Source organism: Runella sp. R5_40, assembly GCF_057652295.1.
The window spans coordinates 57,672-115,342 of sequence record NZ_JBYFCH010000020.1 but is presented as its reverse complement, the minus strand read 5'-3'; the positions used below and the strand labels follow the sequence as shown (position 1 = coordinate 115,342).

The following is a 57,671-nucleotide window of genomic DNA, read 5'->3' as shown; positions in this document are numbered from 1 at the left end:
GGGAAAGTCCACCTTGATGAAAATCCTTTCGGGCGTCTATCCAACCTATGAAGGGCAACTTCTGTGGAACGGACGTCCCGTCCGTTTTGCCAATACCAAAGAAGCCCAAGACGCAGGAATTGCCATCATTCACCAAGAACTCAACCTGATTCCGTACCTGAGCATTACGGAAAACATCTTTTTGGGGCAAGAAATTGAGACGATTTGGGGGACATTGGATAAGAAAAAAATGCGCCAAACGACCACCGAGTTACTCCAAAAACTCAAACTCGACGTTGCTCCTGAAACCCAAGTCTATGAGTTGAAAGTAGGACAACAACAACTGGTTGAAATTGCGAAGGCGCTGTTGCTCAGCCCTCAAGTGATTATCATGGACGAACCCACTTCGGCCATTACCGACCAAGAAGTGGAGACGTTGTTTGACATCATCAATGAGTTGAAGCAAGAAAATAAAACCATTGCCTACATTTCGCACAAGCTCGACGAGCTGTTTCGGATTGCCGACCGCTACATTGTGCTGCGCGATGGCAAGTCGATTGAATCGGGCGAAATGGCAGGCATGAATCACGACCAATTGATTCAAAAAATGGTGGGGCGGGAGATTTTTGTGCATCAAAAACCTGCGTTGTCGGTGCCCCAAGAGGAACTTCTGAGCGTCCAACATTTTTCGCTCAAACGCGCAGCTAAACGCCCTGAGCTGGTGCTTGATAACCTGTCGTTTACGCTTAAACGGGGCGAAATTTTGGGTATTTTTGGCTTGATGGGAGCGGGGAGAACGGAGCTTTTTGAAGCACTTTTTGGCCTATATCCTTCTTTGACCACGGGTACGGTGCGAATTGAGGGCAAAGAAGTAGCAATTACCTCACCCGTCGAGGCCGTAAAAGCAGGATTGGCGTTGGTGCCCGAAGACCGAAAACGAGACGGCATCGTGCCCATCATGGATGTAAAACAAAACATCAGTTTGGCGTCGTTGGGGTATCATGTCGAGAAAAATGGTGTGCTGAACACCCAAGCCGAGACGCAACTGGCGACCAAGTACATCCAAGAATTAGGAATAAAAACGTCGTCGTCGGGGCAATTAATCAAAAACCTGAGCGGCGGAAATCAACAGAAAGCGATTTTGGGAAAATGGCTGGCCACGCATCCCAAAATTCTGCTCCTCGACGAACCCACACGCGGCATTGACGTACACGCCAAAAGCGAGATTTATAAGTTGATACTTCAGTTGGCGGCGTCGGGATTGGGGATTCTGATGGTTTCCTCCGAGCTCCCCGAAATTTTTGCGGTTTCGGACCGAGTTTTAGTGTTGTCGGAAGGAACATTGACCCTCGAAACACCCATCGAAAATGCCACCGAAGACAAACTTTTAAAAGCAGCCATTTCAAAGAAATAAAGTGTACAGAGTGACCACATAGCTCACCTAGATTTTTCACATAGAAAACAAAGTTTTTTTCTCTATTTTCTATGTGTTTATTCTATTGATTTCTATGTGTTTCAGAATGAATGTCACAAAAGAAAAAATATGCAAACGACCCTTGAAACTCAAAAACAGCGTTTATCCAAGCTACAACCCCTGATTGCACTCTTTGTGTTGTGCCTCATCATCGGGTTGTTGTCCGACAAATTTTTCACAGTTTCTAATTTTTGGAACGTCCTCCGTCAAATCTCCGTCAACATTTGCTTGTCGGTGGGCATGACCCTCGTGGTGCTAATGGCAGGAATTGACCTGTCGGTGGGTTCGGTCTTGGCCTTGTGCGGGGCGATTACGGCGGGTTTGTTCAAAATGGGCATCGAACTGCCTTCTCAAAATCTTTACATTGGATTCACACTTTTGGGGGCTTCTTTAGCGGGAGTTCTGACGGGCGCGTTGTTAGGGTTTTTCAACGGTTTTGTCATTACCCGCTTCAAAGTCCCCTCTTTTGTGGCTACGTTGGCCATGTTGACCGTCGCCCGCGGCCTTACCATGCTTTGGACCAAAGGCTTTCCCATCAGTGGCTTGGGCGAGCAGTTTGCCTACATGGGAACAGGCTGGTTTTTAGGCGTTCCTGTACCTGTTTGGATCAGTGCGGCGGTAGTGGCATTGGCGGTTTTTTTATCGGACAAAACCAAATTAGGGCGTTACATCTACGCCATTGGTGGCAACGAAAACGCCTCGCTTTTGTCGGGAATCAATATCAACAAGGTCAAAATTATTGTTTATACCATCGCAGGCGCCTTGGCGGCCGTAGGAGGACTCATGGTGACTTCGCGCCTCGATTCGGCCCAACCCAACGCAGGAACGGGCTACGAACTGGACTCAATTGCGGCGGTGGTCATTGGCGGCACATCGCTTTCGGGTGGGAAAGGGAGCATTTGGGGAACAGTGTTGGGCGCTATCATTATCGGTGTATTGAACAACGGCTTGGTGTTGCTCAACGTTTCCCCTTTTTGGCAGCAAGTGGTTAAGGGTTTCGTGATTTTGTTGGCCGTCATTATTGATAAAGCAAATTCCAAAAACGGATAAATAAGACCCTCCAAGTCTCCAAGACTTGGAGGGTCTATCTCTATAAAATGGATAAGTGAAACCCTCCCAAGGTTCCAAACCTTGGGAGGGTTATCCACACCAAATAGCATACTAAAATGGCTTATATTCTCTCCATCGACCAAGGAACGAGTAGCACCAAAACGTTGATTTTTGACGCAGCAGGCAATGCCGTCGCACGGGCATCAGAACCTTTAAAAACGCATTATTTTGGCGAAGGTTTTGCTGAGCAAGACCCTGAAGAAATCTATCAAAACGTACTCACCTCGGTACGGAAGTGCGTGGCAGCGTTTACGTCAAAAGGAGGAAAAACAGCCGATATACAGTCGGTGGGGATTTCAAACCAACGCGAAACGTTTGTGCTTTGGGATGAAAACGGACAGCCGCTGCATAATGCCGTGATATGGCAATGTAAACGCTCCGTTCAAGTTTGTGAATCGTTGAAAAACAAAGGGTTAGAGGGTAGCGTTCGCGCCAAAACGGGATTGATTATTGATCCGTATTTTTCGGGAACAAAAGTAATGTGGCTCAACGAAAATGTGGAAAGCGTCAAAACCGCCATTGCCGAAAGACGTGCGTATTTTGGAACGGTCGATACGTGGTTGTTGTTCAAACTCACCCAAGGACGGCAGTTTTTGACGGATTATACCAATGCTTCCCGCACGTTATTTTTCAACTTAGATACCCTTGCGTGGGATGTCGAGTTGCTAGAAGCGTTTGGACTTTCTAACGTCCATTTGCCCGAACCAAAACCCTCGGCGTTTGAGTTTGGTGTTTCCGATTTTGAAGGACTTTTTGACACTCCCGTGGCCATTACCGCCATGATAGGCGACAGCCACGCAGCAGCTTTTGGGGAAGGTTGTTTTTCGTCGGGAACGGCCAAAGCGACCTTGGGAACAGGCTGTTCGATTTTGATGAACGTGGGCAGCGAGCGTAAAAACTCGACCCAAGGAATGATGACGACGGTTTGTTGGAGCGTAGAAGGACGAGTAGATTATGCCTTAGAAGGCGTTATTGTAACGTGCGGCGCAACCATCGAATGGCTTAAAAACGAACTGGGTTTGATACAAGACAGCCGCGACACTGAGGCCATGGCACGGGCGGTAGAAAACAACGGCGGGGTGTATCTCGTGCCTGCATTCAGCGGCTTGGGCGCTCCCCATTGGAACATGAAACGCAAAGCGTCGATTTCGGGCTTGACGTTTGGTAGCTCCAAAAACCACATCGTTCGGGCGGCGTTGGAGTCGATTCCGTATCAAATCAAAGACATTATTTCGGCGATGGAATCAGATACTGAAGTCGAACTCAAAGAGTTGATGGTGGACGGAGGAATGACTTCCAACGGTTTTGTGGTACAATTTTTAGCCGATTTGTTGGCAAAACCCGTCGCTACCATCGGTCTTGCCGATGTTTCGGCCTTGGGAGCAGCCTATTTGTCGGGCCTTGGGAGTGGGCTTTGGGCGTCGATAGAAGAAATTGCCCAGTTGCACAGCGACAAGACGTACCTCGAACCCAACCTTTCCAATTCCACGATTGCGGGTGACTATGAAGGTTGGTTGACCAACGTAAAAATGCAATGAAAAAAAGACCTTTAATCGAACTCATTTCCGTAGATTGTCACTCGGCAACGCCTAAGTATTTACAAGTGGCCAACTCCATCCTGATTGCCATTAGCAAAGGGGAGTTGGAAAAAGACGAGATTTTGCCGTCGATTAACGAACTGAGTTTTGAATCGGATATTTCGCGCGACACGGCCGAAAAAGGGTATAAGTACCTCAAAAAAATTGGAATGCTTGACTCCGTTCCTGGCAAAGGATATTTTGTCAAAAGCACGGTGATTCACCCGCATCCAAAGATTTTTTTGTTGGTCAATAAATTGAACGCGCACAAAAAAATCATCTACGATGCGCTCGTATCGGCATTAGGAGAGCGCGTCACGATTGATTTTTATATTTATAACAATGACTTCAATTATTTTAAAAAACTGCTCCAAACCAATAGCCACGACTACACGCATTACGTCATCATTCCGCACTTTACGGAGGGGGGAGAAAAAGCCCATGAAGTCATCAACGACACCATTCCGCGCGAGAAAGTGATTATCGTCGATAAGCCGATTTCGGGAATAAAGGGAAAGTACGGTTCGGTGTGCCAAAACTTTGAAAAAGACATTTACAACGCCCTCGAACAAGCATTAGAAGCCTTGTCGAAGTACCAAAAAATCAACATTATTTTCCCGCAAGAATCCCACCATCCCAAAGAAATATTAGAAGGGCTGTCGCTCTTTTGCCATCAGTATTCCTTTGATTTTGAGGTGATAAGTGGTATTACGAATGAGCCTATTCGGGCGGGAGAAGTGTATATCAGTATTACCGAAAATGACCTGATTGTGCTGGTAGAGAAGGCTTTGGCTTCAACCCTGAAAGTAGGGCAAGAGGTGGGTATCATTTCTTACAACGAGACCCCCCTCAAGCGCATTATTCTTGACGGAATTACGACGATTTCGGCCGATTTTGAGTTGATGGGACAAAAAACCGCTGAGCTGATTCTTAACAATTCCAAAGAATACATAGAAGTGCCGTTTTATCTTACACTCAGGGCTTCCTTGTGATTTACCATTTCTCGATGTAGCCCAATTGTTGGTCTTCGTCCTCGTACTCCAACTCGGCATCTTTTTCCCAAATTTCCATTTCGCAGGGCTTACAGTTAAACCGCAATTTGTACTCCACTTCGCCGTGTTTTAGGGTGAGAGGCTCGGTCAGTTTTTCGCCCATGGTCGCCCGTTGGAACCGCGCACATTTGCCCAACTCGTACTTGACGCAGTACTTGGTGGTCATCACTCGCGATTTGCCTGGATCCCATTGCAATTCAAATGCCTTTTCGATTTCCGTCACACCATGACGTTGGTAAAACTCCCGTGCCATGTGATTGGCCACATTGTACATGAAGTCAAGCTTCTGAACGGGGTAGGGGTGGTTTGTTTTTTCGATTTGAAACGTTTCGCGGTGGTAATCACGCACCCGAATCTCGGCCAATTCTTCAAGTACTTCGCGGCGGATTTCGTTGACTTTTGACGTAGGTAAAAACCAGTTTTGGCTAAATGCTACTTCCATCGTGTCCACTTCAAAAGGCGTATTACCCGTTTTTGCCAAGTTCTTTTTGATGTTCGGGATCACCGACTCTTCCGTTCGCGCTAGTTCTTTGGCGATGGTGAGCGTCGAGCTGTGTTGGTGTCCGTCTTCGTCGATGGCGAGTAGCTGAAAGCCGTCGGCGGTTTCAGAAAAATACAACGAAACGCCAATTTTGCGCACGGCGCTGTTTTCTTTTTCCACCATTTTATTGAACTCCGAATCCGAATTTCGATAAATGACCGTTCCCACAGGAAGCGGCTTGAAGGTGTTTGGAATGACGAGGTTATTGAAAATGACGTTAATTTGAACTCCGTCGGCTACGCCTTCTTCGTTGATAAAATAAAGGCCGTCGCCGTTGTTGAGTTCTTCAAAGTTCTCAATGACGTAGCCCTTTCCTTTGATTTCCAACAGTTTGCCAATGTACTGCCCTTGCGATTTGGGGCTTTCCCACGAACCAATCTTTTCCTTTCTTTTATTGACAAAATAATCGGTATAACCTCGGTTGAAACTTCGGTCCATTTGGGGTTCAAAGTTGTAGAACGTGCGACCCGAAGAGGCTTTTTCGTACTTGTCGCCGTTTTCGGCCAAAAATGCGTCTAATTTTTGACGGAGAAACGACGTGTTATTTTTTACATAAACGATGTCTTTCAAACGCCCTTCGATTTTGAAGGAAGTGATACCCGCCTCAATCAAATTGGGCAGTTGGTCGCTCAAATCCAAGTCTTTGATGGACAACAAATGGCTGTTGGAAATCAACGTTTCTCCCTTGCCGTCAATGAGTTGGTAGGGCAAGCGGCAGTTTTGGGCGCAAGAACCACGGTTGGCACTTCGCTCGCCGTTGGCCACGCTCATGTAGCAGTTTCCGCTAAACGACACGCACAATGCCCCCGACACAAAGAACTCCAATTCGATGTCGGTAGCCTCGTGGATTTCGCGGATTTGGTCTAAGTTCAGCTCTCTGGCCAATACGGCGCGTTTCATGCCTGCATCGGCCAAAAATTTGACGTGTTTGGCGTCGCGGTTGTTGGCCTGCGTACTGGCGTGAATCACGATGGGTGGCAAATCCATTTCCAAGATAGCCATGTCTTGGATGATAAGTGCATCCACGCCAATTTTGTACAATTCGTGAATCAGTTTTTGGCAAGTGGCCAGTTCTTCGTCGTACAAAATGGTGTTGATAACGACAAACACCTTTGCCTTAAAAAGGTGGGCGTAACGTACCATGTCAGCAATGTCCTCGACCGAGTTGGTGGCATTGGTTCGGGCGCCAAACTGCGGTGCGCCAATATATACAGCATCTGCCCCTGCATTGATAGCGGCCATTCCTTGGTACAGGTTTTTGGCAGGAGCAAGAATCTCAACTTTCTTTTTCATCTCAATATCTATCCGTTGTAAGAATGGAGTGCAAAATTAGGGAATTTTGAGGAGATATGGAGGACGACGTAAGTTAGCTTGGAAGAGTTGCTTGCCTTTGTCTCAAAAATCATGGTTTTCCATGAGTGGATTTCATGGAAAACCATGAGAAGTTTTTCTGTATGCTCTTCTGATCTTTGTCAAGTAGGCTAAACTACCATATCAATCACTTTTGATTCTTTGGCCGTTAGCCTTGTAAACTTTGCTCAAAAACAACCCTCTATTGGTTTAAATTGGCTCTTGGTAGAGTTAGTTCAGTGGCAAAAAACTCAAACAGATTTCTTCAACCTAAAATGTGTAAAATAATGAAAAAGTCAATGCTTGTGGGTACAATTTTAAGCTTTTACAGGACAATGCTTGTGGTGTTCTTGATGGTGCCAATGATAGGATTTTCGCAGGAAACTAAAACGCGTGATGTAGCTTATTGGCAAACGACCGATAAAATGAAAAATAGAGCAGAAAAGGGTGAAAAAGTTTTAATAATCATTGTAAAAATCAAGAATGATGCTAAGAAAGATTTTGAAAAATGGATTGATGAAATCTTCTACCCAGCACAAAAACGTAGCGAAGACCCTATGAAAATTGCTCATAACAAAACTGTCCGATGGATGACCCCTGTGAGGCCAAATAAAGACTCAACTTGGACATATTCATGGATGATGGATCCCTACATACCTGACACCAACTATAGTATTACTGATTTTTTGACGATACAATACGGGAAAGAATTAGGTGACAAATATTGGAAAATGTATTTGTCGTACCTTAGCGAACCGCAAATTCAGATGGCCTTCTTCCAAACAGACAAATGAAGAATGTGTTCCCGCAGTCAGCCCCGATGACAATGCCTGTGTTTTTGGGGAGGCAAAATATTTCTAATTTGGTGTCACTATATTTGAAACAAGCCATTTGGTGTACCTATCAGTTCAGCTTTGGATGAAAGCAGTGCTGTTTGCAGTAGTTGGAGTTCGGCTTTTCGCCCAATAATAGCCTCTTGCATACCTATTTCAGATTATATTTCGCTCAAACTACACAAAATAAGTGCGTTTGAGCGACGTATCTCATATTTGTGCCGATTAGTGATTAGCAAACCAAACGATATAGTCCTCCAAAGCCTCTGTCTTTTTACTACTTTCGAGAACTTTCAAGTCGCAGAGGGGCACTTGCAGCCAACGTTTTTGGTAAATAGCCGAACCAATCAGCCCGTAATGGTCGTCAGCATCCGCAAAACCGTTGATTAAAATTTCTGCCCCGAAGCGAAGGTTTCTGTTTGAATTGCCGATGTACTGGGCTTTTACGGGTAGCTCGACATTGTTTTCTAAGTATTCGAACCAATGTTCTACGAGGGCGAAGTCATGTTCACAGGCATCCTCGACAGCCTGAATACGTTTTCCCTGCGCTCCCAAGTCTGCCCAGCTGTTTTCGGATTCTAATGCCTGAACAACCTCGTTGCTATCTTGCGGATTGTCTCGTGCTTTGACCAACTCCACTTCATCTGCAAGTAGGGTCATTTCTGCAAAATCCAAGCCATCGCGGATGCTTTCTTCCACAAACTGCTTGGGCATAGCACGGAGGGTCAGGCTGTCCCAAGCGATGGTGACCAAAACTTCAGCGGCGTTAGAAGCGTTTATTTCGATGATGCGCCCCTGCCAGTTTGCGAGGTCAAATTGCTCGTTGTCAGGGTCTTTGATGTCATGTTTTACTTTTACAGAGTCGTTGATTTTCAGCATATTGCATATATATATATTGAAAAGGTTTGAGATAGTAAGTTTAGCAGTTGCGCATAAATTCCAGTGTATTAGTAGTTTACATCGCTTCGGCGAAGCGTAACCTTTGTAGAGTAGAGAAATCCGTTCATAAAGTTTGAATCCTTTTGCTTCGGACAGGGCCGCTTTGGATTACTCTAGGAGTTTTGCTTTACTACTTAATCCTGAGTTACTCAATCCAATGATTTTATATCCTTTTGCACCATCTCCAAAAACTGTTGAAACTGAACATACTGAGGGGGTCAATTTTCAGCCAATTTATCTTCCACCCATTTCAAATTCTCTTGAAACTCGACATAATTGGGATAAGTTGATGCTAATTCTTTTAAGAGCAATTGAGAGTTCAGGTATTGTTCCCTTGCTTTTTTTATATTCTTCTTTTCAGTTTCAAAAAACCAGCCCAACCACTGATAGGATAAAGCCAAGCCGTTTTTGAAAGACACATTCAGAGGAGAGGCGGCGTAGAGTTCTTCAAATAGTTTTGTTTCAATGTCAAAATAGCCCAAAGCCTTGTCCAAATTGCCCAAGCTGCTGTGCGTTGAGCCGAGTTTTTCATACGAAATTGCCAAGCTATTTTTGAAAGACACATTCTGAGGATAGGCGGCGTAGAGTTCTTTTTCTAATCGGTTATATTCTTCAAAATAGCCCAAAGCCTTGTCCAAATTGCCCAAGCTGCTGTGCGTCACACCGAGTTTTTCATACGAAATCGCCAAGCCGTTTTTGAAATCCACATTCTGGGGATAGGCGGCGTATAGTTCTTTTGATAATTCAATATATTTTTCAAAATAGCCCAACGCCTTCTCCAAATAGCCCAAGCTGCTGTGCGTTTCGCCGAGTTTAGAATAGGAAATCGCCAAGGCGTTTTTGAAAAACACATTCTGGGGATAGGCGGCATAGAGTTCTTTTTCTAATCGGTTATATTCTTCAAAATAGCCCAAAGCCTTCTCCAAATTGCCCAAGCTGCTGTGCGTATTTCCAAGATATTGATATGAAATCGCCAAGCTGTTTTTGAACTCCACATTCTGGGGATAGGCGTCGTAGGGTTCTTTTTCTAATCGGTTGTATTCTTCAAAATAGCCCAACGCCTTCTCCAAATAGCCCAAGCTGCTGTGCGTTGAGCCGAGTTTAGAATAGGAAATCGCCAAGGCGTTTTTGAAAGACACATTCTGGGGATAGGCGTCGTAGAGTTCTTTTTCTAATCGGTTGTATTCTTCAAAATAGCCCAACGCCTTCTCCAAATAGCCCAAGCTGCTGTGCGTCTCACCGAGTCTTTCATATGAAATCGCCAAGCTGTTTTTGAACTCCACATTCTGGGGATAGGCGTCGGAGAGTTCTTTTTCTAATCGGTTATATTCTTCAAAATAGCCCAACGCCTTCTCCAAATAGCCCAAGCTGCTGTGCGTCTCACCGAGTTTGGAATAGGAAATCGCCAAGCCGTTTTTGAAATTTACATTCTGCGGATACGCGTCGGAGAGTTCTTTTTCTAATCGGTTATATTCTTCAAAATAGCCCAACACCTTATCCAAATTGCCCAAGCTGCTGTGCGTCTCACCGAGTTTAGAATATGAAATCGCCAAGGCGTTTTTGAAAGACACATTCTGGGGATAGGCGTCGTAGAGTTCTTTTTCTAATCGGTTGTATTTTTCAAAATAGCCCAACGCCTTCTCCAAATAGCCCAAGCTGCTGTGCGTTTTTCCAAGATATTGATACGAAATCGCCAAGCTGTTTTTGAAAGACACATTCTGGGGGTAGGCGTTGGAGAGTTCTTTTCCTAATCGGTTATATTCTTCAAAATAGCCCAACGCCTTCTCCAAATTGCCCAAGCTGCTGTGTGTATTTCCAAGATATTGATACGAAATCGCCAAGCTGTTTTTGAAAGACACATTCTGGGGATAGGCGTCGTAGAGTTCTTTTTCTAATCGGTTATATTCTTCAAAATAGCCCAACACCTTCTCCAAATAGCCCAAGCTGCTGTGCGTCTCACCGAGTTTTCCATAGGAAATCGCCAAACCGTTTTTGAAATTTACATTCTGGGGATAAGCGGCGTAGAGTTCTTGACTTAATTTATTCTGTTTTTCAAAGTACTGCAAAGCAGTACCCAAATTGCCCAAGCTGCTGTGAGTATCGCCGAGTTTTTCAAACGAAATGGCCAAGCCGTTTTTGAAATGGGCGTTATCGGGTTCGGCAGCACACAAGGCGGTTTGTATATTTAACATTTTTTGATATGCTTGTAGTGCCAGATATAAATTGCCTGTGTCTTTGTGATAACTACCGATATTTTGGGATAAATAAGCTAAATCAGTATCAATAGGTAGGGCATAAATCACTACTGAGCCTAAACGTGCAAACAAAGCAGCCTGTTGGTAGTTGTCGGTGTGGCGGTTGTCATTGTCCAGTCCTGTTATTAAGGTATTGACTAAAGTTTGGCAGTCATTGAGCAAACGTTCGGCATTTTTACTGCGCGTCACTTCTTGAATAACAGGGCTGATTTTAAAGGTATTGTCAGTTTTTCGGTATTCAAGCCAACCTTTTTCTTCCAGACTGCTGAGGGGAGTTTCTAAAGCTACTTCATTAGCGTTGAGCAAGGCAGCGAGCATGGCGTAGGCAATATTTTCGGCAGGTAGCACCGCAAAATTGCTCAGTATGTAACGCTCCGCGTCGTTCAACGAGGATAAATCGTACATGGCAGCGATGATGTCTTTGGGCTCGGCTTCGCGCAGAATGTTGCTGCCATAGACTACCGCTACTGTTTTGTTTTTGAGTGCCAGCAAACCCTTTGCCTGTAAATCGTGCAACAAATCCGCCAATGTATATCGTACCGAAAAACGATTAAACACTGCCATATTTTTAGCCAACACTTCCGTCACCAGCGTATTGTAGCCCACTGCTTTCAGTACATCGTGCAGCATCGGCAGGTCGGTATCGGGCAGTGCTGGATAGTAATATTTGAACAACGTCACGGCTTCTGTTTCGGTCAAAGGCAAGACTTTGTGCACTTTCATATTCGCAACTTGACTCACCCGCGAAGTCAGTAAGATATGGCAGTTGGGGAGTTGGTGGAGCGTGGTGTAATATTTTTTCAAATCAGTAGCGTTATTGGCATTGTCGAATACCAACAAGCAGGGTGTGTCCAAATTATTGATTGCCTCCGTAATGCGGCGAATTTGCGCATCAAAATCATCATCTTGCTCAAAATCTACGCCCAAAGCGCCTTTCAGCGTCACCAAAGCCGCCCCAATGCCCGCATCGGCATAGAGCCAAGCCAAATGTTTGTAGCGGTCGGAGTGGGCATACCAATACTTTGCCGCCAACGTGGTTTTGCCAATACCGCCTTCGCCATTCACCAAAACAAGAAGTCGGTTATGGTCTTGGTATTGGGCTTCAATGTCGTTCAAATCGTTTTCCCTGCCGATGAAAAGGTCGGTGTTGAAGGGTGGGTTGGTGAGCAGGCGGGGGATTTTATTGGTAGTAAAGCCCCTTAAAATCCCTAAAATTTCTTCAAATTTCTCTTTAAATTCATTGTTCAATTGGGTTAAACCTTCCTGGGTTTTGGTATCAATAATACGGATTTCACCACTTGAATTTTGAATATAAATCGCTCCAGTGTTTTGTTCAACAAACACTGACTTTTCACCATATTGATAAACTTTTTCCATGAGTACCGCTTAACTTATGGTTATGTCACCTTCATTTTTTTCAATATATATAGACTTCGGCCCTTGTTTCACAATTCTTGAAGCACTACCCGCTGAAGGTTCTTCCTTCTCTTTTTGTAGAGCTTCTTTCCAAGCCAGATAAATAAAAATGGCGACAACAATAGTGGTAACAATTATCCAGACCTTCAAATACGACATTCCTGTATGTGCTACTGTCCAAACTTCAACACTATTTTTGAAATTATCAGGCATTAATTCACCGAGAAATCCGATAATCACACCAAAAACAGCTATTAAAATTGTTAGCAGAACGGCTTTTTTTGAATTTTTAGTCATAATTTTTGATGTTGATATTCTTTTGGGAGTTTTTTAGAGTTTCCAAAAGCAGATTCTATTTTGTCAAATGGTTTGGCAATTTATCAATTTTTGTCAATGCCGCCGCATGGATTCACATTCCAAATGAGCGGTGTTGGTTAGCGAGAGTGTTTGCCTGTCTTTCTTTTTGATAGAGCGTAAAAAAAGTACCCAATTAGCACTTTTGAAGAGAAGTTTTGAAAACGGTTTTAGTGGAAGAACCTGTGAATAGATGGACACCACCTAGCTAATTTATTCTAAGTTGCTCTCTCTGTTTTGGATAAATGCTCCTTACTTTTGCGCCATCAACCATCCCCAATCCACGTTTTTTAATGGTTTTGCTAGACGAACAACGCCAATTTATTCGGGAACACCTGTCTGCGTCGGTGGCGGCGCTGTTGCTCAAATATGGAAAAAATCGAGAAGTTGAAATCCGCCAAATCGAGGCACGCCAAAAAGCTAAACAAAAACTGCCCTCGTGGTATGCCGAAGAACGACTCATTTTTCCGCCTGCGGTTTCGGTAGAACAAAGTTCGTCGGAAACCACGGGGCGTTACAAAGCGGCGTTGGTGTCGGGGACGCTGATGGACGCAACGGGTGGAATGGGGATTGATGTTTCTTTTTTTGCTAAAAACTGTACGTCAGTGCTTTATGTGGAACAAAAGCCCGAATTGGTGGAACGGGCAAGGTATAATTTAGACGTGCTAGGGCATCAAAACGTACAGTGCTTGCAAGGAAATTCGCTGGAAATTTTACCAACGCTCGATACCGTTTTTGATTGGATTTATCTCGACCCCGCGCGTCGTTCGGCCGATAACCGCCGCGTGGTAGGGCTGCGCGATTGCGAACCCGACGTGGTGACGCACCTGCCGCTTCTTTTGCAAAAAGCCAAGCGATTGCTCATCAAAGCCTCGCCGCTGCTCGACCTCAAACAAACCTTACTGGACTTGCCTCAACTGTCGGTCATTCACGTTGTTTCGGTAGAAAATGAGTGCAAAGAGCTGCTTTTTGAACTGTCGTCGGAGGCGCAATCCACGGGTAGCCCGACGGTACGGACGATTAATTTTAAGTCGGACGACACGGTGCAACCGTTTGATTTTGAGTGGAATAATGAGGCAAATTTAGCCGTAACGCTGAGCGATCCGCAGACCTACCTTTACGAGCCCAATGCCTCGGTACTGAAAGCAGGAGCGTTTAAGTCGGTGGCAAATGCGTATGGCGTGGAAAAAATAGCGCCCCACAGCCACCTTTACACGTCAGAGACGCTGGTTGAGCATTTCCCTGGGCGGATTTTTCAGGTGGAAGCCGTCGTAAAAGTAGATACCAAGGCATTGGCACCGTTTCTTCCCGACGGAAAAGCCAACCTGACGGTGCGTAATTTTCCGCTTTCTACCGACGAATTACGTAAAAAGCTTAAACTCAAAGAAGGGGGCTCTACCTACATTTTTGCCACGACCTTGGCCAATGGAGATAAACGACTTTTGGTGTGTAAAAAGCCAATTTAATTTTTACATTTGTTGTGACCTAAACCTTTATTGGCTATTGCATGGAAACCCCTTCTCCCGAAAAAAGTAACTGGATTCAAGAATTATCTAACCAAAGTTGGAATTTAGAGTTGGTCGTGTCAGGGGCGGCTATTTATTCGACCTCGTTTCTCCCCGAATTGACTGATACTGCCATCGAAAGCTATTTTGAAAACTATCAACTGAGTAGCAGCGTTGTCAATCAAGTATTTCCGCTGTTAGCCTACAGTTTTGCCAAATCCTCCGCCTATTTGCTGATTATTACGTTTGCGGTTCACTTTATACTTCGAGCTTTTTGGATTGCCATCGTCGGGCTTCGAGCGGTGTTCCCGCAGGGTATCAACTACGAAAATATCCCCAATACGAGCAAAAGTTTGGCCGAAACCTACAAAAAGAAATTTGGGACGTTGGATGGTTTTATCATTCGGTTAGACCGATTTAGCAGCCAAATTTTCTCCATTGCCTTTGTTTTGGTGCTATTTAGTTTGATGCTCGCCCTGTTATACCTTCTGATTTTTACGGGAACGGTGGGTATCAAGACGTTTTTTCCTGAGTTTTACAGCAAGGCTAAACCCATTTTTCTCGTTAGTGGTGGTCTCATATTGGTTAGTAGTCTTGTTCTTGTCCTTCTTAGTACCAATGAAAAGTACAGAGAGCATCCAGTGATTGGTAAACTCCTAATGCAATTCGTTGATAAAAGTACGTGGTTGTACATGGGGATGTATAAGCCCATTCAATACATCAATTTTACGTTTGCGTCGAATCTGCCTCGTAAAAAATACTTTTTCACGCTTAGCTTTATTGGGGTGTTCTTTTTTGGTTTGACCATCTCTATTTATTTGGATAAAATGCTGACACATTACGGCATTACTCACCTAGAATCGCGCAATTTTTACTCCACAGGCACGAGTGACTACAAATTAACCCCCAATTTCTACGATAACCTGCGACCCGAAAACGAAAGAATAGAAGCCGCAAGCATTCAGTCGGACGTCGTCGAAGGGGCGTTTTTGAAGCTGTATATCAATTACAGTAAGGTATTTGACGCTGATTTAGCAAAGATTTGTAAAGAACCGACGCTTCCTGATACGCTCAAAAAGCACAAGCAACGGCTGTTGGTGGACAAAAGTAGGCTTGCGTGTTTTAATCAGTACTTTAAAATTGCCCTCAACGATAGTACTTTCGATTCGGTAGAGCTTTTCTTTGAAGACCAGGGTACTACCAAAGGGTTGAGGACGTATTTGAGTACTGAAAAATGTAAAATTGGCCGAAATACGCTTTACATTAAAACGATGAACGTGGACAGCCTGCCCAAAAAAGTGTGGACTGATTACGTAGCGGTGCCTTTTTGGTATGCCAAAGATTGAGGGGAAATATACCCTCAGCTACTTTTGTTTGCCCTTCCAGCGCTTGATTTCCTTCTTGGACATTTCTTGGGTGACCATCGCTTCGGGCCATTCGGAAGTATAGGTGCCGCCGCTCTGCATTACTAAGCCCGAAGTATTGGTGGGTGAATAAAACGACGGAACCACGAATTCGTACGGATATTCGGTTTGGTTGAAAGCCCTCGCACGGCTAAGATAATACAGCGAAAACTGAACTACGACACTTCCTTCAAAGGTATCGTCAGTGACAATGCCCAGTGGCTCGCCCGCTTCTACCTCTTGGCCTTCTTTGACCAACATGTTACCTTTTTTGAGTCGATTGTAGCTGGCAAAACTGCCGTCGCCGTGAAAGACCTCTACCGAATTGGTTTGGCTGGAGAACCAAATTCCGTCAGAATGGGTATCAAAAGCATCTTTTACTTGGCTCACCACCCCGCGACGGGCGGCAAAAACGGTGTCTCCTTTTTGCATTTGAAAAGCAATGCCGTAGAAATTAGACACTTTTTTGTTGGCAATCATTTCCATGATATTTTTCGACAAAAAAGCCTTGTGCGGCACCGCCGAAGAAAAAGGGAAAAGGTATAAAAACGGCTTGGGGGCTTTGTTCAGCACTCGCCCTTTTAGGTAAGTATAACCGAAGCGAAACGAAATTCCTTGGTTATTTTGGTTCGGTTTGAGCGTGAATAAGGTGCTGGGGCCAGGTGAAATAGATTCAATAAACGGCAACGAACATCCGCAGCTTCCGCCCTGCAAATCAGTGAATTCGACTTTGACGGTATAGTCGCAAACGTTGGTGTTTTTGGCTTGAAACGTGTATTCGCGTTTGTCGTTGGCAGTGTAAGTAACTTCAACGGAGCTTTGTGCAAGCGCGAAAAAAGGTGAAAAAAGGGCGGTAAAAGCGAGAATAGAAGAGGATAGTTTCATAAATGCGATAATGAATTGGCTGAAATTGATAACGACAAAGCTAGGTTAAATCTCGGGTCAACCACTTGACATTTGTCAATTTTTTATAAAAGAGTATCATTTTTTGTGGACAAGGGTTTAGGAGCCAATTCGTGTTGTAACTTTGCCTTCTTTTTCAAAAAATCAACTATTCGTCACGCACATGTTTTTTGAGCGCCTACCCCATAAAGATTATCCCAAAGAACCCGAATCGCGGATGGTGATTCGTTTTCAAGACTGTGATCCGCTTCAACACCTCAACAATGCTAAGTACTTTGACTATTATTTCAACGCCCGTGAAGACCAAGTAGCTAAGCTCTACGAGTTTAATTTTGGGCGGTTGTTTCGTGAACTAGGCCAAAGCTGGGTGGTGTATCAGCACCAAATCGCCTACGTGCGTCCTGCGCTGGTGAGCGAGTGGGTGCGCATTACGTCGCGCTTGATTTATTTTAGTGAAGACACCATTGTCACCGAATACTACATGACGGACGACTCGCGGACGCAACTCAAAAATGTACTTTGGGTAACCTCTAAGTACATTGATGTACGTTCGGGAAAACGCACGGTGCATCCACCTTCGATTATGGATTATTTGGAAGCGACCTGTTTACCAAACGTGGACTATCACAACTGGAACTTTAACGAACGGATTCGAGAAATTAAACAAAGTCTGAGCGCTGCTTCGACGAAAGTGTAAGGAATGAACTGGCTGCACACTACAGCATTTATTATTGGCTATTATTTAAAACGGGCTCATTGGCTAAGTTTGGATGTGGTAGCGGGCGCAATGCTTACGCATACCATTGCGCAGCGTATGCCCGATGGACACGGGAAAGTCTCGTGGGCTTCGACGCTTTTGGTGGGTATCGCGGTGTTCGCCATTTATGTTACCGATCGCTTGCTTGACAACCGTAAATCGAGGAAGGTTGATACCCAACGGCACCGATTTCACGCACAACATGAGCCGATGTTGCTCAAAATCTTAGCTGGATTAGGGGTAGTAGGGCTTGTTTGTCTGTTTTGGCTACCCAAAGGGATGTTTATCGTTGGGCTGACGTTAGCAGTGCTGGTACTGGGGTATTTGGTGGTGATATTTAAAACAACGTTAACCGATGGTTTTCAGTTGTTTAAAGAGCCAATTGTTGCTTTGATTTATACCGCAGGAGTTTGGTGGACGGCTTTGTCAGCATCCGCCGAAACACCTTGGGAAAGCAAAGTTTTCATGGGGCTTTTTGGATTGGTTGCTTTCCAAAATCTGCTATTATTCTCTTGGTTTGAGTCTTTCGACATGGAAGAAGGCTACACCTTGGCCATTGCGTGGGGAACCGAAACGGTCAGTAAAATTTTGATGTGGATTAGCATTAGTGTGTGCGCAGTGGCCACGGTTGTACTATTCAGCACGACGTACCGCTATTGCGTGAGGGCAGCAATCACGGTGTCGGTAATGAGCCTTGCCAACGATTACCTCAAAAGAAAATCGGCTTCAGTACTCCCAAACGAACGCTACCGTTGGCTAGGTGACGGCGTTTTCTTTTTTACCCTTTGGCTGGTTTAGTTTTTAGTTTCGGGTTTGGAGTTTTAGGTTTCCAGTTTTTTGTCATTCCGACGAAGGAGGAATCTACGTCCCACCTCCTAATTCCCAATTCGTAATTCAAAACTCCCAACGTCTATTTCTTCTTCTTAATCGAAGGCTTGATAGTGGCTTTGGGCTTGGGTTTTTGCTGGCGATTTTCGGGGGTGTATTTTGACAACAAAGGCTCAGCACCACGTTTGCGGCGCAGGTATTGGAATCCCCATAGACAGGCCAAGCAAAGCATTAATAACCAGTAACTATCTACAAATTCGGTACGGCGAAATTCCAAAATCCACAACGCAAAGAAGCCTAATGACGTCCATCCCAGCAGACTTTCAACTAAAGGAGTTTTCATGAGTTTGATGTCTCAATAAATTGGTTAGTGCGGCAAAGGTACGAGCTTTGGGCACTGATTGGCGCGTGGCTATTCAAAAAATCCACTTAGGGTTGTTCTTTGAGCCAAGCAATGACCGCAGGATAAAGGTCGGCAACGGTCTGATTGGCGGCGCGTTTTTTATAGGTTTCCAACAAAAACCGATTAAATTCCTTGAAGCGATGAAACCCACGGCCATTGATCATGAACTCTTCGACGCGCTGATTGATTTTCTCAAAATCAGCCGCAGGGTAGGAGTCGTAGGCGTATAGCGTAAAAGCCGCCCACGTCATGTATTCGTTGAAGGTCAAGTACGTGGATTCATAGTAGCCCTTGTTGCCTTCTTTGGTTTTGTTCCATTTTTTCCAATCGGGCATGGCCGCCTCAATTTCTTTTATGTATTTGTCAGTGACGGGGTTGACGTAGTTGTGGTCAATTTCGGTAAAAACAATGCGTGACCACGAGCCTTCTTTTTCAACTTCCGAACGATTGCCAGGGAACTCGCCCGCTGGACTTATAAACATGAGCGTTTGACGAAAGCCGTTTTCATTCAAATGAAACGTGAAATGATGGCCACCGTCAAGCGGAGAAATATAGATTTTGTAATTATCGTAGCGCGATGGAAATTGACTTTCGGCCCACTGCCACATTTTACGAACGGGCATGTAGTTGTCAGCCTTCGCCAATTGGTCTTGGTAGTAACTTTTATGCTGGGCGTAAAACGCTCGGTAATTTGTTTTTTCAATAAAATCCCGAAGAAGGGCTGGACGGTCTTGTAAGTCCAACAAAATCATCGAAAGCGGGCACTTCAATGAATAAACCTTACTTTTTACAAGGCGGTTGTTGTCATTAAATTCAAGCGTGAGGGCACTTTTGCGTAATTGGGTATGGTGAAACAATCCTAGTTTGCGAAATTTTTTCGCCGCGTGCCGCACCATTGGATGGTCTTTGTAAGGGCTAAAATGTTTTTTAACGTCTTGAATATAAGGGTCTTTTCCTTCCAAAACATTTCGATAACCCGTGAGTGCCATGATAATGCAACTAAGTTCATACGTCTCGGGCATTTCAAGGGTTACTTTTTGTCGGTTTTCAGTCTGATAAGCGGTGGAGAATCGGGCTTTGGGCGCAATCGGGTTGCCACAAGAAGTAAAGAGAAACGCACCGAATGAGAGTACAAAAAAGGCTGTTAGCGTATGTTTCATAAGAAATGGAAAGGTTCAAGATTCAAAGATAGCAATTAGGGGATTCGCTAAGAATTTAACCCCCAAAATGAACTTTCCCCGTCGTAAAAAACGTTGCGCAAAAGCCCCGTAAATAACCTTAAAAATGACCCGTTTTAGTCGCTGTTTCCTTTGGAAAACCTAAATAAAATGAGTACTTTTACAGGTAAACAAACCTACTATTTCATATTTTAACATCAACCATGGCAGACAACAAAGAACAAAAATTTAAAGCCCTGCAAACAACGCTGGAGAAGCTTGACAAAGCCTACGGAAAAGGCACAGTGATGCGTCTCAGTGACAAAAAAGTAATGGATGTCGAGGTAATTTCAACGGGTTCCGTTGGACTTGACCTTGCCCTAGGAATCGGTGGTTTGCCCCGTGGACGGGTCGTAGAAATCTACGGACCAGAATCGTCAGGTAAAACTACACTTGCCATGCAGACCATTGCCGAAGCTCAAAAATTGGGCGGTTTGGCGGCCTTTATTGATGCAGAACACGCCTTTGACCGTGTGTATGCGCAAAAGTTGGGAATTGATACCCAAAACTTACTTATTTCGCAGCCTGACAACGGTGAACAAGCGCTCGAAATCGCTGAACATTTGATTTCATCAGGAGCGATTGACATCATCGTGATTGACTCCGTTGCAGCCCTTGTTCCTAAAGCGGAAATCGAAGGAGAAATGGGCGATAGCAAAATGGGTCTTCAGGCGCGTTTGATGTCGCAAGCCTTGCGTAAATTGACGGGGGTTATTAACCGTACCAATTGCTGCTGTATCTTTATCAACCAGTTGCGCGATAAAATCGGCGTGATGTTTGGTAGCCCAGAAACAACCACGGGTGGTAACGCCCTCAAGTACTATTCGTCGATTCGTTTGGATATTCGTCGGATTGGCCAAATCAAAGAAAGCGCCGACAATATCACTGGAAACCGTACGAAAGTGAAGGTGGTGAAAAACAAATTGGCACCTCCATTCAAAGTAGTTGAATTCGACATTATGTATGGCGAAGGGGTTTCTAAAGTAGGAGAAATCATCGACTTAGCGGTAGAACTCGAAATCGTGAAGAAATCAGGTTCTTGGTTTAGCTACGATGGCAACCGCCTCTCACAAGGTCGTGACGCAGTGAAGCAATTATTGAAAGATAATCCTGAATTGGCCGATGAACTTGAAGCGAAAATCCGTGCAAAAGTCAACGAAGACGACGATGCACTGTTGGATACGCAACAACCAAACATCGCCGACGACGGAACGCCTGATTAAGGCTTAAATCAGTTAACCTCCCGAAAGTTTTAAACTTTCGGGAGGTTTTGAACTTTCGGGAGGTTTTTTTTGAACCTAACTTAATATCTCTCTCGAAATCACCAGCTTCTGAATTTCACTCGTACCTTCCCCAATGGTACATAGTTTGCAGTCACGGTAAAATTTCTCCACAGGATAATCTTTGGTAAAGCCATAGCCACCAAAAATCTGAACCGCTTCGTTAGACACCCTGCACGATACTTCTGAGGCGTAGTATTTGGCCGTAGCACTTTGGAGCGTTACTTTTTCGTGGCGGTCTTTGCGGGCAGCGGCATCATACACGAGTAGTTTGGCGGCTTCAATTTCGGTGTGCATGTCGGCAAGTTTGAACGAAATTCCCTGAAACTGCGAAATCGGCTTGCCAAATTGCTGACGTTCTTTGGAGTAAGCCAAGGCGGCTTCAAACGCACCAATGGCTGTGCCAAGGCTCAACGCCGCAATGGAAATTCGTCCACCGTCCAGAATTTTGAGGGCTTGGACAAAACCTTCCCCAACTTCGCCCAACACATTGCTTTCGTGGACGCGGCAGTCTTCAAAAATCAATTCTGTTGTTTCCGAAGCCCGCATTCCCAGCTTGTCTTCTTTCCGCCCCGCCGAAAAACCTTTCGTGTCCCGTTCGATGATGAAGGCCGTGGCTCCTCGTTTGTCGCCCGCAGCACCTGTTCGCGCAATGACGACGGCTACGTTGCCACTTTTGCCGTGGGTAATAAAGTTTTTAGAACCATTTAAGACCCAATAGTCACCGTCTTTAACGGCCACCGTTCGCATATTTCCTGCGTCCGAACCTGTGTTGGGTTCGGTCAATCCCCAGGCACCAATCCATTGGCCACTAGCGAGTTTGGGAAGGTATGTTTGCTTTTGAGATTCATTTCCAAACATCAAAATATGGTTGGTACAGAGCGAGTTGTGGGCGGCCATCGAGAGCCCAATGGCAGGGTCAACTTTGCTTAATTCGACAATCGCAGTAACATATTCTTGATAGCCCAATCCCGCTCCACCATAAATTTCGGGTACCAGGATGCCCATGAGCCCTAGTTCGCCAAGTGAATGAAAAAGGTCAACGGGAAAATGCTGGGTTTCGTCCCACTCCCTCACGTAAGGTCGCATGTTGCGTTCTGCAAAATCCCGAACCGATTGGGCAATTAATTCTTGGTTTTCTACAACTTCGGACTTCATATTCAAAAGCGATTAAAGGAATAGTGTTGAATGAAAGAATCTCAATCTAAGATTATTCAATGATTATGCCAAGCAATAATGAGTGAACGGTTGAGGGAAGAAAAATAAAAGATTACGCAAACGTTTTCGGAAGCGTAAATGAATACTTCAAAACGCGAGTGTTGCAAATTTTTATTTGTTGTTATAACAATTTTTAGAGTAATAATTTTTTTGAAAAATCCTTAAAAGAGCCGCAAAATCAATTGTTACTCTACAAATCTGTGGAACAATGGAGTGGATTGAAGAATTTATTCTAATTTTGGAGCTGTTTTGTTGGACTCGAAAAAATACAATTTTGAAGAGCCGCACATGAAAACTAACAACCAAAGCATTTATCTATGAAAATCGCTGTAGTAGGAACTGGCTATGTAGGACTCGTAACAGGAACTTGTTTTGCAGAGACTGGTGTACAAGTATGTTGTATCGACATTGATGTAAAAAAAGTTGAAAAGCTGAACAACGGCATTATCCCCATTTACGAACCAGGCTTGGATGTCCTTTTTCATCGAAACGTAGCCGAAGGTCGTTTGAAATTTACCACCGATTTGGTCGAAGGTATCAAAGGGGCGTCGGTGATTTTCTTGGCCTTGCCAACGCCTCCAGGTGAAGATGGTTCGGCAGATTTGAAATATATTTTGAAAGTGGCCGATGATTTGGGTCAAATCATGACCGAATACGCGGTCATCGTCGATAAAAGTACTGTTCCCGTGGGCACCGCCGAAAAAGTAAGCGCTGCCGTGGCCAAAAACGCAAAAGTGGAATACGATGTAGTATCAAATCCTGAGTTTTTGCGCGAAGGGGTGGCCGTAGAAGACTTTATGAAGCCCGACCGCGTAGTGATTGGGACAAAGTCGGAGCGGGCTAAGAAAGTAATGGAGAAATTGTACGCTCCGTTGGTGCGCCAAGGTAATCCCGTGATTTTTATGGATGAGCGCTCGGCCGAAATGAGCAAATACGCAGCCAACTCGTTTTTGGCGATGAAGATTACGTTTATGAACGAAATCGCCAACTTGTGCGAATTGGCAGGAGCCGACGTGGACAATGTGCGTAAAGGAATCGGAACCGACAGCCGCATTGGAAAGCGTTTCTTGTTTGCAGGAATTGGTTACGGCGGAAGTTGCTTCCCCAAAGATGTTCAGGCACTTGCCAAAACGTCGGAAGAATATAAGTATGATTTCAAAGTGTTGAAATCGGTCATGGAAGTAAACCAAGACCAAAAAACAAAACTTATCCCCGTCGTTAAAAAACACTTCGACGGAGATTTGAAAGGGAAAACGATTGCCGTTTGGGGACTTTCGTTCAAGCCATATACCGACGATATTCGTGAGGCGCCAGCGTTGGAAAACATCAATATTTTGTTGGAAGAAGGGGCAAAAGTTATCGCTTACGACCCAGAAGGAATGGAAAACGTGAAAAACTACGTATTGGGCAATAAAATTAACTACGCACACACGCCATACGCTGCCTTGGACGATGCCGATGCGTTGATGATTTTTACTGAATGGCCGCAATTCCGCACGCCAGAATTTGAAAAAATGGCGTTGTTAATGAAAAACAAATTGATTTTCGACGGACGTAACGTTTACGAATTAGACCAAATGAAAGAACTAGGATTTACCTATTACAGCATTGGTCGTGAGGTAGTGAAAGCCTAATTTTTTGGATATACATACAAAAACGAGTGCCGTGATTGAGTCAACCAAGGCACTCGTTTTTTATACCTTCTGTTCGAGTGTCGCACTTAAGAAGCTAAGTTTTAGAAAGCGAATGGGTTTTTGTACTTTTGCAACTCGAAAATAATTCACGGATTAACCGAATCAAACATTCTTATATTTTCCCCAAATGAAAAGAGTTTTAATCACTGGTGCGGCGGGCTTCTTGGGTTCGCATTTGTGCGATAGATTTATCAAAGAAGGCTATTATGTTATTGCGATGGACAATCTTGTGACGGGCGACCTTCGCAATATTGAGCACTTGCGTTCTAACCCCAACTTTGAATTTATTCACCACGATATTTCAAAGCATATCGTTATTGATGGAGAATTGCACTACATCCTCAATTTTGCCTCGCCAGCAAGCCCCATTGATTATTTGAAAATCCCCATCCAAACCCTCAAGGTAGGTTCGTTGGGTACGCACAACTGCCTTGGCTTAGCCCGCGCCAAAGGTGCTCGCATCTTGGTAGCTTCTACTTCGGAAGTGTATGGTGATCCATTGGTTCACCCACAAAACGAAGACTATTGGGGACACGTAAATCCTGTGGGTTACCGTGGCTGCTACGACGAAGCAAAACGTTTTCAGGAAGCAATCACGATGGCGTATCACCGTCACCACAACGTAGAAACGCGCATCGTACGTATCTTCAACACCTACGGCCCACGGATGCGATTGAACGACGGACGGGTATTGCCTGCCTTCATCGGGCAAGCACTTCGCGGTGAAGACCTTACGGTGTTTGGGGATGGGTCGCAAACGCGTTCTTTCTGCTACGTTGATGACCTTGTTGAAGGGATTTACCGTTTGTTGTTGAGCGATCACGCCATGCCAGTAAACGTAGGAAACCCAGCTGAAATTACGATTGGGGAATTTGCCGAAGAAATCATCAAATTGACAGGAACCACCCAAAAAGTAATCTACAAACCACTTCCACAAGACGATCCAAAGCAGCGTCAGCCAGACATTACATTGGCGAAAGAAGTGTTAGGATGGGAGCCAAAAGTGTCGCGTGCAGAAGGATTAAAAATTACGTACGACTACTTCAAAAATCTTCCAGAAGACCGTTTGTACGAAGAAACGCACCACAGAGAGTTTAACTAATAGCCGAATTTCTATCCAGCCTCCCGAAAGCTCTAAAACTTTCGGGAGGTTTTTTTTTAGCTATTTGGAAACGGGTATCTCACTCACATCCACCCGATTTTTATCTTTGTTCCAAAAAAGTCGGTATTTTTTTCCTGAATCAATTTTGTATTCTTCCGTGACTTTATCTAGGGTACTGACGCGCATATACACTTGTGTATCAGCTAGTTTAAACTCAGCCCGTTTTTTGGAAGGCAAAAAGAAAGCTTGCCAGTTGAGGCGGTCACCGCTCACTTCGTAGGCAACTTCACCGTTCAGCTCATTTTGGAGAGAAAACGGAAAACGGTCATTGACAGGGTCTTCGATGACATCGGCCAATGAAACAACTTCTACTTTGATAGAGCCAAGTTTACGCTTGCCAAGGGGTTTGACGGCGATGTAAACTTCGTCGCCACGGCATCCTTCCAACTTTCCAACGCTGCTCTGGGTACTGTCAATCTTAAAACAAGGAGAGGTTTCTTTGCCATCGATAAATTGTTGGGCCGAATTGGCATCGGTAAAAACGCCAACCGCTACTTTAAAATTAGCATTAGAAGCCAACGAATGTTTGTCAAATGAATAGTCCGATTTGGTCAAGGTATCAGGATTAACCAATCGAAGGGTTTCGTACAAACGAGAGGACGTATTGACTTTTTCGGGTTGAAAAACGCTGATACGATAAAAAGAAGTGGTAGTACCTTTCAAAAGGGATACTTTTACGGGGGTATTTTTGGCCAATACTTTATTGACAACGTTGGGAGGAACCAAGTTGACGTAGTCAATAATCACCTCTTGGAGCATTTTCTGCGCCGAAGCCTGAAGGTGAACCAAAACAGAACACAGTAGGCTTGTAAAGAATATTTTTTTCATAAAAACGGCAAGTTTCTGAACCCTTAGACAACGCAAAGATGGGGAAAATATTTTCTGTACCTCTATCTTTGCGCCATGAACTTTATTCGACTGCTTCGCACAAACTGGCCTTTTGCTCTGACTTACGGCATAGTATTGATAGGATTGGGTATTTGTCAGATTCTTTACCGACAAGGAATTATTTCGCTGGAAATCAATCGCTACAACAGTACCTTTGCCGATACATTCTTTAAATACATTACGCACCTTGGTGATGGCATTTTTTGCGTTGGGGTAGGAGTAGGGTTATTGTTTCGCGCCCGCAAGAAAGGATTGTTGGTGATTGGTGCCTACGCTATTTCTGGGATATTGGCACAGCTTATCAAAAATTTTGGTTTTCCAAAAGAACCTCGCCCAGTAGAGTATTTTGCGGGGATGATGCAGTCGTTACACACGGTGCCAGGCGTAGAACTGAGCCATTGGAATAGTTTTCCGTCGGGGCATACTACTTCAGCCTTTGCCTTGTTTGCGCTGTTAGCTTTGTGGACATCCAAACCTTGGTTGAAGGTCGGTTGTTTGGTAATGGCCTGTCTCATAGGCTTCTCAAGAATGTATTTACTCCAACATTTTATGGTAGATGTTTACGTAGGTTCACTATTGGGGACACTCACCGCTTGGGGACTGGCCTTGAAATTCAACGAAATAGCTTAGCGTTTAAACTTCGATTTTAAAAGAGACTACGAATGAAAAATATAAAACTCGAAAATCCGTGGGTCATCGCATTCCTTGCGGTTGCATTTTTTGTGCCCTATTTGGGTCAAATTCATTTGTTTGATTGGGACGAAATCAACTTTGCCGAATCTGCCCGCGAGATGCTCGTTTCGGGGAATTACCTACGGGTTCAAGTTGATTTTCAGCCATTTTGGGAAAAGCCACCGCTGTTTTTTTGGTTGCAGGCTTTGTCGATGAAGGTGTTTGGCATCAACGAGTTTGCCGCCCGTTTTCCCAATGTTGTTGTGGGCGTTTTTACTTTATTAACCTTCTATTTTTTAGGAAAACGCTTGGTCGATGCTCGCTTTGGGTTTTTGTGGGCATTGGTTTATTTGGGTTCGGTTACGCCGCATTTGTATTTTAAATCGGGGATTATCGACCCTTGGTTCAATTACTTTATGTTTTTGAGCGTGGTTAATTTTTCGTTTCCAGACGCTAAAAACACCGCAAAAAGTTTCATGTTGGCGGGCATTTTTGCGGGACTCGCCGTTTGGACCAAAGGGCCTGTGGGGGTAGGTGTACCCACACTCGTTTTGGCGGCGTTGTGGGTAATTCAACAAGTTCAAAAGAAAAATAACCAAGCAGCAATTGGTGATTTTTCCATTAAAAACCTGCTGATTTATGCCATCACGGCGGGTGTTTTTACCATTGGGTGGATGTTGGCCATCATCATGGAAAGTGGCTGGGCGACTTTTGTTGCGTTTTTGCAGTACCTCTATCGCCTCGGTGCTACTTCGGAAGCCGACCACGGGCAGCCGTTTTATTATCACTTTGTGGTCGTCTTGATTGGTTGTTTCCCCATTTCGGTGATTGGTCTAAAATACGTAGCAGTAGCTTTTAAACCGCTGATTGCGAGGTGGAAGCCGCAGGTGGCTGACAAAATGACGCTACCCATGCCCGCATTTTCGTTGCCGATGTTGTGCTTGTTTTGGGTGGTGATGATTGTGTTTTCTATTGTCAAAACCAAAATTGTTCATTACAGTTCGATGGCCTATTTTCCGCTTTCGTACCTTGCGGCGTTGTGGCTGCATCAGTGGCTCAAAGGTGAAATTGTGTGGCCAAGATGGATGACGGTTATGGTATTATTTATTGGGTTTATCTTGTCATTGGTGCTGACCTTGGTGCCGTTGATTGGCATGAACCCAACGGCTTTTATCCCTTACATTGATGACAAATTTGCGGTTGCCAATTTACAAGCACCCGTCGAATGGGCTGGAAATGAGTGGCTTTGGGGTGTGCTTTATTTTGGAGCGATTTGTGTGGCTTTGGTACGTTGGGAAAAACAAAAGCAAATGGCCATTCGTATTTTGTTTTTTAGCACATCGCTATTGATGTTTTTTTATACGGCGAATGTCGTTCCCAAGATTGAAGGCTACACCCAACGCACGGTCATTGATTTTTATGAAGCAAAAAAAGGTCAAGATGTTTACGTTTGGCCGATTGGCAACCGAAGTTATGCGCAATTTTTTTACTTCAAAAAGCCGATGGGAGTGCGCCCCGAAGCGAGTGATGAAGAGTGGCTGTTGAATGGCCCAGTGGACAAACCAACGTTCCTGATTGCGCGTATCGACCGTGCTGACGCCTATCGTTCAAACCCAAACGTAGAGTTCTTGAAGGAAGAAAACGGTTTTGTGTTTTTCAGAAGAAAACCCGATTACCAAAAAATCGCGGAATCACTTAGAAAGATGGAGCAATAATTGATAATTGTCAGTCAAAAAGCAAGGCACGGTCATACAAACCGTGCTTTTTTGTTGGGTAATTGTCTTGGTTTGAAAAATACAAAGACATGGAAAAGTTACTTCGAATTGCGGCCATTGTACTTTTAATGTTTAATGGTGTCAATGCGCTTGTGGGTGGTTTTATGATGATTGTTGACCCTTCGGGGGGGAAAATGCAATTGCCGTTAAGCTATCTTGAACACGCGCCATTTTCTGATTTTTTGGTGCCAGGAATCGTTCTTTTTATTGCTAATGGGCTTTTTAGTGTGGCTGTTGTAATTGCAGTATTTTACAAGTATAGGCTTTATTGTCAGCTGATTATGGTTCAAGGAGCTATTTTATTGGGTTGGATTTTGGTTCAAGTGCTGATGGTTCAACAGATTTTTTTCTTGCACTATTTAATGGGAAGTATTGGGCTGTTATTAATTATTTTGGGCCAGATGCTTACGCACCAAATGCAAGCAAAACGGAGTGCCTTGGAAAAAAAATGAAAAAAAAGTTGGAGAATTAAACGGGAACTTACACTTTTGTAAAAAGTTTAACCATTTGGTTAAACCAAATAGATGACTATGCCAGAACTGGATTTAACAACAGAAGAGAAAATTTTGAAAGCGGCGGAGACCATTTTTTTGCGAGATGGTTACGACGGCTCAAGGATGCAGGATATAGCCAACGAAGCAGGAATTAACAAGGCATTGTTGCATTACTATTTTCGATCAAAGGATAAGTTATTTGAACACGTTTTTGACAAAAAAATTGGCATATTTTTTCCGAAAGCAGATGGTGTTTTTGATTTAGACATTGACTTTGCAGACAAAATTGGGCTCATCATTGAAGGATATATCAACCTTTTGAGGGAAAATCCCTACTTGCCTTTGTTTGTTTTGAATACAGTCAATAACCCAGAAAAGTCAGATTTTATCAAAAAACTACCAGTTGGGTTGATGCAGAAAATAGCATTAAACTACTTTGTTGAACTGCAAAAAGGCAATGTTCGTAGCATTAACCCTATGCAATTTGTGATGTCAATCATGGGTATGTGTGCTTTTCCATTTTTGGCACGTCCAATTTTATTGAATGCGTTTGGGGCAGATAAAGAGGCATTTGATGTACTTATGAAACAGCGGATTGAAGAGTTGAAGTTGTACGTAAAGCTAATTTTAACTCCGTAAATGTGCAGAGGGTTGCTAAAACGTGGAGAGGGTTGCTCACAACCCGACCATCGAAGACAAAGACCAAAACGTGCAGAGGGTTGCTCACAACCCGACTATCGAAAACAAAGACCAAAACGTGGAGAGGGTTGCTCACAACCCGGCTATCGAAGACAAAGACCAAAACGTGGAGAGGGTTGCTCACAACCCGACTATCGAAGAAAAAGACCTTCCAAGTTTCCAAAACTTGGAAGGTCTAAAAAAATTTAAACTCCTATTTTTTTATCCATAATTTAACCAAATAGTTAAACTGTAAGGTTATGAAACAAAAAGTGCTATTTATCGGGATGTGGTTGGGATTGGTTTCGGTGGGGCATACGCAAAGTACGTTGACCCTCGACGAATGCTACCGACAGGCCGAAAACCACAGCCCGCAAGCGGGACAAACGCGCTTGATTCAGGAGGCGACCGAACTGCAATTGAAGTTGCTAAACCGCAATTTTATGCCTCAATCTCGCCTCAATGGTCAAGCCACTTGGCAGTCGGATGTGACGAGTGTACCTATCAAATTACCCAATTTTGAAATCACGCCGCCTCCCAAAGACCAGTACAAATTGACGTTGGACGTGACACAGTCGATTTGGGATGGGGGGACAATCCAGAAGCAAAAGGCTGTTGCCGTGGCGAATCAACTGGCTGACCAACAAAAGGTAACGGTGGATTTGTATCAACTTCGGGAGCAAGTGAGCGGCTTGTTTTTCGGGGCGTTGTTTGCCGAACGTCAACTGAAAAACTTTGATATTTTGGACAAAGAACTCCGTGCCAAACTGGCCAAAACCAAAGCTTCGGTTCAGAATGGAATTGCAATTCGTTCCAACATTCTTGCTCTGGAAGCACGTATTTTGGAAGTAGAACAGCTGGTACTTGAAACGCAAACACGGCGAACGGCATCCTTGGAGGCACTTTCGCTGCTAACGGGGGCAAACGTGGATGCCAATACCTCGCTTCAACTGCCAACGGTTGCTGCTAATTCATCCGATATTAATCGGCCAGAATTGAAGTGGTTTGATGCCCAAAAACAAACGCTGTCGGTAAGTGAGAGGCTGGTTAAAGCGAAAAATCTGCCCAAATTATCGGCCTTTGCGACGGGTGGTTACGGGCGGCCTGGGCTGAATTTCCTTTCGACCGAATTTAAAACGTACTTCATTGGAGGGGTGCAACTTCAAATTCCTTTGTCGCATTTATATACCAATAGCCAAGCGATTGAAGTGCAACAATTGCGGGTGAATCAGCAACGCGTTGAGAAACAAAAAGAGAATTTTTTGTTGGCCACCCAAGTCAGAATGGCTTCGCAGCGCCAAGAAGTAAGTCGTTTGCAAGCCTTGGTCGAAAGCGACCGTAAATTGATTGACATTCGTTCGACGATTCGTAAAGCGGCGGAATCTCAGCTTGAAAATGGCATTATTACGGCCAGTGATTACCTGACAGAGCTAGACAACGAAGACAGTGCACGTCAAAACTTGATTTTGCACGAAGTTCAATTGCTGCAAGCACAAAACAATTTACGATTATCGGCAGGGAATTAATGGCCAATTTAACAATGAACAACCAAGAATAAGACAATCAGCTATTATGAATACAATTTCACAAAAAACATCCCTAAAGAAAGCCCAGCAACGTGGCGTAGGGGCTTTGCTTTTTCTGTCACTTTTGACTTTGAGTGCTTGTAATAACAGCGACCAAGCGTTTGATGCGAGCGGTGTTTTTGAAGCCGATGAAGTCGTGATTTCGTCGGAGTCAATGGGGAAAATTCTGAGTTTGGAAATAGAAGAAGGCAACACCCTCAAGGCAGGGCAGGCGGTTGGGAGTGTTGATTGCAAAAACCTCAATTTGCAAAAAGCACAAGTGCAAGCGAGCATGGAGGCGTTGAGCCAAAAAACCAACGATGCTTCGCCGCAAATTCAGATTTTGAAGGAACAATTGATGACACAGCAACGTCAAATAGCTGCTCAACGCGAGCAACTTAGGCTGTTGGAGCGCGAACACAAACGTTTGGATAACTTGGTAAAAGCCGAAGCCGTACCAAGCAAACAATTGGACGATGTCGATGGACAAATTTCGGTGTTGAAAAAACAAATTGAAACCGCCGAAGGACAAGTGGCGGTAGTTCAGCAACAAATCAAGTCGCAGCAGCAACAAGTGTCGATTCAAAACCGTGGGGTATTGAGCGAGCGAAAGCCGTTGGAAGAACGTATCGCGCAGTTTGACGACCAACTTCAGCGGTGTACCATCACTAATCCGATTGACGGAACGGTGTTGGTCAAGTACGCCACTACCAACGAAATGACTGCCACGGGTAAGGCGTTGTACAAAATTGCGGACTTGACTTCGCTGACGTTGCGGGCCTACATTACGGGCGACCAACTCGGTAAAATAAAGTTGAACCAACCCGTAAAAGTGTTTGTCGATAATGGCAAAGACAGCTACAAAGAAGTGAGTGGAGTGGTAACTTGGATTTCGAACAAAGCGGAGTTTACCCCTAAAACCATTCAGACCAAAGACGAACGGGCGAATCTGGTGTACGCCACCAAAATCAAGGTAAAAAACGACGGTTTCCTCAAAATAGGAATGTACGGCGAAGTGAAACTCTAATTCCAATTTCCATGTCAACCGTTCGAGTAGAAAATATCAAAAAAACGTACGAAAAAGGGCAAGTACTCGCACTCGACGATGTTAGTTTTGAGGTAAAATCGGGGGAATTATTTGGGCTAATTGGCCCCGATGGTGCAGGAAAAACGTCGCTTTTTCGTATCCTGACGACCCTGTTGGTACCCGATGCAGGTCGGGCAGAGGTGGCGGGGTTGGATGTTGTCAAGGATTTGTGGAAAATACGCCAAATCGTGGGGTATATGCCAGGGAAATTTTCGCTGTACCAAGACCTGAGTATTGAAGAAAATCTCAATTTTTTTGCGACTGTTTTCAATACCACTGTCGCGAAAAATTACCACTTGATAGAGGAGATTTACGTTCAAATTGAACCCTTTAAGCATCGCCTAGCGGGAAAACTTTCAGGCGGGATGAAGCAAAAGTTAGCCTTGTGCTGTGCGCTCATTCACGAACCTAAAGTGCTCTTCTTGGACGAACCCACCACGGGCGTTGACCCTGTGTCGAGAAAGGAGTTTTGGGACATGCTCGACCGACTGAAAGCACGCGGAATTACCATTGTGGTTTCGACGCCGTACATGGACGAAGCCAGTCGGTGCGACCGCATTGCGCTGATTCAAAAGGGTAAAATTTTGGAACTCGATACCCTCGAACAAATCATTGCACGGCACGCCCAAAACCTATATGCGGTGGATGCCGACAATCGGTACAATTTAATGAATGACCTGCGCAAAAATACCGAAATCGTCAGCGCATTTGCGTTTGGAGAAGAGCAACACGTGACACTACCTCCTCATTTTCAGGACGAATACCTTTCGGCGTTTTTGAAAGAAAAAGGACATACGGGCATTAAAGTACGGAAAATAGTGCCGACGATTGAGGATACATTTATCAAATTGATGCTCGAAAATCAGTAAAACCTATGACAAAATCAGTCATTCATACCGAAGGACTTACCCGAAAATTTGGTGACTTCGTGGCCGTAAATGCCATCACGTTTGACGTAAAAGAAGGGGAGATTTTTGGTTTTCTGGGTGCCAATGGCGCTGGAAAAACCACCGCCATGCGGATACTGTGCGGCTTGCTGGAGCCAACCTCGGGCAAAGCATCGGTAGCAGGCTATGACGTGTACCGCCAAAATGAAGAAATTAAAAAGCACATTGGGTACATGAGTCAAAAGTTTTCGTTGTACGAAAACCTGACGGTGCGGGAAAATATCCAGTTTTTTGGAGGGATTTACGGACTGACCCGTAAAGAGCTTCGCGAAAAAACAGCCGTGCTGATTGAACGACTTGGACTAAACCAAGAGGCGGATAAGCTGGTGGGTTCGTTGCCGCTGGGGTGGAAACAGAAAATATCCTTCTCGGTGGCCATTTTGCACCGCCCCAAGGTGGTGTTTTTGGATGAACCTACGGGCGGCGTTGATCCCATTACGCGTCGCCAATTTTGGGACATGATTTACGAAGCAGCGCACGAGGGAATCACCGTTTTTGTGACAACCCATTACATGGACGAAGCGGAATATTGCGACCGTGTTTCGATCATGGTTGACGGGACGATTGCGGCCTTAGACACGCCTTCGGGGCTTAAAAAGCAGTTTCAGGCAGAGAGCATGGATGAGGTATTTTTACAACTAGCGCGTGGAGCAAAAAGAGGAGAATAACAACATGAAAACATTTGTAGCATTTATTCGAAAAGAATTTTGGCACGTACTCCGCGATACCCGTAGCTTGGTGATTTTGCTGGGGTTGCCCGTCGTGATGATGATTTTGTTTGGCTTTGCGCTTTCGAGCGAAGTTAAAAATTCAAACGTGGCCATTTTGGATTATTCCAACGATGATGCCTCACGTTTACTCATCGACCGTATTGACCAAAGTCAGTATTTCAGTGTCAAAGAACGCTTGACTTCTGAGGCGCAAATTGAGCGGGTTTTTCGGCGGGGTGAGGCGCGGTTGGTGATTATTTTTCCTCAAAACTTTCAAGAAGATTTGTCACATACCAACCAAGCACAAGTTCGCTTTATTGGTGATGCGTCCGACCCCAACACGTCTAACATTGTCATCAATTATGCCTCTAGCATTTTTCGCGATTACCAAAACGAACTTACTGAACAGAAAAAGCTACCGTACACCATCGAAACCGAAACGCGGATGTTGTATAACCCGCAGCTTAAAAGCTCGTACAACTTTGTGCCAGGCGTAATGACCCTGATTTTGATGCTGTTGGGTGCCATGATGACCTCGGTGTCGATTGTCAAAGAGAAAGAAACAGGAACCATGGAAATCTTGCTTGTTTCGCCCATGCGTCCTTTGCTGGTAGTTCTTAGCAAAGCCGTACCTTACTTGTTTCTGTGCTTTATTGATGTAGTTATCATTTTGCTATTGGCGGTATTTCTGTTGGATATGCCCATTCGTGGAAGCCTTCCTTTGCTGTTGGCTGAGAGCTTGTTATTTATTTTAACCACCTTATCCTTGGGATTATTGGTGTCGGCGGTGGTGGATTCTCAGCAAACAGCCATGTTTTTGTCGCTGGTAGGTTTTTTGATGCCCGCGTTGGTCTTTAGCGGGTTTATGTTTCCGATTGAGAACATGCCGTTGCCGTTGCAAATTGTAAGCAATATCGTTCCGACGAAGTGGTATTACAGCATTGTTCGGGCCATTATGGTGAAAGGATTAGGGTTTTCGTACGTAGCTAAACAGACCCTGATTTTGGCGGTTATGACGGTTGTTTACTTGACCGTGGCGATACGTAAGTTCAAAATTCGATTGGCTTAAAAAAAGAGAAGAAATGCGAAATCTAGTTTTTTTGTTGCAAAAAGAATTTCGGCAAATATTTCGGAATCCTACCATTTTACGAATGATTCTGATCATGCCCATCATGCAGCTGATTGTCATTCCACTGGCGGCCGATTACGAAATCAAACACATTTCTATCAGCGTCGTGGACCAAGACCATTCTACTTATTCGTCGAAGTTGGTGAATAAAATGACGGCGTCGGGTTACTTTCAGCTGGTCGAATACACGCAATCTTATGCCCAAGCGACCAAGACCGTAGGGGATGGGAAAACCGATTTGATATTGACGATTCCTGCGCATTTTGAGCGCGATTTGATTAAGTTCAACAAGGCGCAGTTGCACCTAGCAGCCGATGCGGTCAACGGGGTACGGGCGGGATTGGGAACGGCTTACGCGGCCCAGATGATTGGTGATTTTAACCGCGAAATTCGGGAAGAGTGGATGTTGCTGCCTAAGTTTAATGAAATGCCCCAAATTGAAATTACGTCGGCCAACTGGTACAATCCTCATTTTGATTACCATTTGTTTATGGTGCCAGGTATTTTGGCCATCTTGGTGACAATGGTAGGGGCATTCTTAACGGCGCTGAACATCGTGGCCGAAAAAGAAGTGGGCACCATTGAACAAATCAACGTGACGCCGCTCAAAAAACACGAATTTATTCTGGGAAAACTGATTCCTTTTTGGGTATTGGGGATGGTTTCGATTACGTTAGGAATGATTGTAACCTTTGTCATATTCCGCTTTTTACCCGTTGGTTCTTTCTTTACAATTTACGCTTTTTCGGCGGTGTATATGTTTGGTGTGTTAGGGATTGGCTTGTTAATCAGCACCTTTGCCGATACGCAGCAGCAAGCCACGCTCTTCGCTTTTTTCTGCATGATGGTGTTTATTTTGTTGGGAGGGCTATACACACCTATCGAAAGTATGCCCGAGTGGGCGCAATGGCTGACCCGCATCAATCCACCTGCTTATTTTATCAAAATAATTCGGGCGGTTTACATCAAAGGAAGTGCTTTTTCTGATTTAATTCCCGAATTTTTGGTCATGATAGCCTTTGCGGTGGGTTTCAATGCGCTTGCGGTATTGAACTACCGAAAAAGAAGCGCGTAGGTGAACGGATAATATGTTGGGTTTTGAGAAACCCAACGCACGTTTACACACGTTTCCGTGCCAAGGGGTGCTCACAACCCGACGCAGGTTTATTCGACACTTTGCATTTTACCCTCGACACTAAAAATTAGTACCAATTGTAGGCATTTCGAGCCCCTCGGTACGAGCTAACCTCCATTACCAAAGCCCCCACCCATAGGTCCACCTCGACTTTGATGGGGACTTTGTTGGCATCGTCCGAAACCCAAATTCGAATGGAGTTTTCACCTTTAAAAAGCTCATTATTAGGCATGATAGGTGTAAGCCTAAAGGCTTTTATTTTGCCATATTTGGTCTTTACCACATCCTTGCCACGGTATTTTACTTTGAGTTTATAGACTGAGTTCTCAAAAAACGTAGGTACTTCAACCATTTCGTTGGGGCTAAGTTTTGAGAAATCGAGGGTACGGAGGAAAAAATAACTACTAATCGCATCCTGAATGTGATTAGGCACTTCAAATTTTTTGGTGCCGTTTTCGTCGGTCACTACGGCGTCGTCGGTGTCGTGGTTAAACACCGTTGTTTCCACTTTGCGGTAGTTGTTTTCTTGAATATTACGGTAAAATTTCTGGGAAACGATGGCCGAGGTATCCATCCAGGATTGCCATTCGTCGCGCACTTTGGCAAACCAACTGAAAGCGCCAAGGGTCGTTCCCACAATATTGATTTTGTAACACGGCCTTCCATTCACCTGATAAACATTCGGGCTTACGTCCACGACGGCATTGGCCGCATTGAAAATGCCATAATGTACGCGGTATTCGAGGTGTTCACCTACGCCAAAGTTGGTTTGTGGGATACGGCGATAGGAATCTTTGGTATGAAAAGAAGAGAAAAAAAACACAGCAAATACCAAGGCGAAGCGTCCGAGCATATTGAGTGGATGGTAAGTAAAACAAAAACTCCCTAAAACGAGGTTGGGTAGGTTGCTTTCAAGTAAGCAAGGTACTTTGGAAAATTACCCTTGAATTTATGATTAAACTCGTCTTGAAACTGGTTTTGTTGGGAGTGATACGTCAGGTATCCGATAAAAAACGCATTGTTGGGCAGTTTCGTGCCTCGCCAAGGGTATTTTTTACCAACAAGCCCCCCCAAAAGTGTATCCGATTGTTGAACAATGTGGCGGATTTGCCTTGTTTTTAAGGTGTCTTTTTGAGCAGAAGTAAGCGAAGGGCGGAAGGTTTTGTACAAATTATCAAGCTGTTTTGCCCCCCGTACGATGTGCTGAGAAATGGCGTCGTTGTAGCGTTTTCTGAACTCGTATTTTTCTAATTCGGGTGAATTTGCACCGTATTTAGCGGTCAAAAAGCGAATTGCCCCGTAGTCGCCCACAAAACTGGCGAGGTTTTCGTTGAGTTCAAGGTTGTTTTTGACAAACAGCGTCCCGTGCGTCATTTCGTGAATGATAAGGTTGGCCAAACTTCCTTCGCCTCGGTACAGCATAGAAGACAAAATAGGGTCTTTGAAAAATCCCAATGTACTCCAAGCCGAGACTTCGTTGAGCTGCGTGTCAAAGCCCTCTGATATAAGCAATTGGCGCTCTTTGTCCGCGCGAGTAGTGTCAAAAAAGCCTTTGTAAGCAAACGTTCCTATCACTGGGAAATCCCATTCGCGGGGAATGAGGCGGTATTTTTCAGAAGCGGTTAGTACCCACAAAATGGGTTTGCTGTGTTGGTCATAAAACTCGGTATAGCTTCCCGAGGAATCTAGCCCCAATGAATCGACGGCAAATTGTTTGATTTCGCCAATGAGCCTGAGGCGTTGCTTGAGCGAGTCAGGAAACGACGGGTTTTTCAGCACCTCCGCCACGGGCTGCGTATTGAACAAAATCTGAAGCTGACCTTTGGCTTGCATGTACCCATAACTGACCAACTCTCGGTAATAAAGGCCGAGAATCAGCAAAATGCCAAGCAAACCAAGGAAGATTTTTTTGAACATGGTTCTCTACGAAGCTACAACCGACCTTTTCTTTTCCCAAGACGTAAGAATCTGGCGGAGCTGTTTGTATTCAATCAAAAAACCATCGTGGCCGTACAAAGAGTCAATTTCTTGATACTCTGCTTCGGGGATGTGTTTTGTTAAAAACTTCTGCTCCGACGGTGGGAATAATATGTCCGAACTAATCCCTACCACCAACGTACGGGCTTTCACTTGCGCAAGCGCATGAATAATACTGGGTCGGTTGCGGCCAACGTTGTGCAAATCCATCATCCGCGAGAGCGCCCAATACGAAAATGCGTTGAAACGATTCGCTAATTTATCTCCTTGGTACTGCTGGTAAGTCGCCGCGCGGAAGTTTTCCGTTTGTTCGTTGCTATCGCGGGCTTGGGTAAAATCGTAGGTGTCGTAGTTGCGGTAGGAGAGGAGTGCAATCGAGCGGGCCACTTTCATGCCTTCGGCGCCTGCATCGGGGCGAGCTTCCTTCCAAGTAGGGTCGGCTTTGATGGCCATCCGTTGCGATTCATTGAAGGCAATGCCCCAAGGAGAATGAACGGCGTTGGTGGCAATAAGCACCAAGTCGCCGATAAGTTCTGGTTGAATGATAGCCCATTCTACAGCTTGTTGGCCACCAAGCGAACCACCCACGAGGGTATGAATATGCGATATGCCTAATTCCTCGCGCAGTAACTCAAACGCGTGGATGTTGTCCCGAATCGAAATATCAGGAAAGGTGCGGTAATAGGGCGCTCCCGTTTGATGGTTGATACTCAGTGCGTTGGTGGAGCCATAGTGCGAGCCCAGCACGTTGGCACAAACGATAAACCAATCTTTAGGGTCGTAATGAAGGCCATTGCCTACCAGTCCATCCCACCAATCGGTCGGGTCGGCGTTTCCTGTGAGTGCATGACAGACCCAAAGCACATTGCTGCCGTCGGCGCTGAGGGTGCCGTGGGTGGTATAGGCCAATTGGAACCCAGCGAGTTCGCCGCCGAGTTCCAATGGAAAAGTGTAGGGGTATTTAAACGTATGTACTGCCAAGGTAAATAAGTGCTTTACTTAATTATTGATTATTGACCGATTGTGTCAAAGGCTTGTTGAATATCAGCCTTAATGTCTTCAATGTGCTCAATCCCTACTGATATGCGCAACAATCCTGCTTCTACCCCTGCTGTCGCCTGTTCGGATGCAGAAAGCTGCGAGTGCGTCGTGCTTGCGGGGTGAATGATGAGGGTTTTTGAGTCGCCCACGTTGGCCAAATGGCTAATCATTTTGAGGGAGTTAACAAAATTATCCGCCGCCTCTTTCCCTGCTTTGAGTTTGAATGAAAGTACACCGCCAAAGCCACGCGTGAGGTATTTTTTAGCCAACTCGTGGTATTTGCTACTTTCCAAGCCTGGGTAGTTGACGTACGCAACAGAAGGGTGCGCTTCTAGCCATTTTGCAAGTGCTAAGGCATTTTCGCACGTACGTTCTACGCGAAGTGAAAGGGTTTCTAAGCCTTGTAACAACAAAAACGAGTTGAATGGACTTTGCGCTGGACCCCAATCGCGCAGACCTTCCACGCGGGTACGGATGATGAATTGGATATTTCCGAAAGGTCCGCCAATGCCAAACACGTCGTTGAGAACGAGTCCGTGGTAACTTGGTGATGGCGAGGTAAATTGCGGATATTTACCATTTCCCCAGTTGAACGTTCCTGCGTCCACAATCACGCCACCCATGCTTGTTCCGTGGCCACCAATCCATTTGGTTGCCGATTCTACCACCACGTGGGCTCCCCATTTGATGGGTTGGCAAATCGCACCTCCCGCGCCGAAGGTATTATCGACGATGATGGGAAGGTCGTATTTGGCTGCTAGTTGTGAAAAAGCGTCAAAATCAGGAACGTTAAACCCTGGATTACCAATCGTTTCGAGATAAATCGCTTTGGTTTTGTCATCAATGAGTGCTTCAAAACTTGCTACGTTGTCGCCATCGGCAAAGCGAGCTTCTACCCCGATGTTTTTGAATGAGTTTTTAAACTGATTGTACGAACCACCGTATAAGAAAGAAGTTGTGACAAAATTATCGCCAACGGATGTAATGTTGTTAATTGCTAAAAACTGAGCCGCGTGTCCCGATGCGACCGCCAATGCAGCTACCCCTCCTTCAAGGGCTGCGATGCGTTTTTCAAACACATCGTTAGTGGGGTTCATAATACGGGTATAGATGTTGCCAAACTCTTTGAGTGCAAACAAATTAGCTCCGTGCTCTGAGCTGTTGAAGGCATAAGCCGTAGTCTGATAAATGGGGACAGCACGGGCGTTAGTAACTGGGTCGATAACTTGGCCAGCGTGTTGCTGTAAGGTTTCAAAACGGAGATCTGACATGGATGTAAAGAATTAATGGTTATTGGTTGGGAACTGAAAAAACAACATAGCATTCGTTGTGCATCCTAAAAAAGGACACATACGGAGATTGGAACACAGTAGGGCACGCTGGAAGCGCACGCATTTTTCTAAGAATCTTAACATGATTGTTTCGATTTATATGCCCCGATTGCTCAGGTAGGAATTAGCACCTTATTCCGCGTATGTTGAAACAGGTTGCCAGAGGTTCGTAGAGCCTATTCTCTCCCCTCTTCTTTATAAATCAATCGCTGTGCGAATGAGAAGCAACTGACTTGATGGGGCAATATTACGGCGGAAGTGCCGAAATCCAAAATAAAATAGTCAAAAAACTGCACCAAAGCTCCCAATCCCCCTAAATTTGTGTTTTAATATGCTACCCTATTATGATTTATCGCTTCAAAAAAGAAAACGCAGCCAGAAAACCAGGGACGGTTTCGGTGGGAGAGGCCATCGGAAAGATGCTTGAGATGTATCGTTTGAATGCCAAGTTTGACGAAACATCAGTCAAAGTTCATTGGGAAAAACTCGTAGGGCCTGAGATTGCGTCCCGTACAAGCGCGATTTACGTCAAAGAAAAGGTGCTGTTTCTACAACTTACGTCAGCGCCATTGACGCAAGAGTTGGTGTTGGCGAAGAAAAAATTAATTGAATCGCTGAATCGGGCGTTTGGGTACGAAATTATTACGGATATTGTGTTTATCTAAATAAAACAGGGTTGTGAGCAACCCTGCACACATTACAGATATTGTGTTTATCTAAATAAAAACAGGGTTGTGAGCAACCCTGCACACAGCATGAAAATATACAGTGATATTTCATTAGAAGTGGCCGAGGCTTTGGCAAAAGAAGCGAGCACTATTTTAGTGGATGTGCGAGAGCCTTGGGAGTTTGAGGAGTTTAATATTGGAGGAATAAATATTCCTTTGGCCGACATTCGTGAGCATCATGCTGAACTTCTTCCTTTTGACACAATTGTAGTCGTATGTACCAACGGTACTCGTTCAAAAGTAGCTGCCAAAGACTATTGCCGAACCGATATTTTCCAAACAAAAAACATCTATCATCTTCACGGTGGGATTCTTGAAGTGGAGGATTAGTTATTGAACCATAAAAGACATATAAGGCCATGTAAGTTTTCTCACTTACAGCCTTATAATCTCTTATATTTCTCATATGGTTTAAAATTAATTAACCTCAAACACCCCTTCAAATACCTTTACCGCAGGGCCAATCAAGTAAATATTGTCAAAAGAACCGTTTTCGTGTGCCACAAATGACACGCGAAGTGGGCCGCCTTTGGTTTTGACGCTGATGGGCTCGTTCATGCCTAGGTGTTGGTAGGCCATTAAGGCGCAGGCTGTTACGCCAGTTCCACAAGAATAAGTTTCGTCTTCAACACCGCGCTCGTAGGTGCGCACATAAATGGATTGTTCACCCATTACTTCGGTAAAGTTAACGTTGGTACCACCTTTCGGGCCATATACCTCACCGTAACGAATGGCTTTGCCGTCGGCGACTACTTCCGTGGCTTCTACGTCTTTGACAAAACGTACAAAATGTGGAGAACCTGTGTTGAGGAAGAAGTCAGCACCATCTTTTTCGCTGCCTGCCACGTTACTCATATTGAGGAAAATTTCTTCCTCGCAGGCCACGGCCTTGTGTTCGCCATCGACGGCGATAAACGTGGTGTTTTCTTCAAAAAGACCTAAATCTTGCGCAAACCGTACTGTGCAGCGCCCGCCGTTTCCACACATACTTCCTTCGCGACCATCGGCATTGAAATAGACCATTCGGAAATCGTAGCCTTCGGCGTTGCGAAGCAGAATGAGGCCGTCGGCTCCGATGCCAAAGCGACGGTGGCACAAAAACTCAATCAGCGGCTGACTGACAGGAAAGGTTTCGGAGCGGTCGTCAATCATGATGAAGTCGTTGCCCGTTCCTTGATATTTAACAAAACGAATCGAAAGTGGCGAAGTAATCATAGTGGGAGAAACGTTTGAGGAAAAAGAATAAAAAAAGCCGCCTTAAAAGACAGCTTTTTATGGAGACTCGGTAAGAAGAGAGGCTTATTTCTTCTTCTCTTTAACGCGAGCCGCTTTACCTTGTTTGCCACGAAGATAGAACAAACGCGCACGACGTACTTTACCGCGACGGATAAGTTCGATTTTTTCGATGCTTGGTGACAAGATAGGGATGATACGCTCAACACCTACACCATTTGATATTTTACGTACAGTAAAAGTTTCTCCGCTTCCACCGATGTTGCGGCGTTGGATAACTGTTCCTGCAAATACCTGAATACGCTCTTTTGCACCTTCGATGATTTTAAGGTGAACGTTTACAGTGTCTCCTGCTTGGAAAGCAGGGAAAGCATCGCGACGGCCAGAGAATTCAGAATCTACTAGCTTGATTAACTCATTAGTCATTGTTGTAATTGAATTGGGGCTGTTGTCAGCGGACGGTTAATTCGGCCGTCATTCACAAAAGCGAGTTTATCAGAAATTGCCCGCAAAAGTACGGGTTTTGAAATGAAAACGCAAATCTTGAAAGTTAAAAATAAAGGGGTTGCTTATCTTTGTTGCTCTAACAAAGGCAGACATGACTAAAATTACGGACTACATTCAGCAAGCCAACGGCAAAACATTGTTTTCTATTGAGGTGATTCCGCCCGTTAAGGGTAACAATATCAATGAGTTATTGGGGAATATTGAGCCTTTGATGGATTTTAAACCACCCTTTATTGACGTAACTTATCACCGTGAAGAATACATCGAAAAACCATTGGCCGATGGACGTATTCAGCAAATCGTGACGCGTAAACGCCCAGGGACAATCGGTATTTGTGCATCTATCATGCACCGTTTTGGCGTGGACGCCGTTCCGCACGTATTGTGTGGCGGTTTTACAAAAGACGAAACCGAGGATTTTTTGATGGATTTACACTATTTGGGTATTGATAATGTACTGGTACTTCGCGGTGACCCTGCCAAACCTTATAAAACTTTTAAGCCCAAAACAAATGGTCACGCTTATGCCAGCGAGTTGGTGGAACAGGTGGTCAATATGAACAAAGGCCAATATTTGCACGAAGAAGTAGAACCTTTGGCACCTACTGGTTTTTGCATTGGGGTGGCGGCTTATCCCGAAAAGCACTTTGAAGCGGTGGATTTTGATACTGATTTTGACTATTTGAAACAAAAAGTAGCTTTAGGGGCAGATTATATCGTAACTCAGATGTTTTTTGATAACAGTAAGTATTTTGACTTTGTACAAAAATGCCGTGCCGTAGGGATAAATGTGCCTATCATTCCTGGTCTCAAACCCCTTTCGACTAAAAAACAACTGGGTATTTTGCCAAAGATTTTTTACTTACACATGCCTCAAGATTTGGTGACAGCCGTTGAAGGATGCGAGAATGATGCCCAAGCCAAACAAGTAGGCATTGAATGGTGTACGCAGCAATGCCGTGAATTGATGGATTTTGGCGTGCCTGTGCTCCATTTTTATACCATGGGCAAATCGGATAATATTTATAAGATTGCTTCTAATTTGTTCTAAAGTCTGCGTTTGTGCGGGTTGTGAGCAACCCTTGGCACTTTATCCCCTGACCGTTCGTCCTTCTTAGCATCAATAAAAACGGGCATCAGAAAATTCTGACGCCCGTTTTGTTCACAAAGTGCTCTTCAAACGTTAAAGTAATAGTGCTATTTTTTTCGTTTGACTACGGTTAGTGGAATACATAGCTGCACAGGGCAGCAATTGGTGCCAGGCTGGATGATGAGTGGACAGCAGCCGCTCACTGGACAAGTGACATTGCTTGCGGTGAAAGTATAGGTGCCTTCTTCCGAGAACAAAACGACATTTCCGCTGGCTACTTGGGTTCCATTTTTAAACCAGATGACATTGGTGTAAGTTGAAGGAACAGAGGCTTCTACCTTTTGACCTGAACAAAGCCCAATTGGTACTGTAATACAATCATTGGCCGTGTCGTTGGTGGCCACTGTATCTGGCTGGTCGGCACTTTTGATTAGTGCAAAGTTGAAATTCACCCCTTCCGCAATGACTTTGGCTTGTATTACTAACGTTGTACTGTCGCCTGAAGCAAGGCTTGGAATTGTCCAGTTTGTGCCAGAGAAGCTGCCACTCGTTGGCGTACCGCTGATGAGTTGTAAACCAGTGGTTGTACTGTCTTCGACTACGATGTTGGTAGCGGCGATGTTACCGCTGTTTTTGACTACAATTCGATACGTAATCGTGTCATTGAGACTCCGAATTTTGCTTCCTACTAAGACCTTTGAAATGGATAAATCGACAGTCCCTGCTCCGATGTTGATGGTTGCGCAAGCCGTTTTACACAAACTAGGGGTTCCATTGTCGCAAACCAAGTAACAAAAAGAATCTTGGCCTGTAAACGTTGCTGAAGTAGGCGTATAGGTAAATGCCCCGTTGGCTTGGAGCACGACCGTACCATGGGTTGGTGCTACGGTTGGCGTGGTAGCGACAGTCAACGTATTATTATCAGGGTCAGTGTCGTTGGTGAGGACATTGTTGGTCAAAACGGCGCCTTGAAGTATCGAATACGTATCATTGTTGGCAACAGGTGGGCGGTTTGTAATGGCATCGCCATAAGCGGCTGGTAAACCATCCACAGGGGCCCAAATCCCATCTTTATCAGGGTCGCAGTTGGTAGTACAATTGACAATACCGTCTCCGTTGGGATCTAAAATAGAGGCATTGAGCCCGCCTTCTGCCAAATCGGTCTGCCCATCGTTGTCCGAATCCAAATCATAGGGGTCTGTACCGCCCGTTCCGTCGGTATTTGGTGGCGTGGTGCCATTGCCCGCGCTGGCTGGGATACCCGTGATGGCATCGGGTGTACCATCGGCAAAGCCATCACCGTTGACATCGACACCAGCTGCTTCGTTGACATCATTGATGCCGTCGTTGTCGGAGTCTAAATCAAGGTAATTGGGGATGCCATCGCCGTCACAATCGGTATTTGCGACTCCATTGAATAGTACGGTAGAACAAACTGCGGCATTTTCGACCGTATCTAAGATGCCGTCGTTGTCATCGTCAAGGTCAGTGGTGTCAGGAATCCCATCCCCGTCGGTGTCAATGGGAGCGCTCGTAACGGTGATAGAAGTGGTACTATTGTCATTGGCGGGGTTATTACCACTGGTTTGAGGCCCCGAAAACTGAATAGTACCTGTGACAGTGAGAGGCCCTCCAACGTTTACTCCTTTGTAGCCTAAAACAATTTGTTTGCACTCTCCTGGGGTGATGGATACTGTGTTTTGGAAACGAATTGTACTGCCAGATTTGCTCACGATTGACCAGCCATCAAAAGAAATTGCGGTGACAAACGTGTCAACGAGTGCGCTAGGTAACGTAATAAGCGGCTGAATTCTATTGAGGGGAGTACTTGTTGTCCCACCATCGAAATTGCAAATGTCGATGATAATTCGGCCGTTAGTTGAGCCTTGCGACACACTGGCAGGTTGGTTTAAGATATTGATACCCACATCTTGTGCATTTCCTTTTACAATGCAAAATAGGCTCAGGACGAAGATAAACGTTTGGAGAGCTTTCATAAAAATTAGAATTAATTAGCGGTTATTGATGTGATGGCAATGTTGTTGTCAACCTTGATTTCGCCCGCAGAACCGTTGATAATAGTTGCTGTAATGTTTTGTGTGGTATTTATCGGAATGCCTGTCTTACGAGTTGCAGTAAAGCCGATTACTTTTGAGCCATTTGCGGCAATCGTAATACCCGTTTTAGCGGTTACTGTAATAAAGTTGGCGTTCTCTACAAAATCCCAATCACTGTTACTATTAGCAGTAGGTGCTGTTGTATTTGAGGTGCCAGAGGTTGTTGAATACGTGATGTCGAATCCAGAGATTTTAGCTACTCGGAAAGAGATTGGTGTGCCCGTAATTTGGACGCGATTGTTGATTTCAAAGAGATTGACAACAAAGTCTTTCTGACTTCCAGCCGTCGTAAATTCAAGCGAACCAATGACGATGGTTGGGTTCAAATCTGGGAAAAGGTCGTCGCGTCTGGTTGCTGGTACAGCATCGACAGGGGTTAAAATACCGTCTAAATCGGGATCTGCATTGCCATCTACTACTCCGTCACCGTTGGCGTCTAAGGCGGGGTTTGTACCCGATTCGGTAAAGTCAGTTAGGCCGTCGTTATCGCTATCAAGGTCATACGGGTTTGTACCGCCTGTGCCATCGGTATTAGGCGGGGTAAGTCCTGGTCCAGCAGAGGCTGGAATCCCCGTTATGGCGTTTGGCGTACCATCGGCAAATCCGTCAAAATTGGCGTCGGTACCATTGGCTTCGTTTACGTCATTGATACCGTCATTGTCTGAGTCGAGGTCGAGGCGGTTGGGGATTCCGTCACCGTCGCAATCAACGTTGGCGGTTACAATTCCCGCTGCACTTGTACAACTGGCGGCGTCTTCCACCGTATCCAAAATACCATCGTTGTCGTCGTCCAAATCATCCACATCGGGTACGAGGTCCCCGTCGGTATCTACCAAAACCGAAATGGAGGTGGTACTGGTGTTGTTGGTCGAAAGGTCACCTACCAATGCGCCCATCGGAAATGAAAGTGTGCCCGTTACGGCCGAAGGACCACCTAGGGTTGTGGCAGTATATCCAAGTGAGATTTGGCTACATGCTCCTGCCAAAATAGAGGCACTGTTTGTCAATACAATGGTTCCGCCCGTGTTTGATTCAATGGTCCAGCCCGTGGTCGTTACGCCCACGATAGTACCGACAATGGCCGATGGAAAAGCTACGGTTACCCTCACTTTGCCAGCGGTAGCCGCGGTGGCACCCCCATCGTTGTTACAGACATCGACGGTGACACGGCCTGTTGTGGCGAGTTGTGGCACGTAAGCGGGTTGGTTCAAAATGTTGACGCTGACGTCTTGGGCGAACGTTGTGAGTGTGGAAAAGCAGACCAGTAGCCCTGCCACTGCCCTTGCAAAGATTGTTTGAGTAAACGTTTTCATTTGATTGAGGAATTGTGATTATGAATAAAAAGGGGTAAGAATTAATTATTGGCTAAGGTCGTCTGGGCAAGGTTGTTATTGATTTTTTCCTCACCTGCAGAACCGTTATAGATAGCGACGGTGATGTGCTGCGTGGTATTTGTCGGAATACCGTCTTTGCGTGCGATGTTAAAGCCGATTGCTTTGAAACTGTTTTGGGGAATGGTGATGCCCGTGTTGGCCGTAATGATGATGAAATCGGCAGTCTCACTAAATGTCCAATCGCTATTGCTGTTTGGCTTTCCACCACCGACATTTGAACTGCCAGAGGTGGTAGCATAACTGATGGTAAAGGCCGATAATTTGGTGATACGGAACGTCGTGGGTGCGTTAGGGACGTGGGGTTTGTTGTTGATTTCGTTGATATTGACAATAAAATCCCGATTGGTGAAAAGCGAGTTAAACTCTAACCCATCAATTTCTATGGTTGGGTTTAAGTCGGGCAAGAGGGCGTCGCCCCAAGTGTTAGGAATGGCATCTACTGGGGTGAGAATCCCGTCACCATCAGGGTCTAAATTGCCGTCAACCACGCCATTATTGTCCGCATCGAGTTCTGGACGTAGGCCGCCCTCCGTAAAATCGGTCAATCCGTCGTTGTCTGAATCCAAGTCATAAGGGTCACTACCGCCTTGTCCATCGGTATTTAGAGGGGTAGTTCCGCCAGGCGCAGCACTGGCAGGAATTCCCGAAGAATTGACGGCGCCATCTGCTTGTCCATTTCCATCAACATCGACTCCACCCGCTTCGATAACGTCATTGATTCCGTCATTATCTGAATCTAAATCAAGACTATTGGGAATGCCGTCGCCGTCGCAGTCCGCATTTGCCACGCCATTGTAAAGAACTGTAGAGCAAGTGGCCGCGTCTTCAACGGTATCTAAAATACCATCATTGTCATCGTCAAGGTCAACGTCATCTTTGTAGCCATCGCCATCAGTGTCGGGGGCGCAGCTCGTGATTGTTACCGTAACGGCATTACTGGCAGGACTGTAACAGCCTGTAACACTGTCGTAAAAATAAGCGTAGTAGATTCCAGCCCCCGCAGTGGTAGGTGTGGCATAGGCGAGCCCCGTGTGGGTGTTGTTGGTAAACCAAACGAGTGCCGCGCCACTGGGGATTGGGGTCGTTACTAGCAGATCTAAATTGACAGTAGTGAATGGGCAACTATTTGTGGCAGTGGTAGCACTTACACTCGGCGCAACAACACCAGCGGTGGTCGCCGCTTTAAGTACCATGTTATAGACGTTGGTTGTGCCGAGGTCCACACCAATGAAGTTGGAAACGGTAATTTTTATTTCATCAAATGATTTTGTGGTGACAAAACCAATGATTTGTCGGCTTGAACTTAATAACTGCAATGAAATGAGGTTACCTCCGCTTGATTCCTGAAAAGCCCCGTCTTTGTAAGTACTGATGGTGGCTCCACTTAATAAGTTAACCCCAATGAGTGAGGAGTTTTCAATGTCAGCCCCCGCAAATGTCCCGATAGGATAGTCTGTCAGTACATCTTTGACAGAAAGGGAGCTACTACTACCAACACCCACGGCCAAGTCGATACTGGCAAAGTTGGAGGTATTGGCATCAACTACATTGTTGACATTAGTAACGGCACAACCTGCGCATACCAAACCAGAGTTTGAAACATCGACCACGGCTGGGTAACTTGGTGTGACCAAGTTGGTGACGGTGCTACAATTGAGGGCGGGCCCTGCACAAAACCGCTGAACAACCGCGTTATAGACCTCGGTGGTATTGGCGACTCCGAGTAAGTTGGTAACTTCAAGCTGTATTTCATCAAATACTTTGGTAGTAATAAAACCCACTAGCTGTTTGCCCGAGCCACTTAACAAAGTAGAGTTAACAGAGACTAGCGTAGCACTGGTAGAAGACTCTTGGGGGGTGTTATTCAAATAAGTACGAATGGTTATGCCTGAAAGGAGGTTGGCATTAATGAGGTTTGAATTGGAAATATTAAACCCAGCAAATGTACCAATGGCATAGCTGTTCAGTGCGTTTTTAACCGAAATAGAGGCGTTGGTTCCGAGGGCTGCCGTGAGCGAAAGGGTGGCGAAGTCTGAGGTCGAAGCACTAATGGCATTATCGGCATTGGTCACGCTACAACTTGCGCAAACTCCCCCACTGATGCCCGTGTGAGTGGCATTGATATAAACAGGCTGAGTAGGGTTATTTAGTTGCGTTTGGGTGTTACAATCTAGGGCGGGCGCTGCACAAAAGCGCTTGATGACTGGGTGATAGACTTGGGCAGAAAAAAGGACTGCTAATAAAGCTTCATATTCAATCCGAATTTCGTCAAAAGACAACGTAGTGACAAAACCTAAGGTAATATTGCCATCAGGGTCGAGAAGCGAAGTGTTTATGCCAATACCCGTATTGGTGGCAATAAACGATTCTCTTGGTGAACCGCCTAAAAGGGTTTTAATAGTTACCTTAGCCCCTACTGACGCCTGTAATAACCCACTACCGCTTACTTTATATCCAGCATATGTACCTGCTGGATAGGTGTCGTTTCCATCTTTGACGCTAATCTCGCCATCACAACCAAGGCCAGTAATACTTATTGTTGCAAAGTCAGTGGTGCTTGTGTTGGTGAGGTTGCCTTCATTGGAGATAGAGCCTAAACACAGTGGAATTGCTGATGCGACTGAATTAGTTACAGTGGGTGTAAGACTGTTGTAGGTTGCATTTGTCCATGCGGAAGCTGTATTACAGGGGGCATTCGCGATTTGTGCAACCACCATCTGCGAAAAAAGTAGTAACACGAAAATCATTAAAACACTTGTGAGGCGTGGTAATAATGACATACTCATACGTTGAAATGTTAAAGAAGCGTTCTGGTAAAAATATATACCAATAGTAGTGCCTATTTTGTTGACAAACTGGCAAAGGATGTTCCACGAAGACATATCCTACTTGGTCAAGCACAAAAAGGCAAGTGGAAGAGTGCTTAGGATTAGAAAACGGGGTAAAAAGTGAAGATTTTTACAAAAACCTCATAGGCAAGTGATGAGATTTAAGTTTTGATAGCTGCCAAATTTTTTGATTGACAATCAGGTATTTATTGTGACAAAGAGGTAATGTGCTGATAGACAGCGGTATAGTGTTTTTGTTTGAAAGTAAATAAAAAAGGAGGTCTTGTAGCAAAAATTGTGCCATCTATCAATAAAAGCTACAAATTGCAATTTTTCTATAAAACATGTTTATGTAAAAAAAAATACTCTTGAAAGGCGTAAAAGTTTTTTTTTCATTCCTAAAAGGTTTTTTTGCGATGTTTGTTTTTAGTATATACTTTAACTTACTACATTCGCATATTGCTCTTGATAATAAGTCATGCATAAATAGGTAAGAAAAGGGTAATGGGCATAAGTGTGTAGTATAAAAAGGATATATAATGAATATAGAGTTTACTGTATTTAATGAAGAAGATGATTACAAGTCAATAAACCAGAGAAAATGGGTTATTGATAAAGATATTCATTATGGGGTTTTTGGTGAGTTTTTCTTTCATATAAGTTCAAACAAAGATTTCCCAATGTATTTGCAGGATTATTCAATAATTAATCCAATTTGCTTTAAATTTTGTGATAAAAACTATACGAGATGTATTTACTTGTTTTTAGATCAAAAGTGGTTAAATAATGAATTAAAACTTCCAATTGACGAAGTAGCGTTGGTTGCTCCTTATTTATGTAAAGAATGGAGTAAGGATAAACATATTATTTCTAATAAATTTCACCTACTTTGGGAGCAACTTTCATTATCTACAAGTAATATTTTATTTTTTAGGGCTTTTATTTATGATTTAATATATCGAGTTATCGACGAAATAGAAAACAGCATAAACGTCTGCCAGGAAAATGCGTATTATAGAAAAGAGAAGCGTAAAATAGAGCAAGTAGTAGAAAGAGTTATCCAAAATGTTCATTTGCCTATTCCAAAACTGGAGCAATTTGCCCAAGAAGTAGGGATGAGTGTTAGTAAATTTAAGGTATTATTTAAGAAAATATACGGACAAAGCCCTTATCAGTACCTGCTTGAACATAAACTGGTGTATGCCCGTAAAATGTATCAAACGGGAGAATATACACTATCTCAGATTGCATTAAAAATAGGTTACAGCCATATTTCAGGCTTTACGAAGATTTATAAAAAACGCTTCAATGAACGCTAAGAAAAACTCCACCTCGCAAGAACAGTTAACCATTGTTTTAAACATCGAAGATTTTAAACGAATAGAAGGAGATTTAATTGAAAAAAGAATTCCTTTTTCAATTGATTATTCCTCTAAGCTTTGTGAAAAACAAGAAGAGGTTACACGTACTAAAATTGAAAAAGTAGAAGTCTCAAAAAAAGAACAGCCCGAATACCCTAACATCGTTGTTGACAAATTAGAACAAGTAGTTAATAAGTATATAGGGCCAAACTTCGAATCAGAACTTCCATCTTTAGATAATATTTGTGAAGAACTTAGTATGAGAGAAAGCACGTTTAAACGAGTTTTTAAACAGTACTATGGCGTCACCCTGCACCAGTATTATATGATGAAAAAAATGGATCATGCTGCAAACCTTATTCGAAGTGGATATACCATTACGTCGGTTTCTAAGATTATTGGGTATGCGCATCCCATAAAATTTACCAAGATGTTTCAAAAACATTTTGGCGTTTCACCCAAAAAATACCAGCAATTTCAAAAAAACTTGTCACTAGAAAAGCTAAGAGACTCAGTTAGAGGGGTCTAAAAGACGAGTGATATGAACCAGGTTGATAAGTTCTCCAGTATTTTTTAAATAAAATTTCTGCAAAAGATGCCTACGGTGCGTATCCACAGTATGCTTACTAATACTCAAATATTCGGCGATAGTTTTGCTTTCTTCTCCTGAAACGAGATAACTTATAATCTCGATTTCACGTTTAGAAGGCAATTCTATCTGTTGAAGGTCTTCCACATCGGGCAAGTATTCGTACAGTCGCCCGTCAAAGTCTTTCCCCCAAAAACGAATGTACCTCTTTTGATAAGAATCGCTCAATGTATTGTTTTCTTGAAGCAATACGAGCAAGCTTCTGATGCTACCGTCAGGGTCTAGCTCAAGAATTTTGGTCGATTGAGTAATGTGGATGTAACTACCATCTGACTTTCGTAGTTTAAAGTTCAGGAGTATGTTAAGGTTATATTTGTCTTCCGTGCTACATCTTTCTAAAATGTAGAATAAAAGTTTATTACACAGATTGTGAACGCCAAGATCTGAGGGGTGTATGAGCTTTGTGTAAGAAAGAACCCCCTCACCAAAAATCTCTTCTATTTTCCATCCCCACCATTCTTCTACATCGACACCCACATACTGCTGGGTCATTTTTTTTACATCTACCACGATAGGTACCGTTCTAACCATCTGAAATATAGATGTTAACAATGGGTTTGATTCGACATGAAGTCTGTTTGAGTTGCTTTTGTTGAGAATATTTTTTGAGTTCCAAAGCGATAAAACGTCCGAGTGTGCTGAAGTAGTAGGGGTGGCCATTGATAGTAAAGTGAATTTATTGCGTGTGATAACGTTGGCCAAATTACAAAAAAAATGGATTTAGTAATATAGTTATTTGAATTTGAAAGTTGAAAATACTTGATGTTGAGTATTCTTTGGGTGAATTTTTAATAATTACAAATTTAGTTTTTTTTGATTTCGTGCCAAATGGTTGACTAATTGATGCTTTTTTGTCAGAAGTGTATTAAATAACCGCTTGATAATTTACACATTATTGAGTATTTGTATTCCTTTTTTTTTGTCTGAATTTTGATGACTAAAATATACATATATATCGAATTGTAAATCAATATATTTTATTGTAAATGTGATTATTCTAATAATTTTAACAATAGATGTTTATGTGGTATATTTTTGATATATTTTAAGTGAGATATATACTTGTTTTGCTTAAAAAGTATGTATGTTTATTGGTTGATAGGATATAAATGGCACTTTTTATTAATCTTTAGTCTGTTTTTTGTTAGTTTGAAAATAATTGCTTGAGTAAAATTTTCTTCACATTTTAACACATTATTTCTTTATGAAAAGAATTATCCAACTGTTATTGACATGTCAAATGTTGATAGTATTTTATTTGCCTCAGTTGTATGGTCAAACATGGCAAGTGCAGTCAGACTACTTTGGAGAGCGAAATACAAATGGATCTCCACGTACAATTCGTTCAATGGCCCTGAGCCAAGATGGAACGGCCGTCTATACCGGCAACATCCAAAGCCCGAATACACCCACAACGTCCTTACGAAAAGTAAGTGCAAATGTACTCGCAACCTCGGGTACAGATCATGTTATTTTTGGAAATGGAATGCCTGGTGGTACTGGTGCTTTTGCTCCAGTAGGTGGACAACCCGTGTATGCCGGAGGAGCTACTGGCACTTTTTTAGGTTGGCGAAGTACAGGTAATAGCCCTGAAGGTATAGCTACGGACGACCGCGGTTATGTATATGTGGCCTTAAGCTCTGGAATAAGCTCTGCCAATAGAGTCGATATATTTAGTAGTGATTTGAGTATGACGATTGGCTCAATACCCATTTCAGGTCCTGTAGGGGTCGCTGTTCGTAAACTGGGAGCAACCTACTACGTATATATAGCGGCAAACAACCTAGTTAGGCGTTGGGATGTAACAACTGCCGGCGCTCCTACGCCAGATAATTCTTGGATTCCACCTAGCACTTCCGGGGTAGAGGGGCTTGAGGTAGATGTTGATGGAACCGTATTTGTGGCCGGTGGAGGCGTAGTTAGACGAATTAGCGCCGATGGTACTACCATCACTCATACTTATACCCTTGCCAATGCGGCTGATGTAGCTATATTTCGCAATAAAATTTATGTTATTAGAACGGTAAATCCTGCGCCACCTATTGTCGTGCTCAATAAAGCGGATCTTACAAATGGCGGCACAGATATATCAGTTCCAGAATTAGGGGTTTTCACACGAGGGGCTCTTTCACAATTTACAGCAATTGATGTTTCAACTGATGGGAAGCTTTTTGTTTCAGAAGAGAATTATACTTCAGGGAGCAATGGTATTTCCTCTTATACCCCACCTGCTACATCATTCAACCCAACTCCTGGACCTATTACTGGGCGAATCTATTTTGATCGGGTTTTGGTTTCCTCTACTGTTGAGCCAACTCTTATCACTGTCAATGTAACACAACCTACCTGTCTACTTCAGTCTGGAACAATTGTAATCAATGCTACAGGAGATGGGGTTTTAGAATATAGTATTGACAACGGGACTAACTGGTCTACAAGCAATACATTTAGTGGTCTCAGTCCAAGCAGTAATCATACGGTGTTAGTGCGGTCACAAAGCGTTCCAAGTGGGGTAGTCGCTTACGGAAGCAATCCAGTTGTAATCAATGCGGTTCCTAGCTTCCCCACAATTACGAATACAAACACAGGAGAGCAATTTTGCACAATTCAAGCGGCTATTGATGATGCTCAAACCCTAACTGGCCACACCATCACGGTAGCGGCGGGTACATACAACGAATCAATCACTATCAACAAATCGTTGATTATCAAAGGTGCACAGGCAGATGTCTGTGCCGCAACAACCAGATCAGGTGCTGAATCAATTATCAATTGTGTGAATGGAATTGGCATAACTGCCGACAATGTGACTATCAATGGATTTACAATTCAAGGTCAAGCCAGTTCTAATGCTGGGCCAGGGTTTGGGTATGCTGTTTATATGGCTCCGCCTCTTACAGGAACTCAACTATTAAATAATATTATCAAAAATAATATTATTGGTAGTAGTCTTGCAAATACTGGTACTTCTCAAGCAGCAATCAAATGCAATTGGTTTGATTCAAATAACAATTCAGGGCCTTCGGGTGGTAATGGTATTTATACGGATGAATACACAGGAGGCGGAGTTGTTTCCAATGTACTGATTGAAAATAACAAATTTTCTGGTAATTCCAGTGCAGGTATTACGATTTCCACAAGTCAATCCGCTTCAGCTACTACTGGAATTACCATTACCAAAAATGAATTTATTGGAAATGCCAGAGCAGTATTTTTGTATAATACTGTTTCGTCGTCATTTACGAACAATGTAATCAGTGGTTCTACCCGTACAGATGGTACAGGAGATTTGAGAATATATGGGGGAGTAAATAACTTCTCTATATTGAACAATACCTTTAGTGCAGGTGGCCCTAAAGGTATATTAATAACGGATGATGGAGGTCAAGTTCCAGCCACAAATTCAAACATTACTGTCTCACAAAACAGTTTTACGGGCTATTCTGGTACAAATTTTGCCATAGATAATGTTTCTGGCTACTCTGGCAACTTACCCGCTACCTGTAACTGGTGGGGAAGTGCGAGTGCTAGTTCGATAGCTTCAATCTTATCGGCGTCATCTCCAGCGAGTATTTCATATTCGCCATGGTTGGTAGGTGGTGGAGATGGTGCGGGAGTAGGTTTCCAACCGACGGCTGCTTGTACAGGTACACCAGTGGTGATCAACTCGGCAACTGCCACAAGTCCATGTAACCCTGGCTCTATTGAAGTTAATTTCAGTGGAGGAACCGCACCCTACGCATTTTCATGGACAGGAGGAGGTTCTGCGTCAGGCATAAGCAGTAGCCCTAATTCAATTACTAATCTAGCAGTAGGAATTTACACGGTCACAGTAACCGATGCCAACGGCTCATCGGTTACTTCTGGTAGCCTAGCTATCAATACAACACCTACCATTACGTTAGGAGTTGTAGCAGCGGTATGTAAAGGAACTACAAGTGCTAATTTAACATACTCAGCAACAGGAGGAAGCCCTGATCAGTATATGATTGATTATGATGCTTCTGCGGAGGCTGCTGGATTTGTTGATGTAGCTTATACAAGTTTACCATTAGCTCAAATTACATTGGTAATTCCTGCTAATGCTTCTGGAGCAACTTATAATGCAGTTCTAAGGGTTAAAAATTCGACAACAGGTTGTATTAGTGGAGTTGAAGCATTTACTCTTATTGTAAACGAAACTACTGTTGCTGGGGCTATAGGAGGTAGTACAGCTGTATGTGCAGGTGATAATAGTACTGTGTTAACTTTGAGCGGCTATGTAGGAAATGTTATTAAATGGCAGTCATCAACAAATGCTGCGTTTTCATCACCAACGGACATAGCAAATACTACAGCAACTTACACTGTTACTAATCTATCAACACCGACTTATTATCGTGCTGTTGTACAAAGTGGGTTATGTAGTGCGTCTAATTCAAGTGCAGCTTTTATTCAAATTCATACAAAGCCTACCATCACTTTGAATGTTTTACAGCAGACACTAAATGAAGGTAATAACCAAACATTTTGTGATGCAGATGCAAATCCAGTAAATAGTTTAGAGTTTAACGTAGTAAATACTTGTGTGAGCGGAAATCCACTCTGGCGTACCAAAATAGGCGCTGGCGCTTGGTCAGATTGGACTGCAACTGCGCCAACATCGCAGCCAAGTGATAATACGGAATACCAATACCAAGCCTCGTGTAATGCGTGTCCATCGACCATTACCAACGCGATTGCGATTAAAATCAATTATCGTGCATCAATACCGCAAAATGTGTCAATGGTAGCTGACGGAACAACTATCCCAGCGGGGCAGTCGGCAACCTTATGTGATCAGGATGGTAATGCGTTGGTATTTAATGCGACTTGTGGAGCAGGTGAGGTGTTACTTTATTCGGTTGATGGAGGAGACTATTCAACAACGGTTCCTTCTCAGATTGTGGATGGGAACTTCCATAATTACCGCGTTCGTTGCCGTAAATCTGATGGAACACCTTCGTGTATTGAAACTGAGTCAGCGGTTATGACATTAAAGTTGACAACCATAAGCATTACGCCTACGGTTTCTATTACTCCGCTTAACAGTTGCACAACCTCAGC

47 protein-coding genes and 1 riboswitch (2 of these 48 cut by a window edge) are annotated in these 57,671 nt (G+C 44.1%); of the genes, 28 read left to right on the top strand and 19 right to left on the bottom strand.

Going from position 1 to position 57,671, the window contains the following annotated elements:
• The 4 genes from AC23N5_RS24900 to AC23N5_RS24885 all read left to right on the top strand — a co-directional run.
• Positions 1 to 1,393, top strand: the 3' portion of a protein-coding gene (locus tag AC23N5_RS24900; RefSeq protein ID WP_487757699.1) for a sugar ABC transporter ATP-binding protein. 113 nt of this gene lie to the left of the window's left edge; 1,393 of the gene's 1,506 nt are visible here — the last part of the coding sequence; its start codon lies off the left edge, out of view; its stop codon occupies positions 1,391 to 1,393.
• A 129-nt stretch (positions 1,394 to 1,522) separates the two neighbouring features.
• The gene (locus AC23N5_RS24895) at positions 1,523 to 2,503 is read left to right on the top strand and encodes an ABC transporter permease (RefSeq protein WP_487757698.1); all 981 of its coding nucleotides are present in this window, start codon (positions 1,523 to 1,525) and stop codon (positions 2,501 to 2,503) included.
• A 116-nt stretch (positions 2,504 to 2,619) separates the two neighbouring features.
• The gene (locus AC23N5_RS24890) at positions 2,620 to 4,101 is read left to right on the top strand and encodes an FGGY family carbohydrate kinase (protein WP_487757697.1); all 1,482 of its coding nucleotides are present in this window, start codon (positions 2,620 to 2,622) and stop codon (positions 4,099 to 4,101) included.
• On the top strand, positions 4,098 to 5,132 hold the full coding sequence (locus AC23N5_RS24885; RefSeq protein WP_487757696.1) for a GntR family transcriptional regulator: 1,035 nt from the start codon (positions 4,098 to 4,100) through the stop codon (positions 5,130 to 5,132). The genes AC23N5_RS24890 and AC23N5_RS24885 overlap by 4 nt, the downstream gene beginning before the upstream one ends.
• A 1-nt stretch (position 5,133) precedes the next feature.
• On the opposite strand, the gene AC23N5_RS24880 is transcribed toward AC23N5_RS24885, so the two are convergent.
• Positions 5,134 to 7,026 (bottom strand): peptidase U32 family protein, encoded by a 1,893-nt coding sequence (locus tag AC23N5_RS24880; RefSeq protein WP_487757695.1) that lies wholly within the window; start codon positions 7,024 to 7,026, stop codon positions 5,134 to 5,136.
• Positions 7,027 to 7,370: 344 nt separating this feature from the next.
• Here AC23N5_RS24880 and AC23N5_RS24875 point away from each other — a divergent pair, with 344 nt between their 5' ends.
• Positions 7,371 to 7,877 carry a hypothetical protein gene (locus AC23N5_RS24875; protein ID WP_487757694.1) on the top strand — a complete coding sequence of 169 codons (507 nt, stop codon included), beginning with the start codon at positions 7,371 to 7,373 and terminating at the stop codon, positions 7,875 to 7,877.
• A 264-nt stretch (positions 7,878 to 8,141) separates the two neighbouring features.
• Here AC23N5_RS24875 and AC23N5_RS24870 read toward each other — a convergent pair whose 3' ends face one another.
• The 3 genes from AC23N5_RS24870 to AC23N5_RS24860 all read right to left on the bottom strand — a co-directional run bounded on the left by AC23N5_RS24870 (position 8,142) and on the right by AC23N5_RS24860 (position 12,823).
• Entirely contained in the window at positions 8,142 to 8,795 is a 654-nt protein-coding gene (locus tag AC23N5_RS24870) for a calcium-binding protein (RefSeq protein ID WP_487757693.1), read from the bottom strand.
• A gap of 278 nt (positions 8,796 to 9,073) precedes the next feature.
• Entirely contained in the window at positions 9,074 to 12,487 is a 3,414-nt protein-coding gene (locus AC23N5_RS24865; RefSeq protein WP_487757692.1) for a tetratricopeptide repeat protein, read from the bottom strand.
• A gap of 9 nt (positions 12,488 to 12,496) precedes the next feature.
• Positions 12,497 to 12,823 carry a hypothetical protein gene (locus AC23N5_RS24860; RefSeq protein ID WP_487757691.1) on the bottom strand — a complete coding sequence of 109 codons (327 nt, stop codon included), beginning with the start codon at positions 12,821 to 12,823 and terminating at the stop codon, positions 12,497 to 12,499.
• Between the two features lie 302 nt (positions 12,824 to 13,125).
• Between AC23N5_RS24860 and AC23N5_RS24855 the strand changes: the two genes are divergently transcribed.
• Positions 13,126 to 14,346 (top strand): THUMP-like domain-containing protein, encoded by a 1,221-nt coding sequence (locus AC23N5_RS24855; RefSeq protein ID WP_487757690.1) that lies wholly within the window; start codon positions 13,126 to 13,128, stop codon positions 14,344 to 14,346.
• A 41-nt stretch (positions 14,347 to 14,387) separates the two neighbouring features.
• Complete coding sequence (locus AC23N5_RS24850; RefSeq protein WP_487757689.1) at positions 14,388 to 15,731, top strand: hypothetical protein; 1,344 nt, start codon at positions 14,388 to 14,390, stop codon at positions 15,729 to 15,731.
• Between the two features lie 18 nt (positions 15,732 to 15,749).
• On the opposite strand, the gene AC23N5_RS24845 is transcribed toward AC23N5_RS24850, so the two are convergent.
• Entirely contained in the window at positions 15,750 to 16,673 is a 924-nt protein-coding gene (locus AC23N5_RS24845; protein WP_487757688.1) for a M23 family metallopeptidase, read from the bottom strand.
• A 181-nt stretch (positions 16,674 to 16,854) separates the two neighbouring features.
• On the opposite strand from AC23N5_RS24845, the gene AC23N5_RS24840 reads away from it, so the two are divergent.
• Entirely contained in the window at positions 16,855 to 17,388 is a 534-nt protein-coding gene (locus tag AC23N5_RS24840) for an acyl-CoA thioesterase (RefSeq protein ID WP_183979708.1), read from the top strand.
• A gap of 3 nt (positions 17,389 to 17,391) precedes the next feature.
• A complete protein-coding gene (locus AC23N5_RS24835) occupies positions 17,392 to 18,246 on the top strand; it encodes a UbiA prenyltransferase family protein (protein ID WP_487757687.1) in 855 nt (284 codons plus the stop codon).
• Between the two features lie 112 nt (positions 18,247 to 18,358).
• Here AC23N5_RS24835 and AC23N5_RS24830 read toward each other — a convergent pair whose 3' ends face one another.
• Positions 18,359 to 18,619 carry a hypothetical protein gene (locus AC23N5_RS24830; protein WP_037299073.1) on the bottom strand — a complete coding sequence of 87 codons (261 nt, stop codon included), beginning with the start codon at positions 18,617 to 18,619 and terminating at the stop codon, positions 18,359 to 18,361.
• 86 nt (positions 18,620 to 18,705) lie between these two features.
• Positions 18,706 to 19,839, bottom strand: coding sequence for a DUF4932 domain-containing protein (locus AC23N5_RS24825; protein WP_487757686.1), 1,134 nt, complete (start codon positions 19,837 to 19,839; stop codon positions 18,706 to 18,708).
• Positions 19,840 to 20,060: 221 nt separating this feature from the next.
• Between AC23N5_RS24825 and recA the strand changes: the two genes are divergently transcribed.
• On the top strand, positions 20,061 to 21,119 hold the full coding sequence (gene recA / locus AC23N5_RS24820) for a recombinase RecA (RefSeq protein WP_028522273.1): 1,059 nt from the start codon (positions 20,061 to 20,063) through the stop codon (positions 21,117 to 21,119).
• A gap of 75 nt (positions 21,120 to 21,194) precedes the next feature.
• Here recA and AC23N5_RS24815 read toward each other — a convergent pair whose 3' ends face one another.
• Positions 21,195 to 22,334: an acyl-CoA dehydrogenase family protein gene (locus AC23N5_RS24815; RefSeq protein WP_487757685.1), complete on the bottom strand. Its 1,140-nt coding sequence runs from the start codon at positions 22,332 to 22,334 to the stop codon at positions 21,195 to 21,197.
• A 377-nt stretch (positions 22,335 to 22,711) separates the two neighbouring features.
• Here AC23N5_RS24815 and AC23N5_RS24810 point away from each other — a divergent pair, with 377 nt between their 5' ends.
• Together AC23N5_RS24810 and AC23N5_RS24805 are read left to right on the top strand one after the other, a co-directional pair.
• Complete coding sequence (locus AC23N5_RS24810) at positions 22,712 to 24,028, top strand: UDP-glucose dehydrogenase family protein (protein ID WP_487757684.1); 1,317 nt, start codon at positions 22,712 to 22,714, stop codon at positions 24,026 to 24,028.
• Positions 24,029 to 24,215: 187 nt separating this feature from the next.
• Positions 24,216 to 25,190, top strand: a complete 975-nt coding sequence (locus AC23N5_RS24805) for a UDP-glucuronic acid decarboxylase family protein (protein WP_183979699.1) — start codon at positions 24,216 to 24,218, stop codon at positions 25,188 to 25,190.
• A 60-nt stretch (positions 25,191 to 25,250) separates the two neighbouring features.
• On the opposite strand, the gene AC23N5_RS24800 is transcribed toward AC23N5_RS24805, so the two are convergent.
• Positions 25,251 to 26,078: a hypothetical protein gene (locus tag AC23N5_RS24800; RefSeq protein WP_487757683.1), complete on the bottom strand. Its 828-nt coding sequence runs from the start codon at positions 26,076 to 26,078 to the stop codon at positions 25,251 to 25,253.
• A gap of 75 nt (positions 26,079 to 26,153) precedes the next feature.
• Here AC23N5_RS24800 and AC23N5_RS24795 point away from each other — a divergent pair, with 75 nt between their 5' ends.
• The 10 genes from AC23N5_RS24795 (at position 26,154) to AC23N5_RS24750 (ending at position 36,270) form a co-directional block, all read left to right on the top strand.
• Positions 26,154 to 26,768 carry a phosphatase PAP2 family protein gene (locus tag AC23N5_RS24795; RefSeq protein WP_487757682.1) on the top strand — a complete coding sequence of 205 codons (615 nt, stop codon included), beginning with the start codon at positions 26,154 to 26,156 and terminating at the stop codon, positions 26,766 to 26,768.
• Between the two features lie 32 nt (positions 26,769 to 26,800).
• Positions 26,801 to 28,525, top strand: a complete 1,725-nt coding sequence (locus AC23N5_RS24790) for an ArnT family glycosyltransferase (protein WP_487757681.1) — start codon at positions 26,801 to 26,803, stop codon at positions 28,523 to 28,525.
• Between the two features lie 89 nt (positions 28,526 to 28,614).
• On the top strand, positions 28,615 to 29,037 hold the full coding sequence (locus AC23N5_RS24785; RefSeq protein WP_487757680.1) for a hypothetical protein: 423 nt from the start codon (positions 28,615 to 28,617) through the stop codon (positions 29,035 to 29,037).
• Between the two features lie 78 nt (positions 29,038 to 29,115).
• A complete protein-coding gene (locus AC23N5_RS24780) occupies positions 29,116 to 29,718 on the top strand; it encodes a TetR/AcrR family transcriptional regulator (RefSeq protein WP_487757679.1) in 603 nt (200 codons plus the stop codon).
• Positions 29,719 to 30,017: 299 nt separating this feature from the next.
• Positions 30,018 to 31,283, top strand: a complete 1,266-nt coding sequence (locus AC23N5_RS24775; protein WP_487757678.1) for a TolC family protein — start codon at positions 30,018 to 30,020, stop codon at positions 31,281 to 31,283.
• A gap of 46 nt (positions 31,284 to 31,329) precedes the next feature.
• Positions 31,330 to 32,349 (top strand): HlyD family secretion protein, encoded by a 1,020-nt coding sequence (locus AC23N5_RS24770; protein WP_487757677.1) that lies wholly within the window; start codon positions 31,330 to 31,332, stop codon positions 32,347 to 32,349.
• A gap of 11 nt (positions 32,350 to 32,360) precedes the next feature.
• On the top strand, positions 32,361 to 33,278 hold the full coding sequence (locus AC23N5_RS24765) for an ABC transporter ATP-binding protein (RefSeq protein ID WP_487757676.1): 918 nt from the start codon (positions 32,361 to 32,363) through the stop codon (positions 33,276 to 33,278).
• 5 nt (positions 33,279 to 33,283) lie between these two features.
• Positions 33,284 to 34,024 carry an ABC transporter ATP-binding protein gene (locus AC23N5_RS24760; protein WP_487757675.1) on the top strand — a complete coding sequence of 247 codons (741 nt, stop codon included), beginning with the start codon at positions 33,284 to 33,286 and terminating at the stop codon, positions 34,022 to 34,024.
• Positions 34,025 to 34,028: 4 nt separating this feature from the next.
• Entirely contained in the window at positions 34,029 to 35,135 is a 1,107-nt protein-coding gene (locus AC23N5_RS24755; RefSeq protein ID WP_183979683.1) for an ABC transporter permease, read from the top strand.
• Positions 35,136 to 35,148: 13 nt separating this feature from the next.
• The gene (locus AC23N5_RS24750) at positions 35,149 to 36,270 is read left to right on the top strand and encodes an ABC transporter permease (RefSeq protein WP_487757674.1); all 1,122 of its coding nucleotides are present in this window, start codon (positions 35,149 to 35,151) and stop codon (positions 36,268 to 36,270) included.
• A 127-nt stretch (positions 36,271 to 36,397) separates the two neighbouring features.
• On the opposite strand, the gene AC23N5_RS24745 is transcribed toward AC23N5_RS24750, so the two are convergent.
• From AC23N5_RS24745 to AC23N5_RS24730, 4 genes are read right to left on the bottom strand one after another with little or no spacing between them, the layout of a single operon-like run.
• Positions 36,398 to 37,183 (bottom strand): DUF3108 domain-containing protein, encoded by a 786-nt coding sequence (locus AC23N5_RS24745; protein WP_487757673.1) that lies wholly within the window; start codon positions 37,181 to 37,183, stop codon positions 36,398 to 36,400.
• Positions 37,184 to 37,215: 32 nt separating this feature from the next.
• Positions 37,216 to 38,247, bottom strand: a complete 1,032-nt coding sequence (locus AC23N5_RS24740) for an aminopeptidase (RefSeq protein WP_487757672.1) — start codon at positions 38,245 to 38,247, stop codon at positions 37,216 to 37,218.
• 6 nt (positions 38,248 to 38,253) lie between these two features.
• Positions 38,254 to 39,288: a homoserine O-acetyltransferase family protein gene (locus AC23N5_RS24735; RefSeq protein WP_487757671.1), complete on the bottom strand. Its 1,035-nt coding sequence runs from the start codon at positions 39,286 to 39,288 to the stop codon at positions 38,254 to 38,256.
• A gap of 29 nt (positions 39,289 to 39,317) precedes the next feature.
• The gene (locus tag AC23N5_RS24730) at positions 39,318 to 40,619 is read right to left on the bottom strand and encodes an O-acetylhomoserine aminocarboxypropyltransferase/cysteine synthase family protein (RefSeq protein WP_183979675.1); all 1,302 of its coding nucleotides are present in this window, start codon (positions 40,617 to 40,619) and stop codon (positions 39,318 to 39,320) included.
• Between the two features lie 153 nt (positions 40,620 to 40,772).
• Positions 40,773 to 40,883: riboswitch (SAM riboswitch) on the bottom strand.
• Positions 40,884 to 41,023: 140 nt separating this feature from the next.
• Here AC23N5_RS24730 and AC23N5_RS24725 point away from each other — a divergent pair.
• Positions 41,024 to 41,344 carry a DciA family protein gene (locus tag AC23N5_RS24725; protein WP_028522293.1) on the top strand — a complete coding sequence of 107 codons (321 nt, stop codon included), beginning with the start codon at positions 41,024 to 41,026 and terminating at the stop codon, positions 41,342 to 41,344.
• 90 nt (positions 41,345 to 41,434) lie between these two features.
• The gene (locus AC23N5_RS24720; RefSeq protein WP_487757670.1) at positions 41,435 to 41,737 is read left to right on the top strand and encodes a rhodanese-like domain-containing protein; all 303 of its coding nucleotides are present in this window, start codon (positions 41,435 to 41,437) and stop codon (positions 41,735 to 41,737) included.
• An 87-nt stretch (positions 41,738 to 41,824) separates the two neighbouring features.
• On the opposite strand, the gene dapF is transcribed toward AC23N5_RS24720, so the two are convergent.
• Positions 41,825 to 42,622 (bottom strand): diaminopimelate epimerase, encoded by a 798-nt coding sequence (gene dapF / locus AC23N5_RS24715; RefSeq protein WP_487757669.1) that lies wholly within the window; start codon positions 42,620 to 42,622, stop codon positions 41,825 to 41,827.
• A gap of 84 nt (positions 42,623 to 42,706) precedes the next feature.
• On the bottom strand, positions 42,707 to 43,066 hold the full coding sequence (rplS, locus tag AC23N5_RS24710; protein WP_183979668.1) for a 50S ribosomal protein L19: 360 nt from the start codon (positions 43,064 to 43,066) through the stop codon (positions 42,707 to 42,709).
• Positions 43,067 to 43,238: 172 nt separating this feature from the next.
• Between rplS and metF the strand changes: the two genes are divergently transcribed.
• Positions 43,239 to 44,198 (top strand): methylenetetrahydrofolate reductase [NAD(P)H], encoded by a 960-nt coding sequence (gene metF, locus AC23N5_RS24705; RefSeq protein ID WP_487757668.1) that lies wholly within the window; start codon positions 43,239 to 43,241, stop codon positions 44,196 to 44,198.
• 146 nt (positions 44,199 to 44,344) lie between these two features.
• Here the strand turns inward: metF and AC23N5_RS24700 are convergent, their stop codons facing one another.
• Genes AC23N5_RS24700 through AC23N5_RS24690 form a run of 3 tightly spaced genes read right to left on the bottom strand, consistent with a single transcriptional unit; the run spans position 44,345 to position 50,528 of the window.
• The gene (locus tag AC23N5_RS24700; RefSeq protein ID WP_487757667.1) at positions 44,345 to 46,234 is read right to left on the bottom strand and encodes an Ig-like domain-containing protein; all 1,890 of its coding nucleotides are present in this window, start codon (positions 46,232 to 46,234) and stop codon (positions 44,345 to 44,347) included.
• A gap of 11 nt (positions 46,235 to 46,245) precedes the next feature.
• Entirely contained in the window at positions 46,246 to 47,667 is a 1,422-nt protein-coding gene (locus AC23N5_RS24695; RefSeq protein WP_487757666.1) for a hypothetical protein, read from the bottom strand.
• A 41-nt stretch (positions 47,668 to 47,708) separates the two neighbouring features.
• Entirely contained in the window at positions 47,709 to 50,528 is a 2,820-nt protein-coding gene (locus AC23N5_RS24690; protein ID WP_487757665.1) for a hypothetical protein, read from the bottom strand.
• Positions 50,529 to 51,115: 587 nt separating this feature from the next.
• Here AC23N5_RS24690 and AC23N5_RS24685 point away from each other — a divergent pair.
• Complete coding sequence (locus AC23N5_RS24685; RefSeq protein WP_487757664.1) at positions 51,116 to 51,895, top strand: helix-turn-helix transcriptional regulator; 780 nt, start codon at positions 51,116 to 51,118, stop codon at positions 51,893 to 51,895.
• Positions 51,885 to 52,466, top strand: coding sequence for a helix-turn-helix transcriptional regulator (locus tag AC23N5_RS24680; RefSeq protein ID WP_183979656.1), 582 nt, complete (start codon positions 51,885 to 51,887; stop codon positions 52,464 to 52,466). The genes AC23N5_RS24685 and AC23N5_RS24680 overlap by 11 nt, the downstream gene beginning before the upstream one ends.
• On the opposite strand, the gene AC23N5_RS24675 is transcribed toward AC23N5_RS24680, so the two are convergent.
• Complete coding sequence (locus AC23N5_RS24675) at positions 52,449 to 53,117, bottom strand: response regulator transcription factor (protein WP_487757663.1); 669 nt, start codon at positions 53,115 to 53,117, stop codon at positions 52,449 to 52,451. The genes AC23N5_RS24680 and AC23N5_RS24675 overlap by 18 nt on opposite strands.
• Positions 53,118 to 53,826: 709 nt before the next feature.
• On the opposite strand from AC23N5_RS24675, the gene AC23N5_RS24670 reads away from it, so the two are divergent.
• Positions 53,827 to 57,671: the 5' portion of a T9SS type A sorting domain-containing protein gene (locus AC23N5_RS24670; RefSeq protein ID WP_487757662.1), read on the top strand. The gene runs 1,300 nt beyond the window's last position; the window shows 3,845 of its 5,145 coding nt (coding positions 1-3,845); the start codon lies at positions 53,827 to 53,829; its stop codon lies off the right edge, out of view.

Coding starts and splice junctions, on each gene's coding strand:
- AC23N5_RS24675 (WP_487757663.1), bottom strand. CDS start 53,117: ATGGTTAGAACGGTACCTATCGTGGTAGATGTAAAAAAAATGACCCAG.
- AC23N5_RS24795 (WP_487757682.1), top strand. CDS start 26,154: ATGAACTTTATTCGACTGCTTCGCACAAACTGGCCTTTTGCTCTGACT.
- AC23N5_RS24755 (WP_183979683.1), top strand. CDS start 34,029: ATGAAAACATTTGTAGCATTTATTCGAAAAGAATTTTGGCACGTACTC.
- AC23N5_RS24790 (WP_487757681.1), top strand. CDS start 26,801: ATGAAAAATATAAAACTCGAAAATCCGTGGGTCATCGCATTCCTTGCG.
- AC23N5_RS24740 (WP_487757672.1), bottom strand. CDS start 38,247: ATGTTCAAAAAAATCTTCCTTGGTTTGCTTGGCATTTTGCTGATTCTC.
- AC23N5_RS24865 (WP_487757692.1), bottom strand. CDS start 12,487: ATGGAAAAAGTTTATCAATATGGTGAAAAGTCAGTGTTTGTTGAACAA.
- AC23N5_RS24750 (WP_487757674.1), top strand. CDS start 35,149: ATGCGAAATCTAGTTTTTTTGTTGCAAAAAGAATTTCGGCAAATATTT.
- AC23N5_RS24805 (WP_183979699.1), top strand. CDS start 24,216: ATGAAAAGAGTTTTAATCACTGGTGCGGCGGGCTTCTTGGGTTCGCAT.
- dapF (WP_487757669.1), bottom strand. CDS start 42,622: ATGATTACTTCGCCACTTTCGATTCGTTTTGTTAAATATCAAGGAACG.
- AC23N5_RS24850 (WP_487757689.1), top strand. CDS start 14,388: ATGGAAACCCCTTCTCCCGAAAAAAGTAACTGGATTCAAGAATTATCT.
- AC23N5_RS24760 (WP_487757675.1), top strand. CDS start 33,284: ATGACAAAATCAGTCATTCATACCGAAGGACTTACCCGAAAATTTGGT.
- AC23N5_RS24810 (WP_487757684.1), top strand. CDS start 22,712: ATGAAAATCGCTGTAGTAGGAACTGGCTATGTAGGACTCGTAACAGGA.
- AC23N5_RS24780 (WP_487757679.1), top strand. CDS start 29,116: ATGCCAGAACTGGATTTAACAACAGAAGAGAAAATTTTGAAAGCGGCG.
- AC23N5_RS24770 (WP_487757677.1), top strand. CDS start 31,330: ATGAATACAATTTCACAAAAAACATCCCTAAAGAAAGCCCAGCAACGT.
- recA (WP_028522273.1), top strand. CDS start 20,061: ATGGCAGACAACAAAGAACAAAAATTTAAAGCCCTGCAAACAACGCTG.
- AC23N5_RS24880 (WP_487757695.1), bottom strand. CDS start 7,026: ATGAAAAAGAAAGTTGAGATTCTTGCTCCTGCCAAAAACCTGTACCAA.
- AC23N5_RS24730 (WP_183979675.1), bottom strand. CDS start 40,619: ATGTCAGATCTCCGTTTTGAAACCTTACAGCAACACGCTGGCCAAGTT.
- AC23N5_RS24885 (WP_487757696.1), top strand. CDS start 4,098: ATGAAAAAAAGACCTTTAATCGAACTCATTTCCGTAGATTGTCACTCG.
- AC23N5_RS24815 (WP_487757685.1), bottom strand. CDS start 22,334: ATGAAGTCCGAAGTTGTAGAAAACCAAGAATTAATTGCCCAATCGGTT.
- AC23N5_RS24685 (WP_487757664.1), top strand. CDS start 51,116: ATGAATATAGAGTTTACTGTATTTAATGAAGAAGATGATTACAAGTCA.
- AC23N5_RS24765 (WP_487757676.1), top strand. CDS start 32,361: ATGTCAACCGTTCGAGTAGAAAATATCAAAAAAACGTACGAAAAAGGG.
- AC23N5_RS24745 (WP_487757673.1), bottom strand. CDS start 37,183: ATGCTCGGACGCTTCGCCTTGGTATTTGCTGTGTTTTTTTTCTCTTCT.
- rplS (WP_183979668.1), bottom strand. CDS start 43,066: ATGACTAATGAGTTAATCAAGCTAGTAGATTCTGAATTCTCTGGCCGT.
- AC23N5_RS24875 (WP_487757694.1), top strand. CDS start 7,371: ATGAAAAAGTCAATGCTTGTGGGTACAATTTTAAGCTTTTACAGGACA.
- AC23N5_RS24775 (WP_487757678.1), top strand. CDS start 30,018: ATGAAACAAAAAGTGCTATTTATCGGGATGTGGTTGGGATTGGTTTCG.
- metF (WP_487757668.1), top strand. CDS start 43,239: ATGACTAAAATTACGGACTACATTCAGCAAGCCAACGGCAAAACATTG.
- AC23N5_RS24840 (WP_183979708.1), top strand. CDS start 16,855: ATGTTTTTTGAGCGCCTACCCCATAAAGATTATCCCAAAGAACCCGAA.
- AC23N5_RS24700 (WP_487757667.1), bottom strand. CDS start 46,234: ATGAAAGCTCTCCAAACGTTTATCTTCGTCCTGAGCCTATTTTGCATT.
- AC23N5_RS24695 (WP_487757666.1), bottom strand. CDS start 47,667: ATGAAAACGTTTACTCAAACAATCTTTGCAAGGGCAGTGGCAGGGCTA.
- AC23N5_RS24890 (WP_487757697.1), top strand. CDS start 2,620: ATGGCTTATATTCTCTCCATCGACCAAGGAACGAGTAGCACCAAAACG.
- AC23N5_RS24690 (WP_487757665.1), bottom strand. CDS start 50,528: ATGTCATTATTACCACGCCTCACAAGTGTTTTAATGATTTTCGTGTTA.
- AC23N5_RS24845 (WP_487757688.1), bottom strand. CDS start 16,673: ATGAAACTATCCTCTTCTATTCTCGCTTTTACCGCCCTTTTTTCACCT.
- AC23N5_RS24830 (WP_037299073.1), bottom strand. CDS start 18,619: ATGAAAACTCCTTTAGTTGAAAGTCTGCTGGGATGGACGTCATTAGGC.
- AC23N5_RS24680 (WP_183979656.1), top strand. CDS start 51,885: ATGAACGCTAAGAAAAACTCCACCTCGCAAGAACAGTTAACCATTGTT.
- AC23N5_RS24725 (WP_028522293.1), top strand. CDS start 41,024: ATGATTTATCGCTTCAAAAAAGAAAACGCAGCCAGAAAACCAGGGACG.
- AC23N5_RS24720 (WP_487757670.1), top strand. CDS start 41,435: ATGAAAATATACAGTGATATTTCATTAGAAGTGGCCGAGGCTTTGGCA.
- AC23N5_RS24895 (WP_487757698.1), top strand. CDS start 1,523: ATGCAAACGACCCTTGAAACTCAAAAACAGCGTTTATCCAAGCTACAA.
- AC23N5_RS24800 (WP_487757683.1), bottom strand. CDS start 26,078: ATGAAAAAAATATTCTTTACAAGCCTACTGTGTTCTGTTTTGGTTCAC.
- AC23N5_RS24860 (WP_487757691.1), bottom strand. CDS start 12,823: ATGACTAAAAATTCAAAAAAAGCCGTTCTGCTAACAATTTTAATAGCT.
- AC23N5_RS24870 (WP_487757693.1), bottom strand. CDS start 8,795: ATGCTGAAAATCAACGACTCTGTAAAAGTAAAACATGACATCAAAGAC.
- AC23N5_RS24855 (WP_487757690.1), top strand. CDS start 13,126: ATGCTCCTTACTTTTGCGCCATCAACCATCCCCAATCCACGTTTTTTA.
- AC23N5_RS24785 (WP_487757680.1), top strand. CDS start 28,615: ATGGAAAAGTTACTTCGAATTGCGGCCATTGTACTTTTAATGTTTAAT.
- AC23N5_RS24835 (WP_487757687.1), top strand. CDS start 17,392: ATGAACTGGCTGCACACTACAGCATTTATTATTGGCTATTATTTAAAA.
- AC23N5_RS24825 (WP_487757686.1), bottom strand. CDS start 19,839: ATGAAACATACGCTAACAGCCTTTTTTGTACTCTCATTCGGTGCGTTT.